Origin of the sequence: Microcoleus sp. B3-D7, assembly GCF_036705305.1 — a bacterium.
In the GTDB taxonomy this organism is placed as follows: Bacteria; Cyanobacteriota; Cyanobacteriia; order Cyanobacteriales; family Microcoleaceae; genus Microcoleus.
In genome coordinates this window covers 1-52657 of the sequence record NZ_JAUBUE010000044.1, presented here as the reverse complement: position 1 = coordinate 52657, position 52657 = coordinate 1, and the positions used below count along the sequence as shown (strand labels likewise).

Annotated in this window: 48 protein-coding genes and 1 pseudogene; 23 read left to right on the top strand and 26 right to left on the bottom strand. The window is 46.4% G+C overall.

Annotated elements, in window-relative coordinates:
• Nucleotides 1-34: 34 nt before the first annotated feature.
• Nucleotides 35-535, bottom strand: coding sequence for a response regulator transcription factor (locus QUB25_RS23730; RefSeq protein ID WP_333186746.1), 501 nt, complete (start codon nt 533-535; stop codon nt 35-37).
• A 54-nt stretch (nt 536-589) separates the two neighbouring features.
• Nucleotides 590-1177: an ATP-binding protein gene (locus tag QUB25_RS23725; protein WP_333186743.1), complete on the bottom strand. Its 588-nt coding sequence runs from the start codon at nt 1175-1177 to the stop codon at nt 590-592.
• Between the two features lie 222 nt (nt 1178-1399).
• Between QUB25_RS23725 and QUB25_RS23720 the strand changes: the two genes are divergently transcribed.
• Complete coding sequence (locus QUB25_RS23720) at nt 1400-3904, top strand: NACHT domain-containing NTPase (protein WP_333186741.1); 2505 nt, start codon at nt 1400-1402, stop codon at nt 3902-3904.
• 166 nt (nt 3905-4070) lie between these two features.
• On the opposite strand, the gene QUB25_RS23715 is transcribed toward QUB25_RS23720, so the two are convergent.
• From QUB25_RS23715 to QUB25_RS23705, 3 genes are all read right to left on the bottom strand, one after another.
• Nucleotides 4071-4676, bottom strand: coding sequence for a zf-HC2 domain-containing protein (locus tag QUB25_RS23715; protein WP_333186738.1), 606 nt, complete (start codon nt 4674-4676; stop codon nt 4071-4073).
• Nucleotides 4677-4815: 139 nt separating this feature from the next.
• Complete coding sequence (locus QUB25_RS23710) at nt 4816-5475, bottom strand: sigma-70 family RNA polymerase sigma factor (RefSeq protein ID WP_006631278.1); 660 nt, start codon at nt 5473-5475, stop codon at nt 4816-4818.
• Between the two features lie 122 nt (nt 5476-5597).
• Nucleotides 5598-6089, bottom strand: coding sequence for a molybdenum cofactor biosynthesis protein MoaE (locus QUB25_RS23705; RefSeq protein ID WP_333186749.1), 492 nt, complete (start codon nt 6087-6089; stop codon nt 5598-5600).
• Nucleotides 6090-6731: 642 nt separating this feature from the next.
• Between QUB25_RS23705 and QUB25_RS23700 the strand changes: the two genes are divergently transcribed.
• Nucleotides 6732-7133 carry an SH3 domain-containing protein gene (locus QUB25_RS23700; protein ID WP_333186736.1) on the top strand — a complete coding sequence of 134 codons (402 nt, stop codon included), beginning with the start codon at nt 6732-6734 and terminating at the stop codon, nt 7131-7133.
• Nucleotides 7134-7270: 137 nt separating this feature from the next.
• Here QUB25_RS23700 and QUB25_RS23695 read toward each other — a convergent pair whose 3' ends face one another.
• Nucleotides 7271-8251 (bottom strand): aspartate carbamoyltransferase catalytic subunit, encoded by a 981-nt coding sequence (locus QUB25_RS23695; RefSeq protein WP_333037021.1) that lies wholly within the window; start codon nt 8249-8251, stop codon nt 7271-7273.
• A gap of 32 nt (nt 8252-8283) precedes the next feature.
• On the opposite strand from QUB25_RS23695, the gene QUB25_RS23690 reads away from it, so the two are divergent.
• Both QUB25_RS23690 and QUB25_RS23685 read left to right on the top strand, forming a co-directional pair.
• Nucleotides 8284-8421, top strand: a complete 138-nt coding sequence (locus QUB25_RS23690) for a hypothetical protein (RefSeq protein ID WP_333037022.1) — start codon at nt 8284-8286, stop codon at nt 8419-8421.
• Between the two features lie 469 nt (nt 8422-8890).
• Nucleotides 8891-9109, top strand: coding sequence for a DUF4327 family protein (locus QUB25_RS23685; protein ID WP_006631282.1), 219 nt, complete (start codon nt 8891-8893; stop codon nt 9107-9109).
• Between the two features lie 158 nt (nt 9110-9267).
• On the opposite strand, the gene QUB25_RS23680 is transcribed toward QUB25_RS23685, so the two are convergent.
• From QUB25_RS23680 to QUB25_RS23650, 7 genes are all read right to left on the bottom strand, one after another.
• A complete protein-coding gene (locus QUB25_RS23680; protein ID WP_333186732.1) occupies nt 9268-10509 on the bottom strand; it encodes a protein kinase domain-containing protein in 1242 nt (413 codons plus the stop codon).
• A gap of 819 nt (nt 10510-11328) precedes the next feature.
• Complete coding sequence (locus QUB25_RS23675; RefSeq protein WP_333186729.1) at nt 11329-13632, bottom strand: serine/threonine phosphatase; 2304 nt, start codon at nt 13630-13632, stop codon at nt 11329-11331.
• A 351-nt stretch (nt 13633-13983) separates the two neighbouring features.
• A complete protein-coding gene (locus tag QUB25_RS23670) occupies nt 13984-16539 on the bottom strand; it encodes a DHH family phosphoesterase (RefSeq protein ID WP_333186725.1) in 2556 nt (851 codons plus the stop codon).
• A gap of 219 nt (nt 16540-16758) precedes the next feature.
• On the bottom strand, nt 16759-17574 hold the full coding sequence (locus QUB25_RS23665; protein ID WP_333186722.1) for a PD-(D/E)XK nuclease family protein: 816 nt from the start codon (nt 17572-17574) through the stop codon (nt 16759-16761).
• Between the two features lie 47 nt (nt 17575-17621).
• The gene (locus QUB25_RS23660; protein ID WP_199292589.1) at nt 17622-17774 is read right to left on the bottom strand and encodes a hypothetical protein; all 153 of its coding nucleotides are present in this window, start codon (nt 17772-17774) and stop codon (nt 17622-17624) included.
• Entirely contained in the window at nt 17771-18040 is a 270-nt protein-coding gene (locus QUB25_RS23655; protein WP_333186717.1) for a type II toxin-antitoxin system ParD family antitoxin, read from the bottom strand. The genes QUB25_RS23660 and QUB25_RS23655 overlap by 4 nt, the downstream gene beginning before the upstream one ends.
• A 312-nt stretch (nt 18041-18352) precedes the next feature.
• Complete coding sequence (locus QUB25_RS23650; protein WP_333186714.1) at nt 18353-18577, bottom strand: hypothetical protein; 225 nt, start codon at nt 18575-18577, stop codon at nt 18353-18355.
• Between the two features lie 164 nt (nt 18578-18741).
• Here QUB25_RS23650 and QUB25_RS23645 point away from each other — a divergent pair, with 164 nt between their 5' ends.
• A complete protein-coding gene (locus QUB25_RS23645) occupies nt 18742-18981 on the top strand; it encodes a helix-turn-helix domain-containing protein (protein ID WP_006631291.1) in 240 nt (79 codons plus the stop codon).
• Between the two features lie 118 nt (nt 18982-19099).
• On the opposite strand, the gene QUB25_RS23640 is transcribed toward QUB25_RS23645, so the two are convergent.
• On the bottom strand, nt 19100-19684 hold the full coding sequence (locus QUB25_RS23640) for a PAP/fibrillin family protein (protein ID WP_333186711.1): 585 nt from the start codon (nt 19682-19684) through the stop codon (nt 19100-19102).
• Nucleotides 19685-19833: 149 nt separating this feature from the next.
• A complete protein-coding gene (locus tag QUB25_RS23635; RefSeq protein WP_333186708.1) occupies nt 19834-21510 on the bottom strand; it encodes a glycosyltransferase family 4 protein in 1677 nt (558 codons plus the stop codon).
• 411 nt (nt 21511-21921) lie between these two features.
• Here QUB25_RS23635 and QUB25_RS23630 point away from each other — a divergent pair, with 411 nt between their 5' ends.
• The 9 genes from QUB25_RS23630 to QUB25_RS23590 all read left to right on the top strand — a co-directional run bounded on the left by QUB25_RS23630 (nt 21922) and on the right by QUB25_RS23590 (nt 32219).
• Nucleotides 21922-22161: a DUF3134 domain-containing protein gene (locus QUB25_RS23630; RefSeq protein ID WP_006631296.1), complete on the top strand. Its 240-nt coding sequence runs from the start codon at nt 21922-21924 to the stop codon at nt 22159-22161.
• Between the two features lie 129 nt (nt 22162-22290).
• Entirely contained in the window at nt 22291-23406 is a 1116-nt protein-coding gene (mraY, locus tag QUB25_RS23625; RefSeq protein WP_333186706.1) for a phospho-N-acetylmuramoyl-pentapeptide-transferase, read from the top strand.
• A gap of 248 nt (nt 23407-23654) precedes the next feature.
• Complete coding sequence (locus QUB25_RS23620; protein WP_333063888.1) at nt 23655-24362, top strand: L,D-transpeptidase; 708 nt, start codon at nt 23655-23657, stop codon at nt 24360-24362.
• Nucleotides 24363-24436: 74 nt separating this feature from the next.
• The gene (locus QUB25_RS23615) at nt 24437-25384 is read left to right on the top strand and encodes a glycosyltransferase (protein WP_333186702.1); all 948 of its coding nucleotides are present in this window, start codon (nt 24437-24439) and stop codon (nt 25382-25384) included.
• A 504-nt stretch (nt 25385-25888) separates the two neighbouring features.
• Complete coding sequence (locus QUB25_RS23610) at nt 25889-27748, top strand: NAD(P)H-quinone oxidoreductase subunit F (RefSeq protein ID WP_333186699.1); 1860 nt, start codon at nt 25889-25891, stop codon at nt 27746-27748.
• 104 nt (nt 27749-27852) lie between these two features.
• Complete coding sequence (locus tag QUB25_RS23605; RefSeq protein ID WP_333186696.1) at nt 27853-28572, top strand: carbonic anhydrase; 720 nt, start codon at nt 27853-27855, stop codon at nt 28570-28572.
• Nucleotides 28573-28684: 112 nt separating this feature from the next.
• On the top strand, nt 28685-30238 hold the full coding sequence (locus QUB25_RS23600) for an NADH-quinone oxidoreductase subunit M (protein ID WP_333186692.1): 1554 nt from the start codon (nt 28685-28687) through the stop codon (nt 30236-30238).
• 178 nt (nt 30239-30416) lie between these two features.
• Entirely contained in the window at nt 30417-31739 is a 1323-nt protein-coding gene (locus QUB25_RS23595) for a CO2 hydration protein (RefSeq protein WP_333186689.1), read from the top strand.
• Between the two features lie 273 nt (nt 31740-32012).
• Nucleotides 32013-32219, top strand: a complete 207-nt coding sequence (locus QUB25_RS23590) for a hypothetical protein (protein ID WP_333186686.1) — start codon at nt 32013-32015, stop codon at nt 32217-32219.
• Here QUB25_RS23590 and QUB25_RS23585 read toward each other — a convergent pair.
• The 3 genes from QUB25_RS23585 to QUB25_RS23575 form a co-directional block, all read right to left on the bottom strand.
• Nucleotides 32216-32434: a type II toxin-antitoxin system HicB family antitoxin gene (locus QUB25_RS23585; RefSeq protein WP_333078499.1), complete on the bottom strand. Its 219-nt coding sequence runs from the start codon at nt 32432-32434 to the stop codon at nt 32216-32218. The genes QUB25_RS23590 and QUB25_RS23585 overlap by 4 nt on opposite strands.
• Nucleotides 32431-32652 (bottom strand): type II toxin-antitoxin system HicA family toxin, encoded by a 222-nt coding sequence (locus tag QUB25_RS23580; RefSeq protein ID WP_333078501.1) that lies wholly within the window; start codon nt 32650-32652, stop codon nt 32431-32433. The genes QUB25_RS23585 and QUB25_RS23580 overlap by 4 nt, the downstream gene beginning before the upstream one ends.
• Before the next feature lie 98 nt (nt 32653-32750).
• On the bottom strand, nt 32751-33221 hold the full coding sequence (locus QUB25_RS23575; RefSeq protein WP_333186683.1) for a hypothetical protein: 471 nt from the start codon (nt 33219-33221) through the stop codon (nt 32751-32753).
• Nucleotides 33222-33350: 129 nt separating this feature from the next.
• Here QUB25_RS23575 and QUB25_RS23570 point away from each other — a divergent pair, with 129 nt between their 5' ends.
• From QUB25_RS23570 to QUB25_RS23560, 3 genes are all read left to right on the top strand, one after another.
• On the top strand, nt 33351-33563 hold the full coding sequence (locus QUB25_RS23570) for a helix-turn-helix domain-containing protein (protein ID WP_006631306.1): 213 nt from the start codon (nt 33351-33353) through the stop codon (nt 33561-33563).
• A gap of 87 nt (nt 33564-33650) precedes the next feature.
• A complete protein-coding gene (locus QUB25_RS23565; RefSeq protein ID WP_006631308.1) occupies nt 33651-33863 on the top strand; it encodes a helix-turn-helix domain-containing protein in 213 nt (70 codons plus the stop codon).
• Nucleotides 33864-34018: 155 nt separating this feature from the next.
• Nucleotides 34019-34213 carry a hypothetical protein gene (locus QUB25_RS23560; protein ID WP_236506337.1) on the top strand — a complete coding sequence of 65 codons (195 nt, stop codon included), beginning with the start codon at nt 34019-34021 and terminating at the stop codon, nt 34211-34213.
• 108 nt (nt 34214-34321) lie between these two features.
• Here QUB25_RS23560 and QUB25_RS23555 read toward each other — a convergent pair whose 3' ends face one another.
• The 5 genes from QUB25_RS23555 to psaA all read right to left on the bottom strand — a co-directional run bounded on the left by QUB25_RS23555 (nt 34322) and on the right by psaA (nt 41476).
• On the bottom strand, nt 34322-34663 hold the full coding sequence (locus QUB25_RS23555; protein WP_333186680.1) for a hypothetical protein: 342 nt from the start codon (nt 34661-34663) through the stop codon (nt 34322-34324).
• Nucleotide 34664: 1 nt separating this feature from the next.
• Nucleotides 34665-35102 carry a group 1 truncated hemoglobin gene (locus QUB25_RS23550; protein WP_333186677.1) on the bottom strand — a complete coding sequence of 146 codons (438 nt, stop codon included), beginning with the start codon at nt 35100-35102 and terminating at the stop codon, nt 34665-34667.
• Between the two features lie 731 nt (nt 35103-35833).
• Nucleotides 35834-36589: a class I SAM-dependent methyltransferase gene (locus QUB25_RS23545; RefSeq protein WP_333186675.1), complete on the bottom strand. Its 756-nt coding sequence runs from the start codon at nt 36587-36589 to the stop codon at nt 35834-35836.
• 253 nt (nt 36590-36842) lie between these two features.
• On the bottom strand, nt 36843-39071 hold the full coding sequence (gene psaB / locus QUB25_RS23540) for a photosystem I core protein PsaB (RefSeq protein WP_333037061.1): 2229 nt from the start codon (nt 39069-39071) through the stop codon (nt 36843-36845).
• Nucleotides 39072-39181: 110 nt separating this feature from the next.
• Complete coding sequence (gene psaA, locus QUB25_RS23535; RefSeq protein ID WP_333064855.1) at nt 39182-41476, bottom strand: photosystem I core protein PsaA; 2295 nt, start codon at nt 41474-41476, stop codon at nt 39182-39184.
• 643 nt (nt 41477-42119) lie between these two features.
• Here psaA and QUB25_RS23530 point away from each other — a divergent pair.
• A complete protein-coding gene (locus QUB25_RS23530; RefSeq protein ID WP_333186672.1) occupies nt 42120-43748 on the top strand; it encodes a hypothetical protein in 1629 nt (542 codons plus the stop codon).
• An 85-nt stretch (nt 43749-43833) separates the two neighbouring features.
• The gene (arsM, locus tag QUB25_RS23525) at nt 43834-44802 is read left to right on the top strand and encodes an arsenosugar biosynthesis arsenite methyltransferase ArsM (RefSeq protein WP_333186671.1); all 969 of its coding nucleotides are present in this window, start codon (nt 43834-43836) and stop codon (nt 44800-44802) included.
• A 252-nt stretch (nt 44803-45054) separates the two neighbouring features.
• Here the strand turns inward: arsM and QUB25_RS23520 are convergent.
• The 3 genes and pseudogenes from QUB25_RS23520 to QUB25_RS23510 form a co-directional block, all read right to left on the bottom strand.
• Nucleotides 45055-46212 (bottom strand): annotated as a pseudogene (locus QUB25_RS23520) (hypothetical protein).
• 426 nt (nt 46213-46638) lie between these two features.
• Nucleotides 46639-47574, bottom strand: a complete 936-nt coding sequence (locus tag QUB25_RS23515; RefSeq protein WP_333037065.1) for an isoaspartyl peptidase/L-asparaginase — start codon at nt 47572-47574, stop codon at nt 46639-46641.
• Between the two features lie 72 nt (nt 47575-47646).
• Nucleotides 47647-47802, bottom strand: coding sequence for a DUF2256 domain-containing protein (locus QUB25_RS23510; protein WP_333037066.1), 156 nt, complete (start codon nt 47800-47802; stop codon nt 47647-47649).
• A gap of 219 nt (nt 47803-48021) precedes the next feature.
• Between QUB25_RS23510 and QUB25_RS23505 the strand changes: the two genes are divergently transcribed.
• From QUB25_RS23505 to QUB25_RS23490, 4 genes are all read left to right on the top strand, one after another.
• Nucleotides 48022-48810, top strand: a complete 789-nt coding sequence (locus tag QUB25_RS23505) for an RNA methyltransferase (protein WP_333063968.1) — start codon at nt 48022-48024, stop codon at nt 48808-48810.
• Between the two features lie 291 nt (nt 48811-49101).
• Nucleotides 49102-50688, top strand: coding sequence for a serine hydrolase (locus QUB25_RS23500; protein WP_333186668.1), 1587 nt, complete (start codon nt 49102-49104; stop codon nt 50686-50688).
• Between the two features lie 65 nt (nt 50689-50753).
• Entirely contained in the window at nt 50754-51155 is a 402-nt protein-coding gene (locus tag QUB25_RS23495; protein WP_333186667.1) for a hypothetical protein, read from the top strand.
• Nucleotides 51156-51566: 411 nt separating this feature from the next.
• Nucleotides 51567-52232 (top strand): DUF1295 domain-containing protein, encoded by a 666-nt coding sequence (locus QUB25_RS23490; RefSeq protein WP_333186664.1) that lies wholly within the window; start codon nt 51567-51569, stop codon nt 52230-52232.
• Nucleotides 52233-52657 lie beyond the last annotated feature (425 nt).

The window sequence follows — 52657 nt, the reverse complement described above, 5'->3', positions numbered from 1 at the left end:
TTTTAAACTACGACTCATAAACGCACCATAAAAGCTATCTCTCTATTATATGCAACTTCACATAAAATTGGTATAACTTGATAATGCGATCGTTGAGTGTTGCTTCCCGGCGCGCTGAATCGATCGCGAATTGATCGAATACAATACGTGATGGAGTTACAGGTCTCATCCGTCTCAACACAACTTCTATACGAATTGCCAACTCTGCTAAACCAAAGGGTTTACAGATATAATCATCAGCACCGGCGGACAGGACTTTAAGTTTATCAGCTTCGTCTGTGCGACTGCTTAGCATGATCACAAAAACATTAGTACGGCGCTGCATTTCTTGGCAGAGGTGATAGCCTGTAGTATCCGGCAAATTCCAATCGAGAACTACTAGCAGTGGCTTTAATTTCTCAAACAATTCTAAAGCGGTCTCGCCATCTGCTGCCGAATCTACTTGATATTTCTGAGTTAAAAAACGATGAACTAGAGTGCGGATGGAAGCGTCATCATCCACCACGAGAATCTTGGGAGTAGTATCAGTAGTCATAACAAAAAAGTTTCTTTTTGTTGTCAATTTAAAGCTGGGAATTACAGAACAGCTTTAGTCAAGGATAAACCCCAGCTCGCTCCAAATAACTGGTAATTCTTCAGTTAACTTAGCTTGGAGGTCAAAAGGCTCTCCCATATCCCAAATTTTGACTTCTAGGCGTTCGTTAAATACGGTTATTTCAAGGTTGATCGGAGTTGCCAAGGGCAGATTTTTATGAGCGTGGCGAACAGCATTTGTAAACCCTTCTATCGTAGCAAGTTTGCACTGCTGCAAAACTGCTTCGGGAATGGGTAGATACTCTAACTGCTCGACCCACCATAAAACTTGAACAACACTCTTGAGGTCACTATTGAGTGGAAGGTGAATTGTTTTAATTGGCTGGTTATAAGTTTGACAAGATTGGTAATTTCGTTGCTTTTGCCACCCCAAAATAAAGGCATTCCACAAGTCAAGTACCCGCTTTAAATAACCAGATTGAGGCGGAGGTTGGGGTGGTATTATACCTGGATGAAAATATTTCACAATTAATAGACAGTTTCGCTCGTCAGAAGTGCGTGTATAGCTTAGCTTATCGGCAATTTTGCTAATAAGTTTTATGCCTATTCCCCGGGAGGGAATGTCATTTATACTATTTTTCATGTTGCTATCCTTTCTCATTATTTAATAGGTAATTTTTAGAGACACAACAGAATGGCATTCTGAAGGGTTAATTTGGCCTGATTTATGCCTGACTTTTCCCGTATGCCGTGCAGTTGTTGTCAGGATCATTTTCTCTTTGTTGCTGGGGTCTTGACAAACTCAGTTTGCGATCGCTAAACTGATCTAAAATTGACATTGACAATTAGAGAAGTAAATTATATAATGACGACCCTCAAAGCCTCTGAGGAGGGATTAGTAAAAATTAAGCAAGCTAGAAGAGAAAGGGGCTCGACAATAGAAGACCCCAAATGGTTAGTAGAAGCTAGTCAAAAATTAGAACCCGATCGAACTTGGACAGAGGCAGGCCCTTATGCCGATGGTCTGTCGCTGCCAACTTGGAGGCGTTTCTTACGAGGACAAGAACCCATTAAAGCCAATGCTTTCAAGGCTTTCTGCACGGTTTTGCAGTTGAATTGGGAAGAAATTGTCGATCGTCCTCCACCAGAAAGTACGCAGCCATCGAATTTAGACATTGATTCGGTAGTGGAAGAGATCCGGCAAAAATGCCACAGCAAAATCCAACAGCTTTACAGCAAAATGCAACTGTTAGATATTGCACAGCCCGTTGATGTCAGCAAGCTCTACGTTGAAGTCAACATTTTGGAGGAAATTACCAGTTGGCAGCCGGGAGAAATTCGCGATTTATTGAGAGACTTCAACCCAGATGCGGATAACTTTAACCGCTTGGGATTGGGTAAAGTACGCCAGAAACGAGTCCCTGGATTGGATGCAGTGAAATCTCACTCTAAATTGATGGTACTCGGCAAACCGGGTTCCGGTAAAACTACCTTTTTAAAACACATTGCCATTGAGTGCGATCGATCAGAATTTGAAGCCAACAAAATACCGATTTTTATCCCTCTAAAAACCTTTGCTGAAATCGCTAATCTTGACTTATTAGAATATATCAGTGACGAATTTGCCAGTTGCGGAGTTGAGGCGCGATCGCAAACTGAATCTGTACTTAGTCAAGGCAGATGTTTAATTTTATTGGACGGCTTAGATGAAGTGCCAGAATCAGATAGCGAGGCAGTCGTCAGACAGATTCGTCAGTTTGTCCAAAACTATTACAACAATCTGTTTATTATTACCTGTCGAATTGCCGCTTCTAAATACAGATTTCACGACGAAGCCTTTACTTGTGTTGAGGTAGCCGATTTTAATAACAAGCAAATTGCTGCCTTTGCGAGCAATTGGTTTGTGGCATTTTCCCATAATTTGGAGGCAGGAAAAGCTTTAGCATCTCAATTTTTAGAGAAGCTAAAAATGACTAAAAATCAGCAAATTCGAGAACTGGCAGTAACGCCAATTTTACTTAACTTGACTTGTTTAGTATTCCAAGCACAAGCAGATTTTCCATCCTACCGAGCCAAGTTGTATGAAGAAGGACTGGAAATTTTGCTCAGAAAATGGGATGAAACCAGAGGTATTCAACGGGATGAAGTTTATCGAAATTTAAATTTTTCCCACAAGCAACATTTACTTGGTTTTGTAGCCGCTATTACTTTTGATCGTGGCGATTACTTTTTTGACAAAAACACAGTTCAGCAATTGATTGCTGACTATCTAGCTAACTTGCCCGATAGCACAACTGACCCCGTTAAGTTCGAGATACATAGTGAGGCTGTGCTGAAGGCGATCGAGGCACAACATGGCTTATTAGTGGAAAGGGCAAGAGGGATTTATTCGTTTTCTCATCTAACATTCCAAGAGTATTTTACTGCTAGAGAAATAGTTAATAATTCGACTCCACAAGCTTTGGGAAAACTGGCCATCCACATCACCGAGAAGCGCTGGCAAGAAGTTTTTTTCCTGGCAGTTGTGATGTTGCGAAAAGCTGATGACTTATTGCTGTTAATGAAACAGCAAGTGGATGCACTCGTCGCTGACGATGAGCAGTTGCAGCAGTTCCTTATGTGGGTAAGAAATAAATCTATTTCCGTTAATGAGCCCTATAAACGCTCAGCTATCCGCGCTTTTTATATGGGTAGAGAGTTAGAGCGCGTTAGTAACCGTAATCCTCGCTTGGAGGTTGACATAAGTTTGGTTCATAGCCTTGGTTATGCCATTGACCATACCTTTAGACCACCTCTGAGACTTTTTTTATTTGACTTTACTTCTTCTTCTTTTTCTGACAATACTTCTTCTTCTTCTGGCAATGAACGCGATTCTGATTTGACTACTGATATTCTTCTGGATCTTGGAATGCTCTATGCACTTGACCTTAATATTTCTTATGTTTATGCTGCTGCGTCAGCTCGCAATCTGATCTCTATCCTCGTCTTTACTATAAATTTGAATCTGGAACCTGAATTGAAGCTATCGCTACAACAACTCAAAAAACAACTATATGATTCAACATATACCTACAAAATGCAGGCGTGGTGGAAAATGGAGCGGGAGTGGTGGAAAGATCACGGTCAAGATTGGACTCAGCAATTAAGAAATGTGATGATTAAATATCGCAATATAGGTCACGATTGGCAATTTAGTGAACTGCAGAAGTCATTGCTGAGGAAGTATTACGATGCTAATAAATTGCTGGTAGATTGCCTCAATAGCGGTTGTAATGTATCTCCTACTGTGCGGCAGGAAATTGAGGAGACATTGCTGTTGCCGATCGCAAATCTGCAAAAAATCGGTGACAAGTGCGATCGCCCGCTCTAATTCCACTAGCTACCTACTTCGATATTAAGATGCGATCGCCCCACAATACGTCATTCAAAGCCAGGAAAGTGTCAAAGGATATATCCACTTGAAAAACTGGGAAAAACCGCAAAAGCCCCCTTTTTTAGGGAGCTTAGCAACTTCATTTATGCTCAAAACAGAAATCCTATTGCGCCTTTGGCAATGACTTTTGAGGGCTTGCTATACCAACTTTGGGAATATCCATTATCGGTGCATTCACCCCAAGCATCAAATCGTTGGGATTAACAATCTCCATCAGAGGCTCGTTCAAAGCCACCATCAAACCGTCAGATTCAGCAGGAATGGGAGATCGAGCAAACTCGGGAGCAAACAATTGGCGGCCGCCACCGACACCAGACACCACCGCAATCAACAAAGCTGCGATCGCACCTCCACCCAAAATCCAAGTTCGTTTCGGCTTGCGTTCCACCCGCTGCAAAACCTTCGCCGCCAACTCCTGTGCAGATTGTTCCGAAGCAGGCACCGGCATTGACCGAAAACTCTGCTGCATCATCAGCAGTCGCGAGTACAAACGCTTCGTAGTGGGGTCATTTGTCAGCCACTCCTCCACTTGCCGACGTTCTGCAGCCGTCACTTCGCCGTCGAGGTAAGCACTCAGCAATTCAAAGCGATCGCGCATCATAGTAGTTACATTCCCCTGGGGATAATTGTTGTTAGCTTGATTTTCAGCGAGTGAATCCCCGATACCTTGCTGATGCTGATTTTTATCCGATTCAAAGTGATAATTCATATTTCAAAGTTGCTTTTATTGGGGAAGGATGCCCTGGCTATTAGAATGATTTACTGCTTAATTATATTTTAAAAGAGAAGTTTTGATATGACAGCAAACATGACCAAATCTTCTTGATCGACCTCTAAAAGCACTATCGCTAATTACCATCGAGATATTTTTGCAATTCCAACTGCAATCTTTGGCGAGCTCTAGCAATTCTCGACTTGACCGTTCCCAGAGAAACTCCGGTCATTTCGGCTATTTCCTCATAGGCTAAACCTTCAATTTCTCTTAAAACAATTGTCGTGCGGAATACTTCAGGCAAATCTGCGATCGCCACCCGCAACTGGTCGTAAAATTCTCTAGTCGTCAAATCTTCATCAGGCCCCGGACTGTCCGCCGGAATTTCCCAATCTACCTCGCCATCTTCCAGAGCACGGGGTACGTCCAGCGACAGCGGAGTTCGCACCCGCTTGCGCTTCCGCAACTCATCGTAAAACAAATTAGTGGCGATGCGGCTCAGCCAGCCCCGAAATTTAACAGGCTCTTGCAAGCGGTTAATATTGCGGTAGACCCGAATCCACACTTCCTGAGCCAAGTCTGCTCGGTCTTGCCAGTCAGGGGCCAAATGATAGAGTACCCTGTCTACGTGGGACTGATACCGCTTCAACAGTTCTGAAAAGGCCGTGCTCTCAGGTCGATTTCCTTCCTGACAACGCAACACCAAGTCATAATTAGAGAGTTTTTCGGCTGGCAATTGCACTCTTTGAACGGTCGCCACAACCGCAGACCAGGACACGGAAATAAAGTCGCTCATCGGTGGAATTGGCTCATCGAACATTCCACACTTTTTGACGCTAGCAGATCCAGATTGGTTCCCGCACTCGGAAACTGCCATCGGCTTGAGTCATCAGACACTCAATGACTGCTGACTGCTTACTAATGCCCGACTACCTCGCACGCTCCAATACTAACCCAACTACTAGAACCGTCAGCCCAATGTTCCTTTTTCCAAATCGGTACATTGTGTTTGAGCGTATCTATGGCGTACTGGCAAGCTGCAAATGCCTCCCCCCGGTGGGGACAGCCAACAGCCACCAGTACGCTGATTTCGCCCACCTGCAAGTGTCCGACGCGGTGGTGAATGGCGACCCGATTGACATCGACCCACTGGCGGCGGATTTCCGTAGCGATTTGCTGGAATACTCGCACGGCCATCGGTTCGTAGGCTTGATATTCTAGGGAAACTACAGCTTGACCCTCAGTTTGGTTGCGGACTGTACCGCTCATTATTACCACGGCTCCGTTGGCAGGGTCATCTGCCAAAGCATATATTTCCTCTACAGACAACGGTGCTAAGGTAATGGCGAAGCTGTCTGATTCATGGCGTTGAGGAATTGTCCCGATCGAAAGTGCAGCGCTAGAGTTCATTGCCAAAGAAAAAGAAGTGGTGCTGGATAAGTTAATTGATCTTGACACAAATCAAGTCGCGATGGATTTGTCTTGCATTCTTGTCGGGGAGACAGGGAGACTAATTTTTAGACCAATCTCGTAGCACGGGCAAGGGTCCGACGCCATCGCCCCGAACTTCTGCACCAGTGCGATCGGCTACACTATGACTGACCCGAAGCAAATTAAGATTGTGCTTGAAGACGAGCGGGATGCTTGTTCGATCAAATTAACTGCCTATATTGCTGTAGCAATTCAATAAATAAGCACCAAAATAAGTAGTGTCATTCGCAACTCAGTACAAGCAATTCAAAACCCCAATCGATAACTTCGTTCCCTTTTTAATGACACAGTTAAGTTTAATTCTGCCCAGAGTTCTGATCCGCGTCGGCAAAATTTTTAGCAGCCGATGTAAACTTTATTTATTTTTTTGTTCCGGAAAGCTACATCAGTGACATGATATACCTGTGCAGGGTTCAGGAACATTAGCCAATACTCGGCACAAGCAAGACCTTAACGCCCTTTTGTAGCTTTTATGAAACATAAGTTAATAATTTGGGCTGTTAATTGAGGTTTTGACCTGAGTCTGCACCAAGAAAGGTTAACAACAATCACGAGGAAACTATGGAAGCACTAGCATTGAGCCACTCTTTTGTTGCTTATGAATCTCCAGAGTCCGAACTCCAGGTCAAGTCGTTAGACCAACTGGGCTTGAAAATTCCTAATTCTGCATGGATAGGCGTTGCAGGTATGGCAGTAGCCCTATCTGTTCTGAGTGTCGGTGGCGAAGCCCAAGCAGGTTGCTACCGCAAACACTGTGGCCATCGCGCCCATCACGGCCATCACAGCTACGCCAAAGTTGTCACGAATGGCAGCCGACTGAATATCCGCAACCGCCCCGATAGCTGTTCTCATGTAATCGGCAAGTTATATTATGGAGACCACATCAAATTGACCGGTCGTTACAAAAACGGCTGGGCCCAACTCAAAGGTGGTGGCTGGGTGTCTGCGTCCTGGCTTTCCTAACTCTTAACTAGAGCAATTTACATTTCTAGAAAGAGTTTTAATCGTTACCCGGTCATACTGGGTAACGATTATTTTAAATATGCGATCGATCCTGAAAATCATGGAATATCCGAAATTCATGACTAACAACTAACAGCCTAAACCTTACCGCCGCCAATCAGATAAAGTAATGCCATCCGCACCGCCACGCCGCTGGTAACTTGCTGAGAAATCAGGCTAAACTGGGCATCGTCCATCAAATCCGAACTAATTTCCACGCCGCGGTTAACCGGGCCCGGGTGCAACACCTTCACATCCGGCTTGCAAAGTTTGAGCCGATCGCGCGTAATCCCGTACAAAGAATGGTACTCTCGTAAACTCGGCAGCAAATGGTCGCTCATCCGTTCCTTTTGCAGTCGCAAAGTCATCACAAAATCAGCATCGGCCAAAGCAGGTTCAAGCTGCCAATGCAAAAATAACTTGCCTTCCCTACCATCGCCACACTCAGCAAACAACAGCGGCAGCAAAGTCGGCGGCCCGGCCAAATGAACCTCTGCCCCAGAAGCTGTTAAACTCCAAATATTAGACCTAGCCACCCGCGAATGCAAGATATCTCCCACCACAGCAATTTTTTTGCCCGCTAAAAGTTCCAGCCGCGGACGTTCGGTATCTAACAGAGCACAAATAGTAAATAAGTCTAGCAAACCTTGCGATGGGTGTTCGTGCTGGCCGTCTCCTGCATTGAGAACGCTGACTCTCGAACCCAAGCGATCCATTTCCGAAGCAATCGTGCTGGGAACTCCAGCTTGTTCGTGCCGGATTACCATCAAATCCGTTCCCATCGCCAGATAAGTCTTAGCCGTATCCAGAATAGTCTCCCCCTTCGTTAGAGAAGAACTTCCCGGCGTAAAATTTAGCGTATCCGCCGACAGCCGCTTCGCCGCCAACTCAAAACTATTGCGAGTCCGGGTAGAAGGTTCAAAAAATAAATTCGCGACCACTTGACCCTGCAGGGCCGGCACTTTCTTCGTGCGGCGGCCGAGCACCTCCCGAAAACTGGCTGCTGTTTGCAGCACCGTATCGTATTCGTCCGAGGTAAAATCAGCCAGAGTGAGAATGTGTCGCCTTGTCCAAGTCATACAATTTTAGATTTTAGATTTTAGATTTTAGATTGACTCAATCAGGACGGATGATGGGTTTGGAACTTGCTGGTACGCCCGCTCAGCAGTCGCCTTTGAATGTTCGATCGACATTTAGGGGTGGCGATCAACAGTATCCAACAATTTTTGATCGCTTTTGCGGTGAGTAGAGTTATAATCAGTTTATGTAGCTCAGACCCCACTCTCACAGCGAACCCAGCGTCGAAGGTGAAACAGGTGTGGTTTACCCGCAGGAAAGCGGAAATTACGCTTTAGCAGCGAAAGAGCAGTAGTTGCAGTTTCTCCTACGCAAACTCAGCCTTGTCAAGAACAACCCGAACGCAGCCCTTGCATCTACCACTATGTGGAAACAATCGAGGCGGCCAACCTTCCACTGTCAATCGACAGCATATAGCGGGACATTTTAAAGATGATTAATTCTTTGAAGTCGGTCTTGACTCTTCAGTCCTGCTTATAGGCCCTTGTCAAAACGAACTCTGTTAAGATACAAGTTGAATATGTAGCTTCCCGACAAAAATCTACACGTATCTTGGCGAGACTGTTCTTGGCGAAACTGCGGTAAAAAGTGAGAGCTGGGAAGTGGTAATTACACAAGATTTAAACAATTCAAGAGGTATTATGAGCCAGCAGGTTATACAGCCGATGGTTAAGTTCCAGCGTCAGGTGCATTCTCTCGTCACGTCTGACATTATCAAGCCGACAGACAGTATTTGGAAAATTGCTCTGCTTTACGGGGACGAATGGCCGTACTGGAAACAGCAATTGCTAGAGTTTGATTTTTCTATGCAAGACCCCGTGAGCGAGTTGATAGCTGTAGAAGCTTGGGACGAAGAATAACAGAGAAGACGGAGGACTGGGGTGTCGGAGAGAAATTTCGAGGCGATCGGGTAAATTTTCTTTCATAAATTTCCGTTGCTAACTTCTTCCCTCTTCCCTCTTACCTTTGCCCTCTTCCTAATGACGTGTGACTTTTGACTTGTGACTTTTGACTTCTATTAAACCGAAGCTGCTAAAGATCGAGCTAATTGTTGAGCAGTTTGAAAGCGATCCCCAGGCTTAGCTGCCGTGGTTCGCAAAATGGTCTCCCGCAGCTTGGGGGCGATGGTCGGAATATTTTCGAGCTTAAACCCGTAACCTCCAGCTATTTTCCCGTAAAAGTTTTGAGGGCTTTGGGCCGTCAGCAAAAAAATCAAAGTAGGCCCAATAGCATATAAATCCGACTGAGGGAGAGGTTGTCCCCGGTCTTGTTCTGGTGCGGTGTAGCCTTCAACGCCGATGCGGGTCCCTGGAGGAGTGCCGATTTCTTTAACAGCACCAAAATCCAGCACTGTAATGCAATTGTCGCGGTGGCGCACCAGCAAATTAGCAGGTTTAATATCCCGGTGGACGATCGGGGGTTTTTGAGAGTGAATGTAGTCCAAAACCTCACAGGTTTGGATCATCCACTCTATTGCTTGTTGGGGAGCAACAGGCCCGCGGTTGTAGATGCGTTTTTCTAAATCCTCGCCGTGGAGCATTTCCATCACCAAGTATTTTTTGCCCCCCTCCACAAAAAAGTCAAAAAACTGAGGAATTCCCGGATGGTGGAGGGCCTTGAGAGTTTTAGCTTCACGTTCAAACAGTTCTTGAGCTTTGACTATTTGAGCCATATCAGCATTCATTTCCTTGAGGACTACCAGAGAAGCTGCAGGGGAACTTCCGGGTTGTTGAGCTTTCGCTTTATCTCGATCCCAGGCTAAAGTCGTTGTTCCCATACCGCCTTGGCCCAAAGTTCTCAGCACTTGGTAGTGACGGACTGTACGATCGACTTTAATCGGTTCGCCGCAGTGGATGCAGAATAAATTCCCCGGCGGGTTTCCCGCGTGGGTACACCTCGGTGCCACGAGATTGACGGTGGGGTTCGCCTCAATCTTGCCACCGACTTCAATAGTAACCACTTGGAAATGCAGAATTGGGCCGCCCCGCGCCAACTGGATCAGGGCACCGTCGGATATCCAACCCTGAGACATGAGAATACCGTTCACCAAAGTGCCATTTGTCCCCGAATTGACTAAGTACCACTGGCTGGATCTCCCGCTATTAACTCTTTGCAATTCCAGATGCTGCCGTGACACTAGAGCATTGGGGATCACAACCTGATTGTCTGGAGAGCGGCCGATGCGAATAATGGATTCGCTCTCGAAACTCCACTGTTGTAGGGGGGTCTGTGTTTCTGGATCTAAAAGAGTCAGCAGCATTTTCGATTGATGTGGTTGAACTCCCTGATGTGGCAGTGAGAGTTGGCAGGAATTTACAGATATGGGGCGTAGCGCTTTGAAAAATTAGAAATTAAAAATTACTTATGAGCTTCACACGTTCGTTTCAGGAAAACTTTATAATATCCTGATTATGATTAAAGATTTCATAAACAATTAAGTTATAAATAGTTTTTTGGGAACAATTATTCATCAAATTTGTGAGGGGCTGATCGCTCCTCAAAACACAGTTGATCGATTTAACACTGGAAACTACAAAAAGTAGGTAAAAAATAGCTCAACTTTTACCTAAATTTGCTGTAGCAGCAGGTTTTGATTTACCCCCCACATCTATATGTAGGGCAGGGCGGGCACTTCCTGCCTATGCCCAAATTGCCCCGAGAGCGATCGAGTATAAAACTGATTTCGCATCAGCCCGCCTGCTGCCTCACTTCATTTTAGTTTAATTTTTTTTCATTAGACTAACTATTTCTATAAGTGAAAGCTCTTTCAGGTATGATGAATCCACTTACTATCAAGCCAGTTTTTCCCGCCGATTCCCAGAACAAACTCTCAAAATTCAAGCTACTGATAAATGGTTTACCCTCCACAGTTTTTCTGCAATAGTATGGGGTCTGCAATCAGTTTTTGAGAAATCAAACCGAAGCTGTTTCAACACCGGATACCTAAGAACAGAGCGAGCAGTAAAGCCTTGCCCGGAAACGGCAGAAGCTGTTTCTTTTCTTTGCAACAATTGCAGGTTTAACCCAAGCCGTCACGGGGGAAAGCGCCACCTTTGAAAAAGTTGGCAGCATCCAAATTCTAAAATCGAAATGCGCCTACTTGCGCCCGAATGATAATTGCCGTGATATTGTCGTGACCGTTGCGTTTGTTGCCCAGTTCAATCAACTGGGCAACTCCCTGGTCGAGATCAGCTTGGGCATTGAACAGGGGTTCAAGAGTGTTCTGCCAGTGAGTTTCCAACAAATCATTATCTGTCAGGCCGTCGGAAGCCAAAATTAATAAGGTATCTTCGCACAAGTCTAAAAACTGCACGTCAGGCTTGAGAAAATTACTGTCTCGCGGGCCGAGGGCTTGAGTTAGTTGATAGGCGTCGGGACGAGCATAAGCAGTTTCCGGGTCAACCCCGCGCTTTATCTCGCGCTGACCTACTTCGTGGTCGGAGGTGATTTTTTCTAGGGTTTGTCCCTTTCTCAGTCGGTAGAGGCGGCTGTCGCCGACGTGGGCAACGGCGAATTGGGTGTCTTGAACTAAGACTGCGACTAGAGTTGTACCCATGCGGGCGCTGCCGGAGCGTCCGTCCTTTTGATTGATTTCAAAGATGGCTTTGTTGGCTAGCAGGACTCCCTCGCGGATGGTGTCTGCCGGAGGTAGTTGATTTTCCCAACGGGTTTGAAAGAATTCTCTGAGAGTTTCAGCCGCTAGTTGACTGGCTACTTCTCCGCTGTCGTGTCCGCCCATGCCGTCGCAGAGAATGTAAAGCCCTTTGGTTTGAAAAATGCGACCGAAGGAGCTTTCGAGTTTGTTGAGCTGAGTCCAGATGCTGAAGAAGTCTTCGTTGTGGTCGCGCGTGCGGCCAACATCGGTGAGGCCTGCGTCTTCTAAGCTGTAAATCTGGAGTGGCATCGGCTGGGTTAAGACCTCGCCAACGTCGGGGGGCGACTCGTCGGGGCCGCGGAAAGGCCGGCGCGTCGGGGTTGAGCTTGGTGAAGGTGCGGGTTGGAGTTCGAGGGGAACTGTTTCTAGGCGCGATCGCAATTCTTCGATTGTGTTAATCTCGCCTCTGTACATTTGTTGCAGCAGTTCGAGCAAGGCGCCAAACTGAGTGCGACGATCGGACTGGCTAAATATCACCTGCCACAATTGCCCCAAATCTACGAGTTGCAGGTTGGAGCCGGCGGGTTCGGGATACAGGTATTGCAGCCGCAAAGAAGCCAAGGAAAAGGAAGAGTCGGGGTTGACTCGCAAATTTGTCAGTTCCAACAAGCTTTGCCGACAGCGCCAGGGTTCTAGGGCAGCCCACAGTTCTGTCATTTCGTGCAGCCAGTATAAAATTTGCTGGGTGGAAGTTTCCGGTTGACTCCACCGTTCTACCAGCAGCGGCCATTGGGAGCAGTCTTCTAGCAGCAGGACTGCTTGTTCGTTGTCTGACCAGCTATCGTGAATGACTGGCAGGTTTTGAGAGAATTGCCACCGCAGTGCCAGATAAGGTTCAGCTATGCCTTGGCAAAGCTCTGCTAAGGCGGAATTGGTTGAATTTTCTCCGCCTTTGATTGCTGCGGTATAGGGGGATGTTCGTCTGGCGACGCTGGCAGAGTTGGCTGCTAGCATGGCTTTGAGGGGTGACATTTCCAGCGGCTGACAGTCCAATACTGTTACTGCTACTGTGTCTGAGCGTGTTCTCGGCGGCACGGTTTCTAGGAGTTGGTAGCGCTGCTGAGTGTCTAAATAAGCTCCGGCTGGCTGGGAAGGTATTAAATATTCTGAATTGGGGACGGGGAATTCTGGAGATGGAGGGGAGGTGTCAGCTATGTTTGGGCTGTGGGGATTCTCGGTTGCTTCGTGGATTTGTTGAGGCTGTGGTGCGGTTGTAAAATTCTGCTCAGATTGGGTTATTTCGCGCTCTGGTGCTGTATTAGAGATTTTTTCTGTTGTTTGAAAGGATGCTGGTGCGATCGCCCCCACGGCTACCACAGCGTCTATTTCTGGGCTGCTGAATTCGGCGACTTCGGTCTGTGGAGAAGTTGGTGTGACTGCTGTTGGGGGTTCGGCTGGGGTGGTTATTTCTGTTTTAATGGCGTCTGTGATTGGTTCAGGAGAGTTTTGGGGCGATGCGGTTTTTGGAACTAGGTCTGGTTTTTGCGGAAACTCGGCTGGGGGTAGGGTTGACTCGTCTGGCTCGACTGCTGGAAAATTCGATCGACCGCAGATAATTGCCCGCCACACTTGACCTGTTGCGACGCCGCAATTCTGACATTCTTTGGCGCTAAAAGCGACTTGGGCACCGCATTCGTGGCAAGGTTTGTAAATTAGGGAATTTCCGCATTGTTGACAAAACTTGTTTGGATTGGGATTTTCAAATTGGCAGCGGGGACAGAGAAGCATAGGGGTTTTAAATTGGAGATGGGCGATCGAGTTTGGCGGTGGGGAGTGTTGGGTATTGGGCTGTGAGTTAGGAGTTATGAGTTTTGGGCCTGACTCGCAACGGATAACTCGCATTGCCCTATGCCTTATTTTATCGGGATGAATTCAGAACTAAGATATTTCTTAGAACTGAGATGTTGCCGCCGTGTCAGGAATAGACCTCTTAAGCCAGACCCACAAAAATTTCTCTCGCTTCAGGGGCCCAAAAGCCAGCCCCACCAGTGGTAACAGCGTGTGTAACCCATAAGCAAAGTTATCTTATGAGTGGAACGGGCCGGAGAGTCCGTTCTTAACAATGGTGCAATATCTCAGTTAGAAGGGAATTGCTGGAGAATCTTCTTGGAAAACGGTTTCTCGGGCGATCGACACAATGGTGGAGAGGGGTACTTCACAGAAATATTTCCGCCGGAATTGTTCTTCGGAGACTGCTGCTAGGAATTGCGCTGCAAAACGCGCGGCAATCGGGGAATTTGGCACTGAGAATTGAATGGATTGGCTATCTAATAAGGGTTTGGGCATTTGATCGAGCGCGTCTTGCTGCTGTGGGGTTTCGGGTTGTCTGGCAATGTGGAAAGCTCGATCGCGATAATTGATTTTGAAACCGAGATATGTTAGGGTTTTGAACCCTAGTTGCAGCGATGTGTCGCTGATGCCGAGTTTTTGGCGGAGTTGCTGTCTGGTGACGGGTTTGTTGGTGCGGCTGAGGTATTTGGCGATGCCGATTAGCTGTTGGCAGATTTGCTGTGGGGGTACGAGGGGGGGTAATGTATAGGCGATCGCGAGTTTTTTCTGAGTGTGCTGTGCTTGCCGAAACCAGATCCGCAGTTCGTCCCAGCTTGCGGGGCATTCTTGGAGGACGATCGAGTTTTCGCGATCGACCTTTTCGGAATTGTAAACTAGATTGTCGATCGGCATTTGAGATTCTAACTTTGTACTAGCGCCTAATAACTCTTCATCGTTATTTCTATTGCGCCAGTCTACAATCCAATCTATTGGAGTCTGAGAATTTATTTGGTTTTCTTCCGTGCGTTCCCGCACTGATACGAGGCGCACTTCATACCGCGATTTGTAAGTATTAAAATCGAGTTCAACGGTGACATCGCAGCGGCCTTGGGGAACTTCGTTTTGATTGTGTCCCCACCAAATGCCGGGAAATCCCGTATCGCTAGATTCGTCCCTAATTGTAAATTCTGTTTTAATATATTCTACTTTTTGCCCTTTCAAATCCTTGATTTTTTGATTCCACAGATTGTCAAACCAGCAGTTTTCAATTAGCAATTTGGGGACGGGGTTGCCCATGCCACAAGGTTCGAGCAATTTTAGTTCTTGAAATAAGTCCTTGCCTAATTCGGAGACAGTAATTTTTAAGTCGGCTTGAACGGGGGCTGCTGTTAAACTATCGGTGCTGTATTGTTGTCGCAGTTGCTGATTTACCGCATCTGTAAATAGGGGGATATTTTCAACTGGGAGACTCAATCCGGCAGCGAAAGGATGACCGCCAAATCTGTGCAATAAATGCGCTTGATCTTTGACTAATTGGTAAAGGTCGATTTGATTGGCGGAACGTGCGGAACCCCTGGCAATGTTGGATGGGGAAAGTGTTGGTGATTCTGAATCTAAGAAGGAGGTAAATTGCCTTTCTGGGGAATTTTCATTAATTTTTTCGCTTCCTTCTGTGCTGAATAAAATCACGGGGCGACCGTATTCTTGGGCGATTTGTCCCGCTACTAATCCTAATACACCTACGGGCCATTGGGGGTCGCTGAGGACGATGACGCTAGTAGTTGAGAGGTCGAGTTTGGCTAATTTGGCCGCGGCATCTTTGGCAACATCTTTTTGTAAAGATTTACGTCTGCTGTTGGCAATTTCGGTTAAATTTGCTAGTTCTTCGCAACGTTTTTTGTCGCGGCTGGTGAGGAGTTCTACGCAGAAGCTGGCATCTCCTTGAATGCGGCTGACGGCGTTGATTCGGGGGCCGAGCCCGAAGGAAATGTCGGTTGGGCGATCGCCCGATCTTTTGCACAGTTCGAGCAATTTTGCAACTCCCGGACGGGTGGGATTTGCGATTTGTTTTTGCAGTTGTTGGATGCCGACTTGTGCTAGGTAGCGGCTGTCTCCTGTAAGTTGGACTAAATCGGCAATTAAGCCGATCGCTACTAATTCTAATAAATCTGTGAGCGGGCGCTGCGGAATATCCGGTAATGTGTGATATAGTGCTTCAACTAATTTGTAAGCTACTCCAACTCCTGAAAGGTTAAATAGTTGGTGGTTTGGGGGAAAGTAGCGGGGATTGATAATGGCTGTAGCTGGCGGGCGATCGTCGGGTAATGTATGATGGTCGGTGATAATTGTATCGATGTTTAAGCTGGTGGCATATTCGATTTCGGCGATGTTTGTACTGCCAGTATCACAGGTAATAATTAAGCTAATTCCCGATTTTGCTAAGGCATCTATTCCCGGGATGTTGAGTCCGTGAGATTCGGTTAAGCGGTTGGGAATGTAATAAATTAGTTGGTCGTCTTGAGCAAATAATTCTCCCAGTCCGTCCCAAAGTACGGAAGTTGAGGTAATACCGTCGGCGTCGAAGTCTCCCCAAATTGCTACTTTTTCACCGCTGTTTCGTGCTTGCTGGATTCTTTCTACCGCCCAGTTCATTTCTAGTCCGAATTCAAAGGGACTTGCTGGTTGGTAAAGTTTGGGATTTAAGAAACCGGGTATTTGTTCGGGGTTTTGAATTCCTCTATACCACAGAAGTGCGGCGGCATAGTTTCCGGGGAGTTCTGGTGCGTGGTTCCTGACAGCTTCTATCAGCCAAGCTGGGGGTTGGGGTAAGGGTTGATTTTGCCAGTTGTGAGCGGTTTCTGTCATTCGATTTTAGATTTTAGATTTTTACCACAGATGAATCTGAGGGCTTTTTTGTATGTTAAATAAAACTTAAGCCCGTCACTGGTTCCCCGGCTATGCCTGGGAACCCATTTCCAGAGGCTGTGCCTCGCTTACGATCGGGAAAATTCGAGGCCGAGCCTCCGTATCTGCGTTACCAGGCAGAGCCTAGTAACGAGTAAAATGGGGGGGTTTGTTGATATATTAAATAAATATTTCGTCGATTATAGCAAGATTTGGTAGCCAATCCGTGGGAGTTTCTGCTGCAAGATTGGGTAAGAAAGCGGTGTTGTCTGTTGTGCGGTTGCAGCGAGTGGCAAATTGACAGGAATCGCAAAGATTGGAACTAATTTCTACTTGGGGTAAGAATTCGCCGCCTTCGGTATAGCGCTGTCGCCAGTCGGTTAGCTGCTGCAATAGGTGGGTTAAATCTTGTTTTGTGCGATCGTGTTCTGTTTGGCTGTAATAAAATGTGAGTTTTTGCGGCGGTTCTTCTCCGTGCAATTGTACGAACCAGTATGTCATGGAAACTTGTTCGGGGGAATAGTCGCTGGTTTCTACTAAGACGTATAAATAGAGGCGAGTTTGCCAACTTTCGGCTATCCATTTTGATTTTTGAGGGCGGGGATAGGTTTTCCAGTCGAGAATTTGGGCGGCGCTTGGTTCGGCTATTAGCAAGTCATAGATAACGGTGAATAGGTAGTCTTGGAAAATTAGGGTGCGGGGGTGTTCGGCTTGGCGGAAAATTCGATCGCTACTTTCTGACTCGGCGAAAAGTTCGGGTGCGGTGTTGATAAATGCTGCCACACAGCGTCCCAGTTCTGGGTCTTGTTGGATGATAAATTCAAGGGGAAGTCCGAGTTCTCGCTGCTGCATTAATAGGTGAAAGTGGCTCCCCCATGTGAGTTTTTCTTTGTGTTCTGGGGAGGCGGTGGTGGCTAGGAGTTCTAGGTAGCTGTGTTGGAATTTGCGGGGGCATTCTTCGAGGATTTTGAGTTGGGTTTGCGAGAGTCTGAGCATTTTTTGGTGTGATTTTGTGGGTTTGGGATAGGGTTTTGTGATACTAATTATTGCAATAAAACACGGCGGTTAAAACCGCTACTATACAAACGAAGTTTCTCTCGCTTGAGACTAAAAAATAAAGATTGACGAGCGATGTAGTCGGCAATTTGCTCGATGTCTTGAATTGCGGGTTCAGTGAGACGAAATTGTGGAGTCATGCTTGTGATGAACTGTAGCGCGATCGCAGGTTGGCGCGAATTTGTGCGATTGCGATTGCACCGTCTACGACTTCACCACCTTGGGATGCTTGCTGGCCAATGAGTGTGTCTCGTTGAAGTTCTTGCAGTCGTCCTTGATAAATGTCTTCTTGTTGTTCGAGGAGTTGAATTGCTGCGAGGATTACTTCGATCGCACTTTTGTATTTGCCAGTCGTGAGTTGACGCTGCACGAGGGCTTCGACTTCAGGTGACAAAACAATTTGCATGGCGCTTGAGAGGAGAAGTGTTGATTCTATTGTAGGCGATTCCCTACGGGATAGCTGCGCTCGTGCGTACTTCAGTTATATTGTTTTGGATTAACGGGCAATCTTAATTTACTCACAAATCATATAGTAAGCCTATATGATTTGTGAGAATTTACCATAACTGTGAAGCTTGGGGAAATCAAATATCTGATAATGAGTAACTAACTTAAATATATATCGCAATCCTGTATGAATTGTGAACAACTTGCATTGGTAATGCCCCCGTGTCTACGTTACTCTTAGAGGGGCAACCACGGGGGGTTAATCCTACTTTTAGTCTGGTTGCAAGTCAAAGACTACGACAAGCGTTGCTTGAGGCATCAGTTGACGCAGGTACAGCAAGTGTCCGTCAGCATCCGATCGACTGCGAAATCGCCCCACAATCGCCCGCTGCATACTGGGCATGAGTTTGGCGATCGCCCAAGGGTACAGCCGTTTTTGGTACGCGATCGCACTAGGATTCGCAGCGAATCCCTGTTGATAACCGTTTTGTGGCATGATGGTTTAGTATCCTCTATGGACTACAGGAAAGGGCGTTAGTAAGTCTCTTGCCGGAAATCGACTAACGCCTCTACTACTATGATTAAACACCAAACTCTCCTCATGTGTCAAGAGTTGGCGCTAAATATTAACACTTGCTATATTAAAAGGTTTATTCAGCTATGGATTTGAGAGCCTTGAGAGAACGTGCAGGGCTGACAATCTTAGACGTAGCACGGGAACTAGAATGCGCGGAGTCTTCAATTCGCAACTGGGAAAAAAGCCGAACCTTGCCAAAGATGGAAGTTTGGCAAGTATTCCGAATGCGAGATTTGTATCGATGTAGCGAAGCGGAGTTGGTGCTAGCTGTCAGAAAGTCAATGCCGACGGAAAAGAAAGAACAGACAAAGCTGACGGAGTAACAATACTTATGCAGTCTTGAACTGTTTGTTAAAGTAATAGATTTTATTTTTTCAACCGCAGAGGCACGCGGATAAACGCGGATGAAATTGCGATCGCACTTAATCACACATCACAAAATCACTCTTTTGTCAATACAAATACGCTGTCTTTATTCCCCCGTCCAATCCGCAAATCCTTATCCAAATAAGTAATATCCAGCCATCCCTGCTGTTCGCGAGTATCCAGCCCAAAATCTACAGCAGCGAACTTTTTCCCCGACTCAATCTCATTGATAAACTTACCTGGAGATTCATAACCAATCAACCTGCTTAAACCTAATATAGACCGCTCAAACTTCACCTGCACTCGCCGTTCGGAAGTTGGCTCAAATCTCGCAGCTACACTGACAATTCCTTCCAAATAAGGCAAGCCGTAAAGTTCGCCAATGTTATAAATTTTAGATTCTTTGACGCGGATAGATTGATAAATTTGACCCAATTTCACCAAGGGAAAACTGTCAAGATTCAGCAGGTCGCGGCTGGTGGTGTACAATAACCGCCAGTCACCATTTAAAAGCTCTGCAGCTTCGACAGGCCGTGAGGTGGGGTTGTAATCTTCCAATTGGGAGATCGCGCTTAAAATTGCTTGTTTGTCGGTGGGAGTAGCCAGCAAACCTCGATTCTTACCAGCTATTATCTCTAAGAGTGCAGATTTTCTAAGCATAGTTTTTTTAGAATGAAAGCACGACACGGATTTGGACAGGGCTACACTGATTAATTATCGAACTTGAGGCAAAAATCAGACCGATATTCTCTTTAGTTTCAAGCGAGACGGACGAAAGTTTGTGGAGACGCGATTTCAATCGCCGAGGACTAAGAACTAATCACTAAGATATCAAATTTCACCAAATAAAGCAGAGTCCGATACAGGGAGGCTAATTCTTGCTCGTTTTTAACGTAGCGTCGGATAACTTCCCCCACGCTGATCGCACCTTCGTGCTCGATCGCACCCAATATCTCCATCTGAATGTTAACAGAGATTCTTCTGTCTTGACCGAAGCTGGTAAACCAAATTGTTTGCAACTCTCTGAGAAGTTCTGATGTGGCGATCGCACCCAGACTCAGCATCATCTCATTGCTTAAACTTCTAGTCGCATAATTACCTAATACCCGAAACGGATCGTCCCCTAGGGGATAAGGCGGCTTCCCGGGTTTTAAAGGTGCTGACTCCGGTGCCGCAAGGCGAATCTCTGCTAATTCCTGCCACAATTGTTCGTAAGCAGCAATTACTACTTTCCAATCATAAATTTCCCTCGCCCTTTGTCTGGCATTTCCCCCCATCCGCTTTCTCAATTCGGGGTTTTCAATTAATTGGCACAACGCCAGGGTGCAAGCATCAATGTCAACTGCTGTGGCAAGGGAAGTGTGACCCATGTAAGTCGGCCAATTTAAGCTGCCGTCAAGATAATTTAGGGCTAAATCTAAACAAGATTCCGGGGGCGGGATGAGTGTGGGAATGCGGAAGCCGTCTATTTCGTGGCGTACAGATTCTTTGTATCCGTTCCAATCGGAGACTATGGCCGGCAGTCCGTTCGCCATGGCTTCTATTGGTGTCAGTCCGAAGGATTCTTGAATGTTGTCGGACAGTGAAATGAAAATGTCGGCCGCCGACCAAATATTTATTCTAATTTCCGGCTGTCTCCCATCTAAAAAAATAGCATTCACCGACGGACAAAATATTTGTGCGCTCTTTTTAAAGTCGGGTTCTTCTCTCGGATCTTCGATCCAACCGGCTTGAATTAAGTGGATCTTGGCTTTTGTCTGTTGTGATGCCCGTTCTAGGGCGATGTACATGGGTACCGGATGACCTTTTGCAGAAAAAGTCAATCGACCGACAAATAACACAACAATATCTTCGGGAGAAATGCCGAGTTCTTGTCGAAGTTGGCGGCGACTTTTAACTGCTTCCACACCCTGCGGAAACGCGCTGCAATCGACTCCTAGGGGAATAACGGGGAATTTAACCAAAATTTCCGGTTTACCGCCGTTGCGCTGGGCTAAATATTCAGACCACTCCCTCATAACTCCTTCTACTGCTGTTTTCACGGCTGTAGAGGTGCAGATCAGGGCGTCCCAAGGCTGCATGGGTGCGGTTATCAAATCGCCGATCGCCTCCATGATGTATTTTGTACCGATCGTGTGAGTAACGCCGCAAACGCTGTAGGCCCGCTGATCGACAAATCTGCGCGCCCACACCATCTGCGACAAAACCGGATCTGGTCGGTAAATTGTGCCCGGTTGAGATAGCAAATCCGGTCGTTCCATGGGAATCCAGCGAACTTTCCGAGGTTTTTGCAGCCAAGGTTGGATGTGCGAACAAAACTCCTTAAAGGTTGTTTCGCTATCGGCGCAACAGTAGAGAGATTCAGCGGTTCCGTGTTGGACTAAGCTTTTGAGAAACCCTTCTCCGGCTGAATGACGCCCCAGAAGTTTTTTGCCTCCGGTGTGGTAGCCCTCTTTGTTGTATAAAACCGCTGCCGTTGTATCCATTCTGAGATTTATTGCTTGAGAGTTGACTGAAAAAGCCAGAGGGCATTCGGGCTCAGGCTTTGATGAAAATCCAGGAGACTGTTGTGAATCAACCCCTTGCCGTTCGGGAAGCTTGCACAATAGGATCGCCACCTGTCCCGCGATATCTTAAAGACGATCGTCTTAGATTACAATGCTTACGGCTAAAGAAGGATTGGCAAGAGCGGATTTTAGTGTTATCCTCATGCCCATGCTTGGGGGCGATCGCCTTTTGGGTCTCCCATCTTATCCGATCCGGAACCAAACAGTGCCTGTGGTATAATGCTTTAGCCTTGCTAAATGCCCGATTTGCAAGTGCTTGATCAAAGGAGCAGTTCGTCGGCAAAACGTTACCTCACTCGATCGCGTCTTTGTCTTTAAAAACCGATAATCATGTACAACCCATCTCTGCGTCAAATTCCTCGCCACTTACCTGCGGATGTAATTCCATTAAAACAGCAATCTTCTCTTTTAGACTGGTTGGAATCTAACAATCGCTTGTTAGCAAGGGATGTCCAAGAACCCGACTATCTGCACGAAGAAGAAATTTCTGAACTTATGGCAGTTGACGACAGTCCTTACGATGATTTAGAAGAGGAAGTAGAAGAGGATGTGAGTGTAGGCGAAGAATAACGGGTAGAAGGGTGAAGAAATCAACCGGAAACAGGGAAGAAAAACTAAGAGATTTCTCAATCTCCTGTATCGCACCCTATTCCCCATTGTCAATTGCTTATTCTCAAATAGTGTGTGGTGAGGAGTGTTATGGATAACTTTTTGGATGAGAAAATCCCTTTTAGTCTGCCTTTCAAACTTACAGGAAAGAATTTATTCCTGCTGCTGGGTTTGGGGCTCGGCACTGTAGCGATCGGTTTAGATGTAGCAGCGGATAGATTTTTGAATTTACCTGCATCGCTATTTATGCCGCTAGTTGTTTGTGCTTTAGTTGCGTCGGGGTTGGGCTATGCAGTTGTTCCCATACTCCAGCAACTAAAAGCTGGACAAATAATTCGCGAAGACGGCCCCCAAGCCCATTTGAAAAAAGCGGGAACCCCGACAATGGGAGGCATCTTTTTTGTACCTGCAGGGGTAGCAGTCGCTTTACTTTGGTCTAAGTTTAACTCAGATGTTGTTGCCGTATCCGCTTTAACTTTAGCTTACGGTTTCATTGGCTGGATTGATGACTGGCAAATTCTGCGACGTAAGTCGAACAAAGGTATTTCACCTCGGATGAAATTGGCTTTGCAAATAAGTTTTGCTGCTCTATTTTGTCTGTGGCTGATGTTTCATCAACCTGCTATTTCTACGAATGTTGCTTTGCCTTTCGGTTGGGTATTGCCATTAGGTTTGCTGTTCTGGCCAGTGGCTGGTTTTGTGCTAGTTGCCGAAAGCAATGCTACTAATCTTACCGATGGTGTTGACGGCTTGATGGGCGGTTTGGGCGCGATCGCACTTTTGGGACTAGGTGCATCTGTAGCCTCTACTTCGCCAGAATTAATGATTTTTTGCGCTTGCATCAGCGGCAGTTGTTTCGGTTTCTTAGCACACAACCGCAATCCAGCCAGTGTGTTTATGGGCGATACAGGGGCTTTAGCTTTGGGCGGTGCGTTGGGTGCGGTAGCTTTATTAACAAATAGCCTTTGGATATTATTAATTATCAGCGGGATTTTCTTTGTAGAAACGCTGTCAGTAATTGCTCAAGTAGGTTATTACAAAGCTACAAAAGGGCCTGATGGCATCGGCAAGCGTCTGTTAAGAATGGCTCCACTGCACCATCATCTAGAGTTGTGTGGCTGGTTGGAAACTCAGGTTGTGGGAATCTTTTATTTAACTAACGGGGCGTTAGTGTTAATGATTCTGATGTTGACGGGAAACAGTTGAGAACGGATTGCGTGACGGATTGCACAGGGGATGTAAGAGATATTTTCTACTATTTGAAAGACACAGGCAAGATGCCTGTTCCACAAGAACTGAATGCAGTTGTGGAACAGGCATCTTGCCTGTTTAAGGCTCAAGCAACAGGCTTTTGGGCTGTTCCACATTTCTTAGTCTCTTAGAGAGGGACTTCGTTTCTCTAGTAAGTAGCAGTTTCAAGCGCGGAACAATCTATAATATCCCTCGTTAATGCAATGGAAATAAAAAAAATTAGAGGCAATCTGGGGAGAATAGTTTCATCTACAAGCCTTCTCTTGCTGGCTGCTAGCTCAGTTTTTTACTGGAACCTCGTTAGGCTGGGTTATGCTGTTCCAATTCCCTACATTTTAGACGTTTTCTGCTTAAATAACTGTCCGGCTGATGATTTAAATATTTTGCATACCCAATTCCCGCCCGATAATTTATTAAACTACGACAAGCCGCTAATACAAATTTTAGGCGAACCAGATAAGTTAGATAAAAACAGAATTTCCATCCTAGTTGAAAAATCAAAATACAGGCTGACTGTATACGATAGTAAAAAGCCAGTAAAATCTTATCCTGTAGTATTTGGTGGCAATCCCACAGGTAATAAATTAAAAGCAGGGGATTTGCGGACCCCGGAAGGTGTTTTTAGTATTAAAGATATGTACCCTCATGAAAGTTGGTCAAAGTTTCTGTGGCTGGATTATCCAACCAAACAATCTTGGCGCAAACATATAAAAGCTAAGCAAGATGGTACAATTAGGTGGGGCGACAGTGTAGGCAGCGAAATCGGGATTCACGGCGTTCCTCCTAATTCGGATAATATAATAAAATCTAGATCGAACTGGACCTTGGGATGCGTTTCTCTGGAAAATAAGGATGTTGAGGAGTTGTATCAGTTTGTGGAGAAAGGCACAGAAGTAGAAATTATTCGATAAGTTAAGTTGCCATAAAACTTGTTCGTAATAATGACTTTACTCCTAATTGACTCAAAAAACTGGATAGAGGGCTAATGAACAGTGACGACGGGTTTTTACCTCAAGTTTCGGTGGTTGTTCCTGTTTACAACGGCGAGATGGATTTGCCGGAGTTGATTGAGTCCCTGCGATCGCAAACTTATCCGCCACACAGAGTAGAATATCTCTTAGTAGACAACAACAGTCGCGATCGCACTTCAGCAATCCTCGAAACAGCAGCTAAGTTGGATCAAATAACCATTCGCCACCTCACCGAAAATCAGATTCAAAGTTCCTACGCCGCCCGAAATAAAGGAATTCGCGCATCCACAGGCGAAATCATTGCATTTACCGATGCAGACTGTCGCCCGGAATCTGACTGGCTGGAAAATTTAGTTAAGCCATTCGTTGACTTAGAAATAGGAATTCGCGCTGGGGAAATACTCGCATTGCCCGGTAAAACTATTTTAGAACAACACGCCGATCGCCAAAATACTTTATCTCAAAAACATACTCTCGCTCACCCTTTTTGTCCCTACGGTCAAACCGCCAACTTAGCTGTACGGAGGCTAGTTTTACAACAAATAGGACTATTTCGCCCTTACCTCACCAGCGGCGGCGATGCTGACTTGTGTTGGCGGATTTTGCGGGAAACATCCTATAAAATGTATTTTGCCGAAAATGCGATCGTCCGACACCGCCACCGTTCTACAATAAAACAGTTGCAAAGTCAATGGTATCGGTACGGCGAATCTAATAAATATTTGCACGAACTCCACAGTGTCGATTTGATGCGAGAATTCACAACAGGGGAATATTTTTACCGGCTCGCTAGGTGGCTGTTAAGGGAATTTCCGCTTGCTGCTGCCAAAAGTGCGATCGGCGGAGCCGATCTGGTAGATTTGTTTAATACGCCGATCGGTCTTTTGAATGTTAGGGCAAGGTCCATGGGGCAGCGCCAAGCCCAACTTCCCGAATCAGCTTGGGACATTGAGCGTTTTTAATATTTTAGACCATAAGCTTTTCACGGGCGGGCAGGATGCCCAACTCCTACTCCCCACAAAAAAATTGAACTATGAGTGGAACAGACATCTTGCCTGTTCTAAATAAGCCTTTCACGGGCAGGCAGGATGCCCCACCCCTACTCCCCACAAAAAAATTGAACTATGAGTATGAGTGGAACAGGCATCTTGCCTGTTCCTCAAAATGGTGCAAGATGTGCGCTCGACAAATATTCGTTTGTATACAACCCGCCCCTATAAATACCTATAAGTCCAGTTTATTGGTGCATATAGATATGCTGAATGAGAAATATGAAAATTTAACGTAATCCTTAATATAAAATTAATAAGTCGATTCTGAAGCGCTCGGTTTGACGACGGGAACCAACTCAGAGGCAAACCCCCAAATTTTCTTTACTTCTGCCTTCTGGCTTTTCAGTGCTGTCGTCAGCGCATCGGAATTATTCTCAGAATTTTAAATTTTTGTAACCTTTACAGGTAATGCCAATGGCTCAAATCTTACTCCAGACCGTTTGGTTTATACCTTGCTATCCACTCATAGGCGGAGTTCTGTCGATGCTGTGGTTTCCGGCAGTTACCCGCCGCACGGGGCCAAGACCATCCGGTTACGTGAACGCCATATTAACCTTGTTCGCTTTCCTACACGGCGTCATAGCCCTGACAGCTATCTGGAACCAACCGGCACAACACGAGTTGATTCCCTGGCTGAATGTAGCAGGTTTAGACTTAACCATTCCCGTAGAAATTTCTGCAGTCACCGTCGGGGCGACTGTTTTGATTACCGGACTGAACTTGCTGGCGCAGATTTATGCTTTCGGTTACATGGAAATGGACTGGGGCTGGGCTCGGTTCTTTTCTCTGATGGGGCTGTTTGAAGCTGGGATGTGTGGCTTGGTACTGTGCAATTCCCTGTTCTTCAGCTACATGATTTTGGAAGTTCTGACTTTGGGTACTTACCTGCTAGTCGGGCTGTGGTTCAATCAGTCTTTGGTGGTGACAGGAGCCCGCGACGCTTTCTTAACAAAGCGGGTGGGAGATTTATTCCTGCTGATGGGAGTAGTCGCCATTCTGCCGCTGGCCGGAACTTGGAATTTTGACGAGTTGGCTGTTTGGGCCGAGACTGCAAAGCTTGACCCCACTGTAGCGACACTGCTGACTTTAGCTTTGATTGCCGGCCCGATGGGTAAGTGTGCTCAGTTTCCCTTGCACCTGTGGCTAGATGAGGCGATGGAAGGCCCGCTGCCGGCGACAATTTTACGGAACACCGTAGTTGTGGAAACTGGTGCTTGGATTTTGATTAAGTTGCAGCCAGTGATTGCTTTGTCGCCGATGGGGATGACGATAACTATTATTGTAGGTGCTGCGACGGCGGTTGGTGCTTCATTAATTGCGATCGCCCAAATTGACATCAAGCGCACGCTTTCCTATATAGTCAGCTCTTACATGGGCTTAGTATTTATCGCCGTGGGCACCGGACAAGCCCAGACAGCCCTGACATTGATATTTGCCTACACCTTGGCGATGGGTTTGCTGGTGATGAGCATCGGTTCGGTAGTTTGGAACAGCGTCACTCAGGATGTCCGAGCTCTCGGCGGTTTGTGGGGAAAGCGGCCAATATCGGCGATATCGTTTATTGTCGGTAGCGCTGGATTGGTTGGACTGCCGCCCTTCGGCTGCTTCTGGGCTTTAGAAGACTTCACATCCGGGCTTTGGCAAACTCATCCTTTGCTGTTAGGAATAGTGCTGTTTGTAAACGGCGTCACTGCTTTTGGCTTGGTGCGCGTCTTCGGTTTAGTTTTCGGTGGCAAACCCAAGCAAATGACCGAACGTTCGCCGGAAGTTCACTGGCCTTTTATCTTGCCCATGACTGTTTTAATGGGCTTTACTTTGCACGTTCCGCACTTGCTGGCTGCGTGGCATTTATTGCCTGGGGCAAGTTTGAATTATACCGCAAGTGGATTGCTAGTTTTGTCAACGGCGAGCGGCATCGGTGCTGGAGCATTTGTTTACCTGAACGAGAAATGGGAAAAACCGGTACGAATTGGTTCTGAAGCTTTGCAAGACTTTTTTGCTTACGACTTTTACACTGCCCAACTTTACCGGGTGACAGTGATATTTGCAGTCGGTTTAGTTGCTCAAGTTATCTCTTGGGTTGATCGCAATATTGTTGACGGATTCGTGAATTTAATCGGTTTTGCAACTGTTTTCGGCGGGCAAAGCCTTAAATACAACGTTAACGGTCAAACTCAGTTTTACGCCCTGACAATTCTGTTCGGAGTAGCAGTTTTGGGACTGCTCATAAGCTGGCCGTTGCTAGTTCGCCTGTCGCTGATTGTGGGCGGGTAAAGAAATATAAGCGTGAAGATTTTAGGTGACACTTTTAATCTAAAATCTTAAAAACATGAAGTCTTGAACAAAGATTTCAAACTCGATACAACAAAGAAACCTCAATGAACCCAAATAACAGACAATTCACTCTTTCCCGACGCAATTCCCTCAAATTTGTCGCAGGAGCCATTGGTACAGGGATACTCGCAGCAGGAGCAGGCGCTGATTTGGCTGCACCCGAACCAGCAATTGCTCAAACTGACTTGACTCCCGATGCAGCTCTGAAACAGTTAATGGACGGCAACCAGCGGTTTGTTGACAGCAAACGCCAAAATCCCCACCAAGACTTTGGGCGTCTCACCGAAGTTGCCAAAACTCAAAAACCCTTTGCTGCTATTCTCGGCTGTGCAGATTCCCGCTTTCCTTCGGAAATTATCTTCGATCAAGGATTGGGAGATTTATTTGTCTGTCGCGTGGCCGGAAATGTTGCTACTCCCGAAGAAATTGGCAGCCTGGAATTTGGCACGCTGGTATTGGGAGCAAAAGTGCTTGTGGTAATCGGGCATAAACGTTGCGGTGCGGTAGACGCAACCATTAAAGGAGCTCAAGTTCCCGGTCAGATTGGCAGTTTGCTCGACGCCATTAAGCCTGCTGTAGAAAGCTCGAAAAACCAAACGGGCGACAAGCTAGAAAATGCCGTCAAAGCGAATGTTGTGTTCCAAGCTAACAAGTTGAAAGCCTCTCCAGTTATCTCTAAGTTAATTGCGGAGAATAAACTGAAAGTTGTGGGTGGGTATTACGATTTAGACACGGGGACAGTCACTATTCTTTCTGAGTCGTGATGCAATTTGGAATTGATAATTGGGAAAAAGTTTAACATCTAAACTCTCAAATTATCAAAGACAAGAGGCTGCAAAATTGATTGTTCACTCTTCACTCTTCACTTCACACATTATGCTTAGTGCCTTGCTCTGGTTGCCCGCGTTGGGCGCTGCGGTAGTCGGGTTCCTGCCCGGAAATATAAATGGGATGCGTCTGCGTTCAATAGCCTCGGCTTTTGCTGCTGCTGTTTTCCTTTTGAATATCTGGCTGTTGACTCAATTCGATCCAGCCAATTCGGGACTGCAATTTCAAGAATATTTACCTTGGATTCCGCAATTAGGTTTGAGCTACAACTTGGGCATTGACGGCTTGTCCTTGCCACTGCTGGTTTTAAGTGCTTTGCTGACGCTATTAGTCATTTACGGCACTGGCGAAAAAATGGAGCGTCCCCAGCTTTACTACGCTTTGATTTTGCTAATCAATGCTGGTATTGCCGGAGCTTTGATGTCTCAAAATTTGCTGCTGTTTGTACTGTTTTACGAAGTAGAATTAATTCCTTTTTACCTGTTGATTGCTATTTGGGGTGGAAAGCAGCGGGAATACGCTGCCATGAAGTTTTTGATCTACACGGCAGTTTCGGGACTTTTAGTGCTGGCAGCATTTTTGGGTGTGGCTTGGCTGAGCGGTTCTTTAAATTTCGATTACAGTGCGATTACCACTCAAGAATTGCCGAGAAATATGCAGTTAATCCTGCTAACAATTTTGCTAATTGGGTTGGGAATTAAAATTCCCTTGGTGCCGCTGCACACTTGGCTGCCGGATGCTTACGTCGAAGCTTCGCCAGCAACAGCAATTTTGCTGGGAGGGATTCTGGCGAAGTTGGGAACTTACGGTTTAGTACGGTTCGGCTTGCAGATGTTTCCCGAAACGTGGTCGATTATAGCTCCCGCTTTAGCGATTATCGGGACTGTGAGCGTGATGTACGGGGCTTTGAGCGCGATCGCCCAAAAAGACATCAAGCGCATGGTAGCCTATAGTTCGATCGGGCATATGGGCTACATCCTCGTTGCCTGCGCCGCGGGTACGAAGCTGGCATTAATCGGCGCTGTCGGGCAAATGGTAAGCCACGGCTTAATTTTAGCTTTGCTATTTTATTTGGTAGGCATCATCGAAACCAAAGTTGGCACGCGGGATTTGGACGTGCTCAACGGTTTGATGAACCCGATGCGGGGTTTACCCACTGCCAGTTCCCTGTTAGTTTTGGGCGGCATGGCAAGCGCTGGAATTCCGGGTTTGGTGGGTTTTATTGCCGAATTTTTAGTGTTTCAAGGCAGTTTCTCGATCTTTCCAATTCCAACTTTGCTCTGCATTTTAGCTTCGGGTTTAACAGCAGTTTACTTTGTGATTCTGCTCAACCGCACCTGTTTTGGGAAGTTGGACAATGCCACGGCTTACTACCCTCCAGTTACGTTTGCTGAAAATATGCCGGCGCTGGTTTTGGCGGGCATCATTTTTGTGTTGGGAATTCAACCTGCTTGGCTACTCAAGTGGAGCGAATCTACTACAAATGCGATAGTTGCTACTCTGCCGACTGACAGAAATACCCAAGTTGCTATTAGCTATCCCCTAGAACACTCGGAGCTGGAAATCGCGTCTACACAAACGAATTCCGCCTCGATAGACTAAGAATCTACTCGTTACCAGGCAGATCCTGGTAACGCATATCCGGAGGCTATGCCTTCAATTTTCCGGCTCGTAGGCCTGGATATCGGTTCCCAGCCTCTAGCCTGGGAACCAGTTAAAGAATCGCAGCTTTTGGCAATAATTCAAAATATTTAGATTCCCTCAGTCAAAGGAAGAAACAATGGTACAAACCCCTAATAAACCAGCAACTAAACTACCTCCTTCCAAACACGAATTTGCCGAAATAATTCACAGGCTAGAAGCTGGCGGCGCAATGATTCCAGATACGCCGGAAAATCTGATGCAAATCATCGCTATCTGGAAAGCTTACGCAGTGCCGATGGACTTTTACTGGCGAGATTTGCTTTACATCGCCGAACGGGTTTTTTTACACCCGCTTCCTTTCTTTAAATACTTCTTGCCTCAAGAGTATTTAGACTTGCAAAATCACTATGCAGGCGACGGTGCAGATTTGCGGATTTGGCGCGGGACTGGAAGTGTTCACCCGGAACTTTTGGAGTTCATGGAGAATGGTGAAACTGGTAAACTCCCTCGATTTGTTCACCATTTGTGGCACGATCGCATTAACATGGAATTTGCCGAAGAGTGCATGAGGTCAATGCTTTGGCACCGGGGCTTGTACGTGCCGACCAATCAATTCGATCCTTATTTGGACAGTGACGAATATAAGGCTAATGCCGATCGCGCAATTAAAGCTTACTTCAAAAAAGACCCGTTCATGCTGGCACTTCACAAAGCATTTCCCGAAATGTTTTTAGAACAGTGCCGCCAAATGTCTTATTACAGCAATCTCGGTTTATTCTGGGAAGTCATGGCGCCGGTGTTTTTTGAGGTTTCCGACTTGTACGACGAAGGGAAAGTTACCACAGTCCCGCAGGCGATGGATTTTCTGGTAAATGGCATATTTGCGATCGCCGGACGCCCGATTTACCACCACGTTCAAATCGACGGCGAAACCTACGAAATCATCCCCAAATCTAAGGGTTTCACTTGGCTTTATGAAGCAGCGTTACCTTACGTGGAAGCTGTATTTTATCGCACTTCGCCATTCCGAGGCACCAAATCTTACAACGCTCAAGCTAAGGAAGTTCCTGACGACCAAAAAGACTTCCACTTCGGAGTGCTTTATGCAGACAAATTCCCCGTAGGTACGGCGGGGATTCCGCCGACTTTGCTAGCACAAGATATGCTGCATTTCCTGCCGCCGTATTTGATGGATTTCTACAAACAGCGCTGTCGCGGCGAAGATGATATCCTCAATCAAATTGGGGTGACATTTCAGCGATCGATGTACTGCGTTACTTCGGCGGTGATTCAAGCTTTGCGGACTGCTCTTTTGTATCCTTTAGATGACCCGAATCCAAAGCATTTGAAGGCAAATCGGGCTTTCTTTGAGGCTCAGATCGATCGCTTCTGTCGCCCGGAATACGGTATGAAATATGCTGCGAAGCTCAAGAATATCCAGACTTCGGATTATAGGTAAAGGATGTTTGCCGGAGGCATCTTAGCTTCCAAGCCCGCCAGTCCGTTAGTCCGCCAGGGGTTTCAACCCCTGGCTCAAAGCTCAAGTCGGTTGAAACCGACTGGGAAAAATGAAAGCTTTTTTAAATCGTTTCAAAAGTCCTATAATATTAAGCTACTTGGCATCATAATTATTCCTCTCTCTTCTTTTCCTCTGATTTCTCTGCGTTCTCTGCGGTTTAATCATTCCCATACAACCGGAAACGATCTAACCAATAACAAATAACCAATAACTATGAACAGCAACGATCTAGCCAAATATATCGAAGCAAAGGACGGGATTTCCAAACCTTGGCTGTTGGTGCAACTCCGGCTGAAAAAATTGCAAGAAAGGCGATCGGAGATTTCTGCTGAAGAGTATATGACAGAACTTACTGACCTTCACAAAGAATTAATGAATCTGGGGGAATGGTGGCTGGGAATCGAGGATGAGGTTTTCTAGGCGATTTGAAGAATGCTAGGTGCGGGGATGGGTTCACCTTCTTCCTGCCAAGCTTCTAGATACATTTCGAGCACTTCTTCGCCATGTCGGATGGCTTCTTCGCGGGTTTGGCCGTGGGTACAGGGCATGACAACGCGCTCGGCAAACTCTGGAATCGTCACGAGGAAAAGTTGATCCTCGTCAGACCATTGGACGATCATACTGTATCGGTTCATGAATCTTCCTCCTTTAACTCGTCGAGTTCGGCTAACAATATTGCCAACTGCTTCTCTAAATAGCGTGGCACATCATCTCCGTCTTTGCCTGGAATTGTTAATGTCTTCCCAATCAAAGGGTGCTGCCATCTTTCATGGCTGCCTTTTCCGCGTTTTGGCAAATAAATAAAGCCCTCACGGGTAATCTGAGCTTTTAACTCGCGAATTTTTCTAGGCATGGTGATTGTCCATTTTCTACCTCCATTTTCTCACTTAGCCATTTATTTTAATTTTTCCTTTGCCCATTCTCGCAGTTGCTCGTCGGGGCGATCGCACTTTAAAATTTCTCCATCAAATCTTTTTCTTGGGCATAGACATCTCGTAGCTGTTGCAGCGCGGCCCCAGAAAGGACCGATTTAACTGTAGCTACCAATTGGCCCCACTCCAGCAAGCTGTCAACTGAAACAGCTTTTTTGAACTTGTAAGTGTAGAATTTCGTCCAAAATGCTGGTGATTGCTTGCTTTTCCAGCGTTTGTACCATCTGCCAAAATCTTGAGGTGCGATCGCATTTACTCGGACAATCGGCGGAAAATCGGCGTAGCTGACAAACCGGCTGATGCCTTTGGCGTGCACATACACCATGTAGCGACAGCATTCTATGCGGTAAATCTCGTCTGCTGAGATATTGAACAGGAGTGCAACTGTTTCTTCGGTAACGAATCTCGCCAGGGGATGCAGGATGGGAGATTTGTGAATTATTTGGGAGCAGGCGAAAGTGCTTGATTTTAGCTGGGATGATGCTATCATAGTAAGTCAGACAGCTAGTAACTGTCTATTTAAGTTTTGAAAACGATCGCCCTTTAGTTGTCCAGACCGGGGGGCGATCGGCTTTTTAGATGAATTTATTCTAAGGTGTTATAGCACCCATTGTCAAGCATGGGTTTAGTAAGAATTAAAGTCAGAGAACTAGCAGCAGAGAAAGGTTGGACATTCAAGGAAGTTTCAGAACGTTCTGGGGTGGTATACAACACGGTCAAGCATTATGCTCGCTGTCCAGGGCTGACAACGGTTGACTTTACTTTGCTGCTGAAATTAGCTCGGACTTTTGATGTGATGATTGAGGATTTGGTTGAGGTTTTGGAGGAATAAGCCGATCGGCCTTTAGTTGTCTAGACCGGGGGCGATTGCTTTTTCAGATGCAATTATCTTAAAACGCAACTGCATTATTTGTCAAGCATGGGTTTAGTCAGAGTAAAAGTGCGAGAGTTAGCGGCCGAGAGGGGCTGGACATTCAAGGAGGTGGCTGAGCGATCGGGCGTGATCTACAGCACCATAACCAGCTATGCTCGTCGTTCTGAAATATCAATGGTTGACTTTACCGCCCTGTACAAGTTAGCGCGGGCATTTGATGTGATGATTGAGGACTTGGTGGAGATTATTGAGGAATAAGTTGATCGGCCTTTAGTTGTCTAGACCGGGGGCGATCGATTTTTTGTATTTTTTACACTATAGCATGATTAACTGTAGTTAGTCAAACATTATTGTAGTTAATCGGATTGAGGATGATAACATCAAGGAAAGTTATTAATAGTTGATTATTCTTCGTGGCTAAAACTAATACTGCGATCGCGGTCAGTTCCGTGATAAAGGAAGTCATTCAAAAACAAGCCCAAGCGACAAGACTAACTCAGAAGGAAGTCGTGTACTTGGGAATGCTGGCAATTGATGCACTCGATAAGGAAAGCCGCCAAGAGTTGGCTGACAAGGTGCATCAGATGCAGGTGAATGGGGAAATTTGAGGCGATGAGGGCAATTTCCTACGGGATAGCTACGCTTCACGCACTTCGGGGGAAGTAAGGCAAGGGCGCTCCTATGGAATTCGTCTACTGAAACAAATTCTCATTTTTTTACCAATAAATTGGGGTCTTCTTCTCCTCAACAGGAGCGTTTTCCCATCTAGTATTTGTACCCGTTTCGGCGCTCTTAGCACCACACAGTCTGCTCAAATCAACTATCGTGCTATCAGAGCGCTGATAAAAACAAAAAGGTTGATCGTTGGATTGAGCCTGCGGTGGAGCAAAAATAGCAGGCATGGAAAAGCGCTCAGAAGACTGCCTCGGCATTGGAGATACTGGAACTTTCATCTCGGTGGTTGGCTCTGACGGTTTTGCACGGGCTGCGTCGGCTGTTACCATTCCTGACAGTAGCAGAAATGCAACCGAAAGCAGGAGGAGATTCGAGTGTTTCATATTACTTTTCGACAATCTTGCTTCTCAGACTATTGACAAATCCCAGCACTTCGGCTTTATCTGGTGGATTGACCCTATTTTTATCGATAGCTTGGGATATATCATTAGCAAAAGCATTAAATTCACGGTCCGTCAGACCTCCATCCATTCCAATTCCACTATGGGAAAGCTTCATAGTCCGCCCTGTATAAACACAAGGCCCCCCTGCTGCTTGGCAGAATTGATCCACTAACAACTGACGCAGCCTCTGTTGTGAGTTTGTGCCCAAGCCAATAAAATATTTACCAATTAGTGCGTCATTGAATATGAAAATTGCTGAATCATCAATGACCTTTGCGATCGCGTTGTAGCCTCCTAGCCTAGTGTAGAGAGAGCTTCCTGAAGAACCTTGTGCAATCAGATCTGTAGTTACTTTTTCTGCTGATTCTTGTGCTGACATCGCCGGCGTAGAACGAGCGAAACTAGGGCTTAATCTGAAAGTAGTCACAACTATGACTGTGATACAAATTAATGTCAACAACATTGCCAAAGATTTACTGAGTTTCCTTGAAAAATTTCCAATTGTGATGGTAATATGGTTAATTGAATCTTCAGCACTAAGTGATTTACAGATACAGAGGCTTAAGAAGCAGGAAGCCTAAGTCTAATCTCAACTAAACTTAGTCTTTAGCTCTGTGCGATCGTAAAAAGGCGAGGGTAAAGAGCGATAAATCGTCACATCATTTGATAACTTTAGCATCAAATTATCCTACGGTAGATTTTGTAATATTTCTTAGATAAGTCACCATTTGCTGATTGATTGACTTCACATTGTGTTGGGTATTGTCAAAATGCGGTTAAACAATTTGCATCGCAGCTAAAAGCTCAGGTTAAAAGTGCTACGATTTAATCGAAGTTGTTAATCTCCGGTTAGTTTTGTGACCAGAGCCAGTGCCCCCATTGCAGTCAGCCCCATTATTAAGGAACTTGTGCAGAAAAAGGCGCTAGCAACCTGACTAACGCTGAAAGAAATTATCTCTGTCGGGATGCTGGCAATTGACGAGTTGGACGAAAAACGCTTGCAATAATTGGCTGATAGGGTGCATCAGATGCAGGTGAATGGGGAGATTTGAGGGAGAAGGGCGATCGCCCGAGTGGTAGAGTGAAAAAGCAGATCGACCCTCAAGTCACTTATGCGATCGAGTTGTCCTCTAAAAAGGGTTTACGTGCAACGAATCCTGCATGAGCTTTTGGCAAGTTGTACTCACCATAACTACGTATGATTTGAACTTGAAAACCTACGCGATCGAGTGCTTCAGCAATATCTTTTGCCTTGTACAACCGCAAACAGTGTATTTCATCATCTCGCCTGTAGGTTTCCCCTACTTTACGAAGAGTAATGATGCGGCGAATTAAAGTTTCATTCTCTTGATTTTCTTCCTTCTCAACCAGAACTATCCAATCTTTTCCTTCCGTGAATCCTTTGGTTGTGTTTCCGGCTACAATCTGTCCGGGTTCTGCAATGTCAAAGATGAAAACACCGCCCTCGGTTAAGGCGTGATAAATGCGACGGAAAAATTGCACCAGGTTTTGGCGATCGTTGTCTGCATCAAACAGATAATTCAAACATTCGCCGATCGAGGTGACAGCATTACACGGTGGGATATCAGTTTTAAACAGCGACTCAACTCGAAACTCGCCATCTGGCACTCTGTTTCGGGCAATGGCAATCAAAGACTCAGAAATATCAACTCCCAGAACACGATAACCAGCCTTTCTGAATTCTAGTGCTGATAATCCGCTGCCACAACCCAAGTCCACGACTAAACCTTCGTGTAGCTTGTTTTGGGCCAAGATATTCAATATACCAGGGGCAGATTTGAGAGCATAATCGCTATGCCCAACATCATGAATATATGCGAGGTCTTCCTTATACCACTGTGTCATGACTTCGTTCCAGCAGACTAACTCACAAATTTAGTTGCGATCGCACTTTTATTCCGGCTTGACAGACTCAGCCAACCACTTCGCATTGTCCCGCCGATGAACATTAATCGAACTGCATTTTGCTTCGACCCATCGATCTTATTCCATCCATCCGTTACACAATCCGTTGCCGAACTTCCTTCTGCTATACAAAAAAATCCCCCGCCAGAAGGCAGGGGATTTCATTTAATTACCTAGAAACCAGAGTTCAGAGTTACCCGAATTTCCCGGCTGTCGAGGCAATTACAAAGGCCGCGTAAGTGAGGACGTTGCCCACAGTAAAGTGAACTAAGCCAACCAAACGACCTTGGACGATCGACAAAGCAACAGGCTTGTCTTTCCAGCGAACCAAGTTAGCCAAAGGAGTGCGCTCGTGAGCCCAAACCAAAGTCTCGATCAACTCTTGCCAGTAACCTCTCCAAGAAATCAGGAACATGAAACCAGTTGCCCAAACAAGGTGTCCGAATAAGAACATCCAAGCCCAGACTGACAAGTTGTTAGTACCATACGGGTTGTAACCGTTGATCAACTGAGAAGAATACAGCCAGAGGTAATCGCGGAACCAGCCCATCAGGTAGGTAGAAGACTCATTGAACTGAGCCACGTTACCTTGCCAGATGCCTAGGTGCTTCCAGTGCCAGTAGAACGTTACCCAAGCTAGGGTGTTCAACATCCAGAATACAGACAGGTACATCGCGTCCCAAGCAGAGATGTCGCAAGTACCGCCACGGCCGGGGCCGTCGCAAGGGAAAGCATAACCGAAGTCTTTTTTGTCCGGCATCAGCTTAGAACCGCGTGCATCCAGAGCGCCCTTGACCAAGATCAAGGTGGTGGTGTGCAAGCCTAGTGCGATCGCGTGGTGAACCAAGAAATCGCCAGGTCCGATCGCCAAGAACAGAGAATTAGTACCGCTGTTGATCGCATCCAACCAGCCTGGGAGCCATACGTTGCCGTAGTTGGGCCAAGCGGTAGAAGCAATGCTGTCGGGGTTAGACAACAGCACGTCCATGCCGTAGAGAGCTTTGCCGTGAGCAGCTTGGATGAACTGTGCGAACACTGGTTCAATCAAGATTTGCTTTTCAGGAGTACCGAAAGCTACTACCACGTCATTGTGAACGTACAAGCCGAGAGTGTGGAAGCCCAAGAACAGCGACACCCAGCTCAAGTGAGAGATAATCGCTTCTTTGTGCTGCAACACGCGATCGAGCACGTTGCCTTTGTTTGCTTCAGGATCGTAGTCCCGCACCAAGAAGATAGCTCCGTGGGCGAAAGCGCCGACCATGATGAATCCAGCAATGTACTGGTGGTGGGTGTAAAGCGCAGCCTGAGTCGTGAAGTCCTTACCTATAAAAGCGTAGGGAGGCATCGCGTACATATGCTGTGCTACCAGGGAGGTAATTACGCCCAAAGCAGCGAGGTGAAATGCCAGTTGGAAGTGCAGCGAGTTGTTGTAGGTTTCATACAAGCCTTGGTGAGGCAAGTTGAACTGTCCTTCACTCTTGCCGCCGACCAAACCAGCCTTAGAATCCAACATCTCTTTGATGCTGTGACCGATACCGAAGTTAGTCCGGTACATATGACCGGCAACGATAAACAGAACTGCGATCGCCAAGTGGTGGTGAGCGATGTCTGTCAGCCACAGGGATTCTGTTTGAGGGTGGAAGCCACCCAAGAAAGTCAGAATTGCGGTTCCAGCGCCTTCGGAAGTACCGAAGACATGGCTCGCTGCATCTGGGTTCTCGGCGTATACGCCCCAGTTACCAGTGAAGAACGGAGCCAAACCGGCCGGGTGAGGCGGGGTAGACAAGAAGTTGTCCCAACCTACGTGCTGTCCGCGAGATTCGGGGATAGCAACGTGAACCATGTGACCAGTCCAAGCCAAAGAGCTGACACCGAACAAACCAGCCAAGTGGTGGTTGAGGCGAGATTCAGCATTTTTGAACCAAGACAAGCTGGGGCGGTACTTGGGCTGGAGGTGCAACCAACCTGCGAACAGGAAGACAGCCGCCAGTAGTAACAAGAAGATAGCTCCTTGATACAGGTCGGCGTTTGTCCGAATCCCTTGGGTGAACCACCAATGGTAGACACCAGAGTAAGAGATATCCACCGGGTTAGAAGCGCCCCCTTGAGTGAAAGCTTCTACAGCAGGAGCGCCGAATTGCGGGTCCCAAATCGCGTGAGCGATCGGGCGGACGTTTAGGGGGTCTTTAATCCACTGTTCAAAGTTACCTTGCCATGCTACGTGGAACAGGCTGCCCGAAGTCCACAAGAAAATGATTGCTAGGTGGCCGAAGTGAGAAGCAAAAATCTTTTGGTAAAGATTTTCTTCGGTCATGCCATCGTGGCTTTCAAAGTCGTGTGCTGTGGCAATCCCGTACCAGATCCGCCGTGTGGTCGGGTCTTGGGCAAGGTCTTGGCTAAATTTTGGAAATTTCGTTGCCATAAGCCTTGATTAATCCTGAATCCTGAACAAAATTGAAGGGATTCGGTTCGGAGTTTGGATTCTCGATTTGAGATTCCTCCCAAATCGAGAATCCAAAACCTAGGGGTAGTTTACCCTACCGAAATGATTCGCGCTAGGAAAAATGCCCACGTAGTGACAATTCCTCCTAGGAGGTAGTGAGCTACACCCACAGCCCGACCCTGAATAATGCTCAGAGCACGAGGCTGAATCGACGGAGCTACCTTGAGCTTGTTGTGAGCCCAAACAATCGACTCAATCAGTTCTTGCCAGTAGCCACGGCCGCTGAACAGGAACATCAAGCTGAAGGCGAAGACGAAGTGTCCAGCTAGGAACATCAAACCGTAGGCCGACAGTGCCGAACCGTAGGACTGAATTACCTGAGAAGCTTGCGCCCAAAGGAAGTCCCGCAGCCAGCCGTTAATCGTGATCGCACTTTGTGCGAAGTTGCCACCGGTAATGTGAGAAATTGTGCCGTCTGGCGATACTGTTCCCCACACGTCCGACTGCATTTTCCAGCTAAAGTGGAAAATCACGATCGAGATGCAGTTGTACATCCAGAACAAGCCTAGGAACACGTGATCCCAACCAGAAACTTGGCAGGTGCCGCCACGGCCGGGGCCGTCGCAAGGGAACCGGAAGCCCAAGTTGCCTTTGTCAGGAACCAAGCGAGAACTGCGTGCAAACAACACGCCTTTCAAAAGAATCAGGACTGTAACGTGAATGGTGAAAGCGTGGATGTGGTGGATCATGAAATCCGCCGTACCCAACTCGATCGGCATCATCGCTACTTTGCCGGCGACGACTACTGCACCGCCGCCAAAAGCGTGGCTAACGATTTCCGTAGCATTAGGCGCTGTTGTGCCCGGAGCCAAAGCGTGGATGTTTTGCACCCACTGGGCAAATATCGGACGCAACTGAATCCCGGTATCCGAGAACAAATCTTGAGGACGACCGAAAGCCCGCATCGTGTCGTTGTGAACGTACAGACCGAAGCTGTGGAAGCCCAAGAATATACAAACCCAGTTCAGGTGGGAAATGATCGCATCTCTATGCCGGATCACGCGATCCAACAAGTTGTTGACATTTCCAGCGGGTTCGTAATCCCGAACCATGAAGATTGCTCCGTGAGCGGCTGCTCCAACAATCAGGAATCCGCCAATCCACATGTGGTGGGTGAACAGGGATAGCTGAGTCGGGTAGTCTGTCGCGATGTACGGATACGGAGGCATCGCATACATGTGGTGGGCAACAATGATGCTCAGAGAGCCCATCAGTGCCAAGTTAATCGAGAGTTGCGCGTGCCAAGAATTAGTCAGGATTTCGTAGAGACCTTTGTGACCTTCACCAGTGAAGGGGCCTTTGTGGTTCTCTAGGATTTCTTTCATGCTGTGGCCGATGCCCCAGTTCGTCCGGTACATATGACCAGCGACGATGAACAGCACTGCCAAAGCTAAGTGGTGGTGTGTTGTATCAGTCAGCCACAAACCGCCTGTGGTGGGGTTCAGACCGCCTTTGAAGGTCAGGAAGTCTGTGTATGCGCCCCAGTTGAGGGTGAAGAAGGGGGTTAAACCTTTAGCGAAACTCGGGTAGATGTCAGCCATCAAGCCCGGTGTCAAAATCCACTCGTGCGGCAGGGGGATGTCGGCAACTGTTTTGATCAGCTTGCCGCCGACTGTCAGCGGTGAACCTGCATCGATCGCGTCCATGCAAGCATTGATTGGCAGCGACACGTGAATTTGCTGTCCCGCGTAGCCCAAGCAGCCGCAGCCCAACAACACAGCCAAGTGGTGGTTCATCATCGATTCCACGTTCTGGAACCATTCCAGTTTCGGAGCGCGGACGTGATAGTGGAACCAACCGGCAAATAGCATCAAAGCTGCCATTACCAGGGCGCCGATCGCAGTGCAATATAGCTGGTATGAGTTAGTGATGCCGTTGGCGCGCCACCACTGGAATAGACCAGAGGTGATCTGAATTCCGTGAAAGCCGCCGCCTACATCTGCATTTAAAATTTCTTGACCAAAAATCGGCCAGACCACTTGAGCGCTGGGCTTGATGGCTGTAGGATTTGTCAGCCAAGCTTCGTAATTGGAAAATTTAGCGCCGTGGAAATATGCGCCACTGATCCACACGAAGATTACTGCCAAGTGGCCGAAGTGAGCGCTAAAGATTTTGCGCGAAACGTCTTCTAAGTCACTTGTATGACTGTCAAAGTCGTGAGCGTTAGCGTGGAGGTTCCAAATCCAAGTGGTGGTTTTTGGCCCCTTAGCTAGAGTGCGATCGAAATGACCTGGTTTTGACCACTTCTCGAAGGAAGTTGGAACCGGATTCTTATCGACTACTACCCTAGCTTTTACCTCTCGCTCTGGAGGACTAATGGTCATGAAGACTCTCCTCTCGGTAAGACAAGGAACGAGAACTGAACACTGTACCGGACACTCCCCGCGCTTGATGAGGCGGGGGATTCTCGAAAAAGCCGACACTGCACTACACTTTACTCTTTGCAGAGTTAGACGCAGGTGCATCGTCTCCCCAAGCATTTTGCTTCTGTGAAGAAGCCAGTTTCCCAGTGTCGCTAACAATGTGACTGGGTACTGCAAACTCTTCTCTCCAGATGAGCCGCCGATCGCATCCTTGATTCAGACTTGATACGGCTGCTCCTTTTGAGGGAGTTTTATGAATTATAAGCTTGCTAGAGGAGTATTAATCGCTTGTTAACAATACTTAAAAAAGGCTCAATTCTTGATGTAATAACGCCTTTAAATCCCACAGTCCCTCGAAAAAGTCAAGGGGTACTGCCATTAACTTTACAAAACTCAAAGATAAAGTAATTTAGGAATACTCATTTGTAGATATATGTTTGGGAAAAAGGCTGCGGGAATTAAGAGTGGGAGATGATGGGTTGCCCGCTGCTGCCTCAATCCTGCCTCCTAGGAGCCTTTGGAATTCATGAGCTGCAATTCCCCAATACTAAATTCATTTTTGGGCTATAGTTCCCTATGAGAAGGCTTCTAGGAGTATGGTTGCGTGATTGGGATCAATTGGCACAGAACGGTTGCAGGCAGGCTGCTGGCATTGTTTGCAGTAGCAGTATTAATTTTGGGTTTAGCAAGTTGTGGCGCGGGCCATTCCGAATTGCCCAAATCAGGGAACAAGAGCGGCTCAGCTACCGCCCAGGTAAACAAAATCTCAGAGGTTTCTCCCCCAGAAGCCATTCAACAACTGCGTCAGGCTCTAGAAATCTACCAGCCTCAAATTAGTATTTTGAATCCAAAACCTGACGAAGTGCTTCAGGATATAAATGTGTCTGTTCAGTTCCAAGTGAAGGACTTGCCCATTTTCAAAAATGCAAACTTGGGTTTGGGCCCCCATGTGCAAGTTTTATTAGACAACCAACCTTATGCAGCAGTTTACGACATCAACCAACCTTTAACGCTGTCCGACTTAGAACCCGGAACCCATACCCTGCAGGTGTTCGCCGCTCGCCCTTGGGAAGAAAGCTTTAAAAACGAAGGTGCCGCGGCTCAAACCACCTTTCACGTTTTTACCAAAACAGACGACAATAATCCCGATCGAACATTGCCCCTATTAACGTACAACAGCCCCCAAGGCAGCTACGGCGCAGAACCCATCCTGCTCGACTTTTACTTGACAAATGCCCCGCCGCACGAAGTGGCGCAAGAAAATTCCCAAGATGAAATACTCGATTGGAAAATTCGAGCCACAGTCAACGGCGAAAGCTTTGCGATCGACCAGTGGCAACCTATATATCTTAAAGGATTCAAATCAGGGAAAAACTGGGTACAGCTAGAATTAATTGACGAACGCGGAAATATCGTCAAAAACGCCTTTAATAATACAGCCAGACTGATAAATTACCAACCGCTCGGCCAAGACACTCTTTCAAAATTAGTGCGGGGCGAACTAACAACATCAGAAACTCGCGCTATAGTTGATCGCACCTACCAAGCCCCCGAACCGACACCAACCCCAACCCCGGAACCGACGCCGACACCTGCATTAGAAAAAACACCAGTTGTCCCACCCTCACCTCCGGTTCCAGAAACCCCTGTTACCGAACCCAGCTTAGAGCCAACAGTCGCTCCCGCAGTTGCTCCCATTCAAGTAATAGAACCAACACCGACAGCAACCCCCGAACTCGAAGCGCCGAAAGTTGTAGAACCAATTCAAGTAATACAACCGACACCGACAGCAACTCCACAGGTAGAAACCCCCAAAGTTGTTGCTCCAGTTCAAGTAATACAACCGACGCCGACAGCAACTCCACAGTTAGAAACCCCCAAAGTTGTTGCTCCAGTTCAAGTAATAGAACCGACACCAACAGCATCTAGCCAACCAAAGAAACAGGAATATAAAGGATACTACAATCGGTTCCGCAACTTCTTGCGTCAAGAACCGCAACCTGCTAATCCTTCAGAGCCACCAACCCTGCCAGAAATAACACAAAAAGCTCCAGTACCAAAAGTAGTCGCTCCCGCGATACCAGAACCGTCTCCCAATCTTGTACCGCCAACGCCACCTGTTGCCGCTGAGACTCCTAGCCAGCCAAACAGCGAATTAGCCCCTCGCGAAACAACCGTTTCCGAACCCGAAAATCAGCCCAAATCCGAACAAAAAGTCGAATTTGCCACCTAACGAAAACTTTCTGCATTCATCTGCGTTGATCCGCGTAAATCTGCCTACATCGGCGGTCAAAAATAAAAAATTAGGACACTAAAAAATGACCTACCTCGAAACAGCAGCCAAATTCTACAGTGATGTTGCCGAAACACCCCAAATCGGACTTTGCTGCGTCCAAAGCAGTCCCTTGCAATTGCCAGGATTAAAAATTCCCGAACAAATGCAAGAAATGAATTACGGCTGCGGCACAACCGTTCACGCCGCCGAACTTGTCGGCAATCCCTTCGTGCTTTATGTAGGCGTCGGCGGCGGATTGGAAGCACTACAATTTGCATATTTTTCTAGACATAAAGGAGCGGTTATTGCCGTCGATCCGGTTCCAGCAATGCGAGATGCAGCTGCACGAAACTTGCAAATAGCCGCCCACGAAAATGATTGGTTTGATCCGAGTTTTGTAGAAATTTGTGAAGGCGATGCTTTTGCGTTGCCAGTGCCGGATGCTTCTGTAGATGTTGTCGCTCAAAACTGCTTGTTTAATATCTTTGAACCAGCCGATTTAGCTAAAGCATTAAAAGAGACTTATCGGGTGTTAAAACCGGGTGGCAGATTGTTGATGAGCGATCCGATCGCAACTCGCCCCATTCCGCAGCATTTGAAGGAAGACCAACGCTTGCGTGCCCTGTGTTTGTCCGGCGCTTTGACATACGCAGAATACGTTCAACACCTTGTAGACGTTGGTTTTGGGCAAGTCGAAGTGCGGGCGCGCCGTCCTTACCGATTGCTGGACAAACACAATTATCAATTGGATGGGGATTTGCTGTTAGAAAGCCTGGATTCGGTGTCTTTTAAAGTGGAGGTACCGGATGACGGAGCTTGCATTTTCACTGGCAAGACGGCGATTTATACGGGGTCTGAAGATCTCTTTGATGACGGGGCAGGTCACGTTTTGCAGCGGGGAGTTCCGGCGGCGGTGTGCGATAAAACTGCTGGGAAGTTGGGGGGATTGATGCCCGATAAAGTGTTAATTACTGATTCGACGTGGCATTATCACGGCGGCGGTTGCTGTTAGATTTATTTCGGAATAGGGAGGTAGCATTCACCGCAGAGATAGCTGCCTCTTTCAACTCTTTCTACTGATAGTTATCTCGGGACTGTAACTCATAAAAATTATCAGAGTAGTTATTGTATGAGTATTTTCGATGTGTTAAATAAGGAGATCTTCTGGGTGATCATGAAAAATATTTGTTGCGAAGGACATCAAGAGCGTGAAATTCTAAATCTCATCCTGTTCTACCGGGTGCATCTCACTTTGGCAAATACATCAAATTGAAAGTTGACCGTTGAGATAAGCACAGCGCAGAGAAAGGATAGATGAAACACTCTCGATATTCCACTGCGCTCCCGATAGTTTCACCCTCAGTCCAATTCGTTTAATCGTTGATTCCACTGTTCCAGAACCGGTAGAACTTAAAGATTCTTCTTTATATAGCAAGTCTATTTGAGTCATGAATGTAGAACTACTTGAAACGCTTGTGATCATTGAATCGATTGTTTACAAATCAAATGGTTTTGCTATAGTATCGGTAGTTAACTATTGGGTTGCGATGGAACTCTAAATAATTGCAAAAGGTGTTAAATCCTTTTCTTTTCAACTCTTTAAATAAATTGATAACTTCATTGACTTGACCTGAGCACAACAGATTTTCTGCTTGCTTTAATCGTTTCAGTGAACCCCCCGCTTTATAGAGATTTTCTTTCAGATGATACCAATCTAAGATTTCTTGTCTTTGTTCAGGACCTCCTATTTCTTGAAAGAGGTTCCAAATTCCGGGATGCCCCTCTCCTATACAATATATAGGATGCAGCAATTTTTGGCTATTACTCCAATCAATTAAATCTTGATTGTTTTGAAAAAATGCTCCGCCATAAAAATTATCTAAACATACCGCTTTATAATCTTTCCAATAACAGGCTTCACCATTTTTTTCGTTACGTAGCCTAACTTTTCCTCCATCTAATGTGATTTATTGAACTCCTAGTTTAGATGTAGGTAATTCAAAATCTTGGAGCTTTACCATTCTTTGCAATATACTATGAGCGACTCGGATTCCTGTGAATGTTTCTAAATCTTTTTCTCCTTTTTGATAAGACTCGTTGGCACTGATTATCAGAGCACACTTTTCTATCATTGGACTGAGTTGACTATAAGGCTTTAACCCCAAATATTCCGCCTGATTGTCTGTAATATTCAGCAACCCGACTAATGATTTTACGGTGTGGCGTCTTCCGGTTTTAATTCCTGATCCTGTTGAAAAAAAAAGGTAGCTAGTTCGGGCCCTACTTCTTCTAACATTTTCTGATGTAGAGATTTTTCGATACTTTCAAAACTTGAGAGTTCCGTTGGCTCTGTATTTCTGTAAAGAATTTCTGCTGCCCCTTTTAAGTATGCTTTTAGCTGCTGTTTATCTTCGGGTGTCATTTTCTTTGCCTCATCGTTTTTTACGGTTTTACTAGCTTTTTCATTTGAGCTATTTTTTCAGGGATTTGAAAAACTGAGATGCACCCACAATTAATCATGTCAAGCACATTACCAATCTGACGCAAGAACGATTTTGGATTATCCAATTCTTTGGCGCTCCTTGCCGTAAATATTATCTTCTCTATTGAGCTGCGGTGCCATCTCAATTGAAAAAATTCCCTGACTATCGTGCTACCTGCGGAATGTGGGCTAACAGCTTAGCCCCCAGATTAATTGTATGGAAAGGACAGGGCGCCATGTCCTGACTGTGGGTAATATCAATTATGATGGCACCGGATTTAATATAAAACTAACGCAGATCGAGATACCCGAATTCTTCAAAAAGTCGGGTATCTGAACCGCAGACTGACAATTTATATCGGCTTTTTAAGCAATGAAAATCAGCGTTCCCTTGCTCATTTCCAAAGTGTCGCCCATTTGCATACCGTTGTGAAAAGCACCCAAAATCACCTCGCTAGTTTTGCCGAAAGCGATCGCCCCGCTAGCATCAATTCCAATTGCGCCAAAATCCCGTTGACGTTCGTCAGCTTCAGTAAAAGAACGCTCAAAAGCAGCTTTTAAACTCAAACCATCCGTTACCCGAATCACAATTCGCGCGGCCAAACACTCGTCCATAATGTGTTCGCCAATCCCCGTACAGCTTACCGCCGCACTTCCAGCGGCGTAATTTCCCGCCGGCATCGCCGAGTCGCTAACCCGCCCAATCCGCTCAAAACCCTTGCCACCAGTCGAAGTCCCAGCAGCCAAGCGTCCATGCACATCCAAAGCTACGACTCCGATCGTACCCACACCGGCCGGTTCGGCAACCACGTCAGCCATTGCTTTACTAAAATTGCCTTGGCGTTCCTGCATCCACTCGTGCAAACGCAAATCCGTCATCGGATCGTAAATCGGCAATTGAAGTTCTCGCAGCAATTCCGCCGAACCAAAATCAGAGAGAACTCGATCGTCCGAATGCTGCAAAAATTGAGCAAGTTCGATCGGATGTTGAACGCGAGAAACATTAATCGCCCCGCTGAAACGCTGCATCAAACCATCCATCAGCGAAGCACTCATCCGAATTTGACCGTCCGACTGCACCACAGAACCAGTACCGGCATTGAATCGCGGGTCATCTTCCAACAATTGGCAGCCCCGCACCACTGCATCTACGGCACTTGCACCGTCTTTCAGCAGCGGATAAACTTCCTCCAAAACATCGTAAAGCGATTTCCGCACCGCCTCAATTCCGCCTTTACTATGTAGAGAACTGCCCGCACCGCCGTGAATAACTAACTTTGGTTGCACTTGTTGCGATGCCATAATTTATAACCTAATAACCTAAAATTTTTCCTTTGCAATCTTAGCTTTGATCGAGCAACTTGCCCTAAATTCTTAATCTTGAGCCGCCAAACGGCGGCGACGACAACGTTCGGAGCAGTATTTGACCTCATCCCAGCAGTCCGCCCATTTTTTGCGCCAAGTAAAAGGTCGATCGCACACCGGGCACATTTTTGTCGGTAAATCAGATTTCGCTCGTTGCTTAGCCATGCTAATTTGGAAAGTAAATTACTAACTCACATCTTGTACCATTTTTAGGAACAGGCTTTCCGGCCTTTCCCACAAGATTCAATTTGTTGTCGAACAAGCCCAAAATTCTGTTTGTAAGGAAATAATTTGCTTGTGGAACAGACATTCTTGATTGCTGAAACCCTTGCTATTATTGCCTCTTCCTTCTTCCGTATTCCTTCTTCCTTCTTCCTAAATTAAATGCTCGAAACGGCCGACGCCAACATCCGAATAGTCTTAGTCGAACCTGCAGGCCCATTGAATGTCGGTTCTGTTGCCCGCGTCATGAAAAATATGGGTTTGCACCAATTAGTTTTGGTAAATCCCCAATGCGATTATTTAGGGGAAGAGGCCCGACTGATGGCAGTTCGCGCCGCCGACATATTGGAAACGGCCAAAGTAGTCGAGAGTTTGCCGGCTGCTTTGGTTGGGTGTGTCAGAGCGATCGCAACTACAGGGGATGATTGTCGATCGTTGCCAACACAACTAGAAGAACCCGCAGATGCCTTGCCTTGGCTCCTTGAAGCCCCCAGTGCCCTCATTTTCGGCCGAGAAGACTGCGGCTTGACCAATGCCGAGTTAAACCGCGCTCAACGCCTGATCCGCATTCCTAGCAGCGATGCCTACACTTCCCTAAATCTCGCCCAAGCTGTCGCTATCTGCTGTTACGAACTATACAAGTCAGTTGTCAGTTGTCAGTTGTCAGTTGTCAGTGGCCAGAAGGAATCGGCTCCCTTGGAAAATTTAGAGGGATATTACCAGCAACTAGAAACTTTGCTGTTAAAAATAGGATATTTGCAGCAGCACACAGCAGCAAGCCGGATGGAAAAATTTCGGCGTTTGTATAACAGAGCCTATCCGACAGTGGATGAAGTCGCCATGCTGCGGGGCGTCCTCCGCCAAACAGAATGGGCAATCAAAACTTACCAACGAGAGACAAATTTTGATACTCTGGATGGGGCGTTGCCGGAAAATCCAACGGATAGCTAGGAGAAATGCTGATAATTGGGGATGTGAGATTGAGGATTTTTTTCACAGAGAACTTTCCTGCCCCCACTTGTCACCTTCCTAACCGGGTTTCTTGACTAAAAACCTCAGCTTTGGGATAATTTGCGAGCAATAAACCGGGTTGCTGATACCATGCAGCGTCTGGGGTAAATCTAAAATCTAAAATCTAAAATTGATTGGCTGGCAAGCTGAAAAATCTTAAACTTGAACTTTACATTAGTGATGAAGGAGTAAGACGTGGCAGAGCGGTTTCCCAAAGGATCGATATTATCGGTGATATCCTCGATATCCTCTCCCAACTCCGGCTCAAAGCAGCCTAAGTCCGGCAAAGCAAGTCAGTCTGGCAACTCGGGCCGCCGCCGCCCTCCGCAACCGCAAAACGGCAATTCAGAAATTCGATCGCCCGAACCTGCGACTTTGCCAGTGCAACAGGGCCGCGGCAGCAGAAATGGAGCCAATTCTCCCACATCTTCGGAAGAATTTACTACACAAGACTTTTTATCCGATCCCCGATCGGCAATTAACCCGAGAAAACCCAGAACCAGCAAAACTCAGCAGTCGAAGACTCGCCAACCGCGCAAAAAAGGCCTCGCTGCTGTCGATATGTTTGAGTTTCCCGACCCGACTCTGGAGCGGGAAAATGTAAGTTCGATCGCCAGCAATCCCAACAGCCAGCTCCCAAAGACCAGCCCCCCTGCAACCCGTGGAAGTCGTCCCAGTTCGCCCCCAGTCCGCATTCCAGACACGGTAATCCCCCCAGATGCCAAAAAAAACCCCCTGCCTAAACCGCGCCCACAAGCAAGCCAGAGGCCGGGTAAACGACCAGCATCTGCGAGCGTGCCGCCGTTGGTCTACGCTACTCGCTTGCTGATTTTGGGAGTTGGGATAGCGGTGATTTGCGGGACGCTGCTGTCGGTGGTGAATGCTGTAAGTCGAGCATCGACTGTAGCGGCAGAAGAACAAACCACTACAGGGGAGAACAACCCAGCCGATAGCGCATCTGCTGCACCCGCGACCCCTGAAGCGCTGCAACTGACTCAAGAATTAGGAGCTTTGAAAACCCAAGTTCAGGTTTTAGCAACAGAAAATCCTAGTTTGACAACCGGAATATTTTTAGTCGATTTAGATACTGGAAGCTACCTAAATTTTAATGGCGATACTGCTTTTGCTTCAGCTAGCACGATTAAAGTGCCAATTTTAGTAGCTTTTTTCCAAGCAGTAGATGAGGGCAAAGTGCAGTTAGATCAGATGCTGACGCTGAAGTCCGAACACATAGTTGGCGGTTCTGGGGAGATGCAAGACGACTCTCCGGGTAAGAAGTATTCGGCTTTGGAAGTGGCCGAAAAGATGATTGTTGTCAGCGACAATACAGCGACGAATATGATGATTGAGTTGTTGGGAGGTGCTGAGGTTTTAAATCAGCATTTTGCAAATTGGGGTTTGAGTACCACGGTTCTGCGTAATAATTTGCCAGATTTGGAGGGAACTAATACTACCAGTCCGAAGGATTTGATTAATATCATAGCCCAGATCGATCGGGGTAATTTGGTATCGGTGAAATCGCGCGATCGCATTTTGCAAATCATGCGCCAAACTAAAAATGATTCTTTGCTGCCGAAAGGTTTAGGCGAAGATTCAGTTATTGCTCACAAAACCGGCAACATTGATACAATGCTAGCGGATGCGGGGATGGTGGATTTGCCGAACGGTAAGCGTTATTTGGTGGCGGTGATGGTGAAGCATTCGCCGGAAACCGAGAAGCCTGCTCAAACATTGATTCGGGAGATTTCTCGGATGAGTTACCGCTATTTGAACGGTGGGGAAACGCCAGCAGATTCACAAGTGAAAATTAAAAAGTGAAAATTCAACCGGGTTTTTTCGGGCAAGTGTTGTAGACTTTATCAAACTATAAATCAGTTTGTATTATGAAACTAAACATTCGACTTGCTTGTCTGGTAGCGCTCTCAACTTTAGCCGTTGGAGTCTCCCCCTCCTTGAGTAATGCTAATCCTGCTCCTGAATATGAGACCGACGGCGTGAGAGCGATCAACAATAATATCGAACTCAATCGGGCAAAAAACTTAGCTCGTCAAACAGCAGAAAGGGCTAATGGGGGTTTAGGCAACTATCGAGCTGAAGCTTCTATGCACGGTACTTCTAAGGAATCGCCGTTCGTTGACAATGGCGATGGAACTTGGACTTTTACTTTTAAGGGTTCCAAGCCTGGTTCGTCTGTCTTTACTGTAGAAACGGTTGTTACGGTTTCCCAAGATGGGAGGGTGAGAGTCGATTACAACGGGCCAATTCGCGACTCAAACGGAATTTAACAATACTTAGGGCTTACTCACCGGTACTCAAAAACCGGGTTTTTCACAAAATACTTTGTTACAGCCCCAGAAACGGTAAAAAACCCACTTTCTTGCTGTTGATGCGTCCAGGACTGAACTTGTGGAGTAGCGCTCGCCCGATTAGAGAAATCATTGATTAAGCTTTCGTCGCGGGTGATCCGCGCAACATTCTTTCGGTACTGAGAGCGCGATCGATTTTCTTTGTTAAGCCGAGAGCCGGAGCTGTCAAATAAACGAACGAGCGCCCTCCGGTCACGCTTTCAAGTTGCTTGTTACCGCGTCAGGCCAAATAGAAGCAGGTTGATAAGTTTGCTCGTGATAAGTAGTTATATCTAAAAAAGTGTAATATAAATAGAGATAGACTTTACTAGATAGAGATTAGCAAAAGCTATGAAAGTCAAGCACTTTATCAATCTGCACAAAGGACTCAGCTTTCCATTTATTTTGACACTGATGCTCATTTACCAAAATTTTAATTTTGGTGCTTGGGTTTATCTCGCTCTGCACGGTACTTATGGTTTGTTGTGGCTGCTCAAAAGCCAGATATATCCAGATAAGCAGTGGGAACAAGAAATCTCTTTCGGAATGGGAATATTCGGCTTTGTGTTAGTTAGCCTCTATTGGGTAGCACCTTTTATTTTGATTAGCAGTGGCTCACAACCACCTCTGCCTTTAGTGGCAGCAGCAATTTCCCTAAATATCATCGGTGTCTTTCTACACTATAGTAGTGATGCGCAGAAGTATTACACCCTTAAGTACCGTTCGGGACTAATAACTGAAGGATTTTTTGCCAGAGCGCGCAATACGAATTACTTAGGAGAAATTTTCATCTACGGATCGTTTGCGATGCTAGTTCAGCACTGGCTACCTTTTTTAATTCTGGCAGCTTTTATTGCTGGTATGTTTATTCCTAACATGATAAAAAAAGATCGTTCACTCGAACGATATCCTGAATTTGCCGACTACAAAACTAGGTCTGGACTTTTACTACCTCGACTATTTGTATCGACAGATCTCGAACAAAAAAAAGACAGTTTAGAGGAGAAAGTTGGTTAAAAATAGTAATTTAAAGCGTTGCGGAATTACAATATGAGTTCATGAGGGATCAATAGTCCGGACAGTTTTTATATGACCCAATGGCTTATTCTGTAGGACTTTGAGGCACTGTGGATAATTAAATCAATGTCAGCTCCACCCAGCTCGTTGTATTTAATTGGACTTTATTTATGCTCCTTGCGCCGCGTAAGCTTGTAGTCTCGTTCCAAAAACTGTCCGGAGTATTGAGGGATAATAAGGCGATTTTTTAGGAAATGCCCTGAATGCCGCTCAACTCATATCCGCAAAATAAGATAAAGCTTCTAATAATAACCCTTTTTTGTCACTCTACGCAGAGGAAAAGTGGAAATAAGGGATATTGAGGTTTTGAAAAATTGAACGAGTTAAATTATTGACAAGCATTTGAAGCTTAAAAAAGCCCTCGG

Coding starts and splice junctions, on each gene's coding strand:
- QUB25_RS23730 (WP_333186746.1), bottom strand. CDS start 535: ATGACTACTGATACTACTCCCAAGATTCTCGTGGTGGATGATGACGCT.
- QUB25_RS23725 (WP_333186743.1), bottom strand. CDS start 1,177: ATGAAAAATAGTATAAATGACATTCCCTCCCGGGGAATAGGCATAAAA.
- QUB25_RS23720 (WP_333186741.1), top strand. CDS start 1,400: ATGACGACCCTCAAAGCCTCTGAGGAGGGATTAGTAAAAATTAAGCAA.
- QUB25_RS23715 (WP_333186738.1), bottom strand. CDS start 4,676: ATGAATTATCACTTTGAATCGGATAAAAATCAGCATCAGCAAGGTATC.
- QUB25_RS23710 (WP_006631278.1), bottom strand. CDS start 5,475: ATGAGCGACTTTATTTCCGTGTCCTGGTCTGCGGTTGTGGCGACCGTT.
- QUB25_RS23705 (WP_333186749.1), bottom strand. CDS start 6,089: ATGAACTCTAGCGCTGCACTTTCGATCGGGACAATTCCTCAACGCCAT.
- QUB25_RS23700 (WP_333186736.1), top strand. CDS start 6,732: ATGGAAGCACTAGCATTGAGCCACTCTTTTGTTGCTTATGAATCTCCA.
- QUB25_RS23695 (WP_333037021.1), bottom strand. CDS start 8,251: ATGACTTGGACAAGGCGACACATTCTCACTCTGGCTGATTTTACCTCG.
- QUB25_RS23685 (WP_006631282.1), top strand. CDS start 8,891: ATGAGCCAGCAGGTTATACAGCCGATGGTTAAGTTCCAGCGTCAGGTG.
- QUB25_RS23680 (WP_333186732.1), bottom strand. CDS start 10,509: ATGCTGCTGACTCTTTTAGATCCAGAAACACAGACCCCCCTACAACAG.
- QUB25_RS23675 (WP_333186729.1), bottom strand. CDS start 13,632: ATGCTTCTCTGTCCCCGCTGCCAATTTGAAAATCCCAATCCAAACAAG.
- QUB25_RS23670 (WP_333186725.1), bottom strand. CDS start 16,539: ATGACAGAAACCGCTCACAACTGGCAAAATCAACCCTTACCCCAACCC.
- QUB25_RS23665 (WP_333186722.1), bottom strand. CDS start 17,574: ATGCTCAGACTCTCGCAAACCCAACTCAAAATCCTCGAAGAATGCCCC.
- QUB25_RS23660 (WP_199292589.1), bottom strand. CDS start 17,774: ATGACTCCACAATTTCGTCTCACTGAACCCGCAATTCAAGACATCGAG.
- QUB25_RS23655 (WP_333186717.1), bottom strand. CDS start 18,040: ATGCAAATTGTTTTGTCACCTGAAGTCGAAGCCCTCGTGCAGCGTCAA.
- QUB25_RS23650 (WP_333186714.1), bottom strand. CDS start 18,577: ATGCCACAAAACGGTTATCAACAGGGATTCGCTGCGAATCCTAGTGCG.
- QUB25_RS23645 (WP_006631291.1), top strand. CDS start 18,742: ATGGATTTGAGAGCCTTGAGAGAACGTGCAGGGCTGACAATCTTAGAC.
- QUB25_RS23640 (WP_333186711.1), bottom strand. CDS start 19,684: ATGCTTAGAAAATCTGCACTCTTAGAGATAATAGCTGGTAAGAATCGA.
- QUB25_RS23635 (WP_333186708.1), bottom strand. CDS start 21,510: ATGGATACAACGGCAGCGGTTTTATACAACAAAGAGGGCTACCACACC.
- QUB25_RS23630 (WP_006631296.1), top strand. CDS start 21,922: ATGTACAACCCATCTCTGCGTCAAATTCCTCGCCACTTACCTGCGGAT.
- mraY (WP_333186706.1), top strand. CDS start 22,291: ATGGATAACTTTTTGGATGAGAAAATCCCTTTTAGTCTGCCTTTCAAA.
- QUB25_RS23620 (WP_333063888.1), top strand. CDS start 23,655: ATGGAAATAAAAAAAATTAGAGGCAATCTGGGGAGAATAGTTTCATCT.
- QUB25_RS23615 (WP_333186702.1), top strand. CDS start 24,437: ATGAACAGTGACGACGGGTTTTTACCTCAAGTTTCGGTGGTTGTTCCT.
- QUB25_RS23610 (WP_333186699.1), top strand. CDS start 25,889: ATGGCTCAAATCTTACTCCAGACCGTTTGGTTTATACCTTGCTATCCA.
- QUB25_RS23605 (WP_333186696.1), top strand. CDS start 27,853: ATGAACCCAAATAACAGACAATTCACTCTTTCCCGACGCAATTCCCTC.
- QUB25_RS23600 (WP_333186692.1), top strand. CDS start 28,685: ATGCTTAGTGCCTTGCTCTGGTTGCCCGCGTTGGGCGCTGCGGTAGTC.
- QUB25_RS23595 (WP_333186689.1), top strand. CDS start 30,417: ATGGTACAAACCCCTAATAAACCAGCAACTAAACTACCTCCTTCCAAA.
- QUB25_RS23590 (WP_333186686.1), top strand. CDS start 32,013: ATGAACAGCAACGATCTAGCCAAATATATCGAAGCAAAGGACGGGATT.
- QUB25_RS23585 (WP_333078499.1), bottom strand. CDS start 32,434: ATGAACCGATACAGTATGATCGTCCAATGGTCTGACGAGGATCAACTT.
- QUB25_RS23580 (WP_333078501.1), bottom strand. CDS start 32,652: ATGCCTAGAAAAATTCGCGAGTTAAAAGCTCAGATTACCCGTGAGGGC.
- QUB25_RS23575 (WP_333186683.1), bottom strand. CDS start 33,221: ATGATAGCATCATCCCAGCTAAAATCAAGCACTTTCGCCTGCTCCCAA.
- QUB25_RS23570 (WP_006631306.1), top strand. CDS start 33,351: ATGGGTTTAGTAAGAATTAAAGTCAGAGAACTAGCAGCAGAGAAAGGT.
- QUB25_RS23565 (WP_006631308.1), top strand. CDS start 33,651: ATGGGTTTAGTCAGAGTAAAAGTGCGAGAGTTAGCGGCCGAGAGGGGC.
- QUB25_RS23555 (WP_333186680.1), bottom strand. CDS start 34,663: ATGAAACACTCGAATCTCCTCCTGCTTTCGGTTGCATTTCTGCTACTG.
- QUB25_RS23550 (WP_333186677.1), bottom strand. CDS start 35,102: ATGTCAGCACAAGAATCAGCAGAAAAAGTAACTACAGATCTGATTGCA.
- QUB25_RS23545 (WP_333186675.1), bottom strand. CDS start 36,589: ATGACACAGTGGTATAAGGAAGACCTCGCATATATTCATGATGTTGGG.
- psaB (WP_333037061.1), bottom strand. CDS start 39,071: ATGGCAACGAAATTTCCAAAATTTAGCCAAGACCTTGCCCAAGACCCG.
- psaA (WP_333064855.1), bottom strand. CDS start 41,476: ATGACCATTAGTCCTCCAGAGCGAGAGGTAAAAGCTAGGGTAGTAGTC.
- arsM (WP_333186671.1), top strand. CDS start 43,834: ATGACCTACCTCGAAACAGCAGCCAAATTCTACAGTGATGTTGCCGAA.
- QUB25_RS23515 (WP_333037065.1), bottom strand. CDS start 47,574: ATGGCATCGCAACAAGTGCAACCAAAGTTAGTTATTCACGGCGGTGCG.
- QUB25_RS23510 (WP_333037066.1), bottom strand. CDS start 47,802: ATGGCTAAGCAACGAGCGAAATCTGATTTACCGACAAAAATGTGCCCG.
- QUB25_RS23505 (WP_333063968.1), top strand. CDS start 48,022: ATGCTCGAAACGGCCGACGCCAACATCCGAATAGTCTTAGTCGAACCT.
- QUB25_RS23495 (WP_333186667.1), top strand. CDS start 50,754: ATGAAACTAAACATTCGACTTGCTTGTCTGGTAGCGCTCTCAACTTTA.
- QUB25_RS23490 (WP_333186664.1), top strand. CDS start 51,567: ATGAAAGTCAAGCACTTTATCAATCTGCACAAAGGACTCAGCTTTCCA.